44 protein-coding genes (1 of these 44 cut by a window edge) are annotated in these 57671 nt (G+C 43.1%); 22 read left to right on the forward strand and 22 right to left on the reverse strand.

Annotation, left to right across the window (positions count from 1 at the left end; translation table 11 throughout):
* Together BM090_RS05380 and BM090_RS05385 are read right to left on the reverse strand one after the other, a co-directional pair.
* Positions 1-2388, reverse strand: the 5' portion of a protein-coding gene (locus tag BM090_RS05380) for a TonB-dependent receptor (RefSeq protein WP_143083877.1). The gene continues 381 nt to the left of window position 1, outside the view; the window shows 2388 of its 2769 coding nt (coding positions 1-2388); the start codon lies at positions 2386-2388; its stop codon lies off the left edge, out of view.
* Between the two features lie 285 nt (positions 2389-2673).
* Positions 2674-4419 carry a tetratricopeptide repeat protein gene (locus BM090_RS05385; protein ID WP_091508723.1) on the reverse strand — a complete coding sequence of 582 codons (1746 nt, stop codon included), beginning with the start codon at positions 4417-4419 and terminating at the stop codon, positions 2674-2676.
* Positions 4420-4764: 345 nt separating this feature from the next.
* On the opposite strand from BM090_RS05385, the gene BM090_RS05390 reads away from it, so the two are divergent.
* A complete protein-coding gene (locus BM090_RS05390) occupies positions 4765-6564 on the forward strand; it encodes an ABC transporter ATP-binding protein (protein ID WP_091508727.1) in 1800 nt (599 codons plus the stop codon).
* 38 nt (positions 6565-6602) lie between these two features.
* Complete coding sequence (tgt, locus tag BM090_RS05395) at positions 6603-7733, forward strand: tRNA guanosine(34) transglycosylase Tgt (RefSeq protein ID WP_091508731.1); 1131 nt, start codon at positions 6603-6605, stop codon at positions 7731-7733.
* A gap of 76 nt (positions 7734-7809) precedes the next feature.
* On the opposite strand, the gene BM090_RS05400 is transcribed toward tgt, so the two are convergent.
* A complete protein-coding gene (locus BM090_RS05400; RefSeq protein WP_091508735.1) occupies positions 7810-8424 on the reverse strand; it encodes a deoxynucleoside kinase in 615 nt (204 codons plus the stop codon).
* Between the two features lie 174 nt (positions 8425-8598).
* Between BM090_RS05400 and BM090_RS05405 the strand changes: the two genes are divergently transcribed.
* The 6 genes from BM090_RS05405 (at position 8599) to BM090_RS05430 (ending at position 13553) form a co-directional block, all read left to right on the forward strand.
* Entirely contained in the window at positions 8599-9063 is a 465-nt protein-coding gene (locus tag BM090_RS05405) for a hypothetical protein (protein ID WP_091508738.1), read from the forward strand.
* Positions 9064-9280: 217 nt separating this feature from the next.
* Positions 9281-9601 carry a hypothetical protein gene (locus tag BM090_RS05410; protein ID WP_143083878.1) on the forward strand — a complete coding sequence of 107 codons (321 nt, stop codon included), beginning with the start codon at positions 9281-9283 and terminating at the stop codon, positions 9599-9601.
* 97 nt (positions 9602-9698) lie between these two features.
* The gene (locus BM090_RS05415; protein WP_091508744.1) at positions 9699-10349 is read left to right on the forward strand and encodes a TetR/AcrR family transcriptional regulator; all 651 of its coding nucleotides are present in this window, start codon (positions 9699-9701) and stop codon (positions 10347-10349) included.
* Complete coding sequence (locus BM090_RS05420; RefSeq protein ID WP_091508748.1) at positions 10346-10591, forward strand: hypothetical protein; 246 nt, start codon at positions 10346-10348, stop codon at positions 10589-10591. Before BM090_RS05415 ends, BM090_RS05420 begins: the two co-directional genes overlap by 4 nt.
* A 35-nt stretch (positions 10592-10626) precedes the next feature.
* Entirely contained in the window at positions 10627-11883 is a 1257-nt protein-coding gene (locus tag BM090_RS05425; protein WP_091508750.1) for an MFS transporter, read from the forward strand.
* Positions 11884-12164: 281 nt separating this feature from the next.
* Complete coding sequence (locus BM090_RS05430) at positions 12165-13553, forward strand: glutamate synthase subunit beta (RefSeq protein ID WP_091508754.1); 1389 nt, start codon at positions 12165-12167, stop codon at positions 13551-13553.
* A gap of 319 nt (positions 13554-13872) precedes the next feature.
* Here the strand turns inward: BM090_RS05430 and nadC are convergent, their stop codons facing one another.
* The 3 genes from nadC to BM090_RS05445 form a co-directional block, all read right to left on the reverse strand.
* Entirely contained in the window at positions 13873-14736 is an 864-nt protein-coding gene (gene nadC, locus BM090_RS05435) for a carboxylating nicotinate-nucleotide diphosphorylase (RefSeq protein WP_091508757.1), read from the reverse strand.
* A gap of 52 nt (positions 14737-14788) precedes the next feature.
* Positions 14789-15967, reverse strand: coding sequence for a glycosyltransferase family 4 protein (locus tag BM090_RS05440; protein WP_091508761.1), 1179 nt, complete (start codon positions 15965-15967; stop codon positions 14789-14791).
* Positions 15968-16040: 73 nt separating this feature from the next.
* Positions 16041-18293 carry a RelA/SpoT family protein gene (locus tag BM090_RS05445; RefSeq protein WP_091508764.1) on the reverse strand — a complete coding sequence of 751 codons (2253 nt, stop codon included), beginning with the start codon at positions 18291-18293 and terminating at the stop codon, positions 16041-16043.
* A gap of 500 nt (positions 18294-18793) precedes the next feature.
* Here BM090_RS05445 and rho point away from each other — a divergent pair, with 500 nt between their 5' ends.
* Positions 18794-20671: a transcription termination factor Rho gene (gene rho, locus BM090_RS05450; protein ID WP_091508768.1), complete on the forward strand. Its 1878-nt coding sequence runs from the start codon at positions 18794-18796 to the stop codon at positions 20669-20671.
* A gap of 229 nt (positions 20672-20900) precedes the next feature.
* On the opposite strand, the gene BM090_RS05455 is transcribed toward rho, so the two are convergent.
* Both BM090_RS05455 and BM090_RS05460 read right to left on the reverse strand, forming a co-directional pair.
* Positions 20901-21179, reverse strand: a complete 279-nt coding sequence (locus BM090_RS05455; protein WP_091508772.1) for a rhodanese-like domain-containing protein — start codon at positions 21177-21179, stop codon at positions 20901-20903.
* A 51-nt stretch (positions 21180-21230) separates the two neighbouring features.
* The gene (locus BM090_RS05460; RefSeq protein WP_091508777.1) at positions 21231-22640 is read right to left on the reverse strand and encodes an MBL fold metallo-hydrolase; all 1410 of its coding nucleotides are present in this window, start codon (positions 22638-22640) and stop codon (positions 21231-21233) included.
* Positions 22641-22966: 326 nt separating this feature from the next.
* Between BM090_RS05460 and BM090_RS05465 the strand changes: the two genes are divergently transcribed.
* Both BM090_RS05465 and BM090_RS05470 read left to right on the forward strand, forming a co-directional pair.
* Positions 22967-23869 carry a dienelactone hydrolase family protein gene (locus BM090_RS05465; protein ID WP_245756681.1) on the forward strand — a complete coding sequence of 301 codons (903 nt, stop codon included), beginning with the start codon at positions 22967-22969 and terminating at the stop codon, positions 23867-23869.
* A 136-nt stretch (positions 23870-24005) separates the two neighbouring features.
* Positions 24006-25088: an alkene reductase gene (locus tag BM090_RS05470; RefSeq protein ID WP_091508784.1), complete on the forward strand. Its 1083-nt coding sequence runs from the start codon at positions 24006-24008 to the stop codon at positions 25086-25088.
* Positions 25089-25170: 82 nt separating this feature from the next.
* On the opposite strand, the gene BM090_RS05475 is transcribed toward BM090_RS05470, so the two are convergent.
* On the reverse strand, positions 25171-25800 hold the full coding sequence (locus BM090_RS05475; RefSeq protein WP_091508789.1) for an NAD(P)H-dependent oxidoreductase: 630 nt from the start codon (positions 25798-25800) through the stop codon (positions 25171-25173).
* A gap of 186 nt (positions 25801-25986) precedes the next feature.
* Between BM090_RS05475 and BM090_RS18725 the strand changes: the two genes are divergently transcribed.
* Together BM090_RS18725 and typA are read left to right on the forward strand one after the other, a co-directional pair.
* Positions 25987-26274, forward strand: a complete 288-nt coding sequence (locus BM090_RS18725; protein ID WP_262487660.1) for a winged helix-turn-helix transcriptional regulator — start codon at positions 25987-25989, stop codon at positions 26272-26274.
* Positions 26275-26655: 381 nt separating this feature from the next.
* Positions 26656-28467, forward strand: a complete 1812-nt coding sequence (gene typA / locus BM090_RS05485) for a translational GTPase TypA (RefSeq protein WP_091508796.1) — start codon at positions 26656-26658, stop codon at positions 28465-28467.
* A gap of 64 nt (positions 28468-28531) precedes the next feature.
* Here typA and BM090_RS05490 read toward each other — a convergent pair whose 3' ends face one another.
* The 6 genes from BM090_RS05490 to BM090_RS05515 form a co-directional block, all read right to left on the reverse strand.
* A complete protein-coding gene (locus BM090_RS05490; protein ID WP_091508800.1) occupies positions 28532-28909 on the reverse strand; it encodes a hypothetical protein in 378 nt (125 codons plus the stop codon).
* Positions 28910-28926: 17 nt separating this feature from the next.
* Positions 28927-29391 (reverse strand): GNAT family N-acetyltransferase, encoded by a 465-nt coding sequence (locus tag BM090_RS05495; RefSeq protein ID WP_091508804.1) that lies wholly within the window; start codon positions 29389-29391, stop codon positions 28927-28929.
* A gap of 95 nt (positions 29392-29486) precedes the next feature.
* On the reverse strand, positions 29487-30749 hold the full coding sequence (locus tag BM090_RS05500) for a T9SS type A sorting domain-containing protein (protein ID WP_091508808.1): 1263 nt from the start codon (positions 30747-30749) through the stop codon (positions 29487-29489).
* Positions 30750-30845: 96 nt separating this feature from the next.
* Entirely contained in the window at positions 30846-34010 is a 3165-nt protein-coding gene (locus BM090_RS05505) for a beta strand repeat-containing protein (protein ID WP_091508811.1), read from the reverse strand.
* Between the two features lie 60 nt (positions 34011-34070).
* A complete protein-coding gene (locus BM090_RS05510; protein WP_143083879.1) occupies positions 34071-35690 on the reverse strand; it encodes a hypothetical protein in 1620 nt (539 codons plus the stop codon).
* A 176-nt stretch (positions 35691-35866) separates the two neighbouring features.
* A complete protein-coding gene (locus BM090_RS05515; protein WP_091508820.1) occupies positions 35867-36763 on the reverse strand; it encodes a MerR family transcriptional regulator in 897 nt (298 codons plus the stop codon).
* 235 nt (positions 36764-36998) lie between these two features.
* Here BM090_RS05515 and ubiE point away from each other — a divergent pair, with 235 nt between their 5' ends.
* Entirely contained in the window at positions 36999-37724 is a 726-nt protein-coding gene (ubiE, locus tag BM090_RS05520) for a bifunctional demethylmenaquinone methyltransferase/2-methoxy-6-polyprenyl-1,4-benzoquinol methylase UbiE (RefSeq protein WP_091508822.1), read from the forward strand.
* 34 nt (positions 37725-37758) lie between these two features.
* Here ubiE and BM090_RS05525 read toward each other — a convergent pair whose 3' ends face one another.
* Both BM090_RS05525 and BM090_RS05530 read right to left on the reverse strand, forming a co-directional pair.
* Complete coding sequence (locus BM090_RS05525; RefSeq protein ID WP_091508825.1) at positions 37759-38580, reverse strand: rhomboid family intramembrane serine protease; 822 nt, start codon at positions 38578-38580, stop codon at positions 37759-37761.
* A gap of 51 nt (positions 38581-38631) precedes the next feature.
* Positions 38632-41241 carry a response regulator gene (locus BM090_RS05530; RefSeq protein ID WP_177199843.1) on the reverse strand — a complete coding sequence of 870 codons (2610 nt, stop codon included), beginning with the start codon at positions 41239-41241 and terminating at the stop codon, positions 38632-38634.
* A gap of 324 nt (positions 41242-41565) precedes the next feature.
* Between BM090_RS05530 and BM090_RS05535 the strand changes: the two genes are divergently transcribed.
* From BM090_RS05535 to BM090_RS05545, 3 genes are all read left to right on the forward strand, one after another.
* Positions 41566-42507 (forward strand): AraC family transcriptional regulator, encoded by a 942-nt coding sequence (locus tag BM090_RS05535; protein ID WP_245756683.1) that lies wholly within the window; start codon positions 41566-41568, stop codon positions 42505-42507.
* An 83-nt stretch (positions 42508-42590) separates the two neighbouring features.
* The gene (locus BM090_RS05540; protein WP_245756684.1) at positions 42591-43100 is read left to right on the forward strand and encodes a gliding motility lipoprotein GldH; all 510 of its coding nucleotides are present in this window, start codon (positions 42591-42593) and stop codon (positions 43098-43100) included.
* Positions 43097-43774 (forward strand): TVP38/TMEM64 family protein, encoded by a 678-nt coding sequence (locus tag BM090_RS05545; RefSeq protein ID WP_091508830.1) that lies wholly within the window; start codon positions 43097-43099, stop codon positions 43772-43774. Before BM090_RS05540 ends, BM090_RS05545 begins: the two co-directional genes overlap by 4 nt.
* A 66-nt stretch (positions 43775-43840) precedes the next feature.
* Here BM090_RS05545 and BM090_RS05550 read toward each other — a convergent pair whose 3' ends face one another.
* From BM090_RS05550 to BM090_RS05565, 4 genes are all read right to left on the reverse strand, one after another.
* Positions 43841-44614, reverse strand: a complete 774-nt coding sequence (locus BM090_RS05550) for an enoyl-CoA hydratase/isomerase family protein (RefSeq protein ID WP_091508833.1) — start codon at positions 44612-44614, stop codon at positions 43841-43843.
* Between the two features lie 64 nt (positions 44615-44678).
* Entirely contained in the window at positions 44679-46154 is a 1476-nt protein-coding gene (locus BM090_RS05555; RefSeq protein ID WP_091508837.1) for a bifunctional metallophosphatase/5'-nucleotidase, read from the reverse strand.
* A 92-nt stretch (positions 46155-46246) separates the two neighbouring features.
* A complete protein-coding gene (locus tag BM090_RS05560) occupies positions 46247-46861 on the reverse strand; it encodes a beta/alpha barrel domain-containing protein (protein WP_091508839.1) in 615 nt (204 codons plus the stop codon).
* Positions 46862-46886: 25 nt separating this feature from the next.
* The gene (locus tag BM090_RS05565; RefSeq protein WP_091508843.1) at positions 46887-47714 is read right to left on the reverse strand and encodes a 3'-5' exonuclease; all 828 of its coding nucleotides are present in this window, start codon (positions 47712-47714) and stop codon (positions 46887-46889) included.
* Between the two features lie 670 nt (positions 47715-48384).
* Between BM090_RS05565 and BM090_RS05570 the strand changes: the two genes are divergently transcribed.
* The 5 genes from BM090_RS05570 to BM090_RS05590 all read left to right on the forward strand — a co-directional run bounded on the left by BM090_RS05570 (position 48385) and on the right by BM090_RS05590 (position 56872).
* On the forward strand, positions 48385-53004 hold the full coding sequence (locus tag BM090_RS05570; protein WP_091508846.1) for a translocation/assembly module TamB domain-containing protein: 4620 nt from the start codon (positions 48385-48387) through the stop codon (positions 53002-53004).
* Positions 53005-53056: 52 nt separating this feature from the next.
* Positions 53057-53857, forward strand: coding sequence for a Cof-type HAD-IIB family hydrolase (locus BM090_RS05575; RefSeq protein WP_091508850.1), 801 nt, complete (start codon positions 53057-53059; stop codon positions 53855-53857).
* A 245-nt stretch (positions 53858-54102) separates the two neighbouring features.
* Positions 54103-54924, forward strand: a complete 822-nt coding sequence (locus BM090_RS05580; protein WP_091508854.1) for a LytTR family DNA-binding domain-containing protein — start codon at positions 54103-54105, stop codon at positions 54922-54924.
* A gap of 158 nt (positions 54925-55082) precedes the next feature.
* Entirely contained in the window at positions 55083-55664 is a 582-nt protein-coding gene (locus tag BM090_RS05585) for a hypothetical protein (RefSeq protein WP_143083881.1), read from the forward strand.
* A gap of 26 nt (positions 55665-55690) precedes the next feature.
* Positions 55691-56872, forward strand: a complete 1182-nt coding sequence (locus tag BM090_RS05590) for a serine hydrolase domain-containing protein (protein ID WP_091508861.1) — start codon at positions 55691-55693, stop codon at positions 56870-56872.
* A 162-nt stretch (positions 56873-57034) separates the two neighbouring features.
* Here BM090_RS05590 and BM090_RS05595 read toward each other — a convergent pair whose 3' ends face one another.
* Positions 57035-57616 carry an LOG family protein gene (locus BM090_RS05595; RefSeq protein WP_091508863.1) on the reverse strand — a complete coding sequence of 194 codons (582 nt, stop codon included), beginning with the start codon at positions 57614-57616 and terminating at the stop codon, positions 57035-57037.
* Positions 57617-57671: the final 55 nt, after the last annotated feature.

The following is a 57671-nucleotide window of genomic DNA, read 5'->3' on the forward strand; positions in this document are numbered from 1 at the left end:
CGGTCGGGTCTGTTTCACCTTTTCGCTGGTAATGCCCCCCTGAATGACCATGTTGCGCAGCTTGGTCGTCGTGATTTCGGAAATAGTGAAAGTGTAGTTGGTCGAGAATCCGAATTTTCCTAAAAATTTCACGCCCACCCATTCAAAGCCATAATTCGTGGCAGAACCAAAATTGTTGGGCTGATAAACCGTAATCGTGGAGTTTGGCACAGCCACTAAGCCGTATTCGATGGGATTCTGTATTTTTTTGTAGAAAAATCCCGCCAAGATTTGGTCGTTGCCGCGCCCAAAATATTCGTATCGTAAATCAATGTTATTGGCGGTAGTGTGTTTGAGGTATGGATTGCCTGCTTCAGGGAAATTGTCGGTTACGCCTGCGCCAATGTTGTAAGGCGTAATTTCAAAATAACTTGGGCGGCTCAACGAACTGAAGTACGACAAACGCACATTTTGTTTTTCGTTTAGCACATATTTAAAATGTACGCTGGGCAAAATATCTGTATAAACTTGCTTACCCGTGCGGCCTACTTCGGTTTTGGGCAAACTGGTTTGGTATTCTTGATTGATATTTTCTGCCCTCACTCCCGCCAACACATGCAACTGCTTGAGCGAAAATTGAAGTTTGAAATAGGCGGCGGAAATATCTTCTTTGGCGGTGTAGTTATTAGCTCCCACATAAATCCCCAACGGATTGAAAACCGTATAAGGCTCTGAATTTATGTCGTTTATGTCGGTGGCCAAATTTCCAGAGGCTTTGAGGCGATAATCCAAATAAGAATTTGTGCGGTTTTTGTGGCGATACAAACCACCTACCCAAAACTCCAAATCCTGCAAACGAGACGCTGGCCTGTAACCAATGTTTAGATACGCGGCTTTGTCTTTGTCATCATTTTCTTGCCAAATACGTTCCACGTCCTGATACTTTACGCCTTCCAAACTCATTTTTAGGCTTTGCTCGGCCAAATCAGGAATTTTGTTGGTAGCCGCCGAATACGCCAAAGACCAGTTGAACAAGAAACGACCTGCCTCATGTTCGCCTTGTAAAGTATTGTTATAAATACTTTGTCGCTGAAAACGAGAACGATTAAGAATATCCACATCGGCCAACACGGGACGAACCGACGTGTTTTTGTAGGTGGTGTCTAAGGTGTAACGCGTTTGCAACTCATCTAACATCAAATAAACATTGTATAAACGAAGTGTGTTTTTCTCGTTCAAACGATAATCCATCTTTACGTTTGCACCCATGCGCGTTTGTTGTATGGAATACTCGCGCACCAACAATTCCGTAAATCGAGGGCTGTTGTATGCGTCTATTTTGGTGCGATACAAATAACCGTCCGAACCGCGATAGGTATTTTGGTACGACCCCGCCACCAACAAACCTAATTTTTGATTAAAAAAGCGATTCCCAAAACTTATATTTCCTATCAAGCTCGGCGCAGGTTTTTGATTCTTGAATTTAACCCAAGGAAAATCTTTCATCGTGGCCGAATAGCTGTTGCCGTGCTGCGCGGCTGGCGATTGCATATTGATTTGAGAGTGATCGAAATGCTTGTAAGAGCGATCAAAAAACAATTGGCCATAACCCGTCCCCAAATTAGCCGTCAACGTTTTTTCTTCGGGGGCATCTTTCATCACCATATTGACTACACCGCCAATCGCGTCGGCTTCCATGTCGGGCGTAAGGGCTTTGGTTACTTCTAATCGCTGAAGCAAATCCGACGGAAAAATATCCAAAGGCACGTAACGGTTGTAAGGGTCTGGACTCGGAATCTTAATGCCATTGACTAACGTATAATTATAGCGTTTGTCCATGCCGCGCAATACCGCATAACGACCGTCGCCGTTATTACTTCTCTCCAACGTAACACCCGACACACGTTGCAACACGTTAGCTACCGTAATATCTGGCGAAATCTGAATGGCTTTGGCCGATACGATATTCATTACCTGACTGGCCGACTGCTCCATTTTGCGAGCACTCAAATCGGACTCTTTATTGGTTTTGGCTTCAATCTTTACTTCATTGAGCAAGTTTTCGCGCGGCTGCAACTCAATATTCAATGAGATAAAAGGTTCTTCCCCCACCACTACTTCTTGCTGGTGGGTTTGATACCCGATAAACTGACAAATAAGTTTATACTTTCCCGCACCTACATTCTTGAGCACAAAACTTCCGTCCAAACCCGTAACCGCATTATAAGCGGTATTTTCCAAATAAACGGTTGCTCCAGTCAGCGGTTCGCGGCTTTGCAGTTCCGCTACAAAACCTTTGATAGTAGTGGCGTGTGCTTGCGTAATAGACAGTAGGGACAAGCCCATCAGGCATAGAAAGTAATTGAAATAGTTTTTCATGTCAGAATAAATAATGGTGATTGCTTTCACAAATCTGACACAAGTTTAGAAGGCCGCCGACTGGCTTACAAGCCATTGGCATAAGCAAAAAGGCAACAAAGGCGTTTTTGGCGTTACAAAAAGGCAGCAATAACGAAATCATAAAATTGCCTGCGCAAAACGGTTTTTATCCTAACATTGCGGTTATACTGAGGCTATTTTGCATAACAATTATTTTCAGCATTTTGGAAAAAGAAAAAGCCGCCCGCGTTTCCACTGGCGACTTTAGAAGGACGCAAAGCATCTGCAAACATTCTTTATCCGAGCATTTGGAGCTTAGAAAGTCATCATAAAATTGGTGAGGCTGTCTTTTTGTTGTAGCCTGAGTTTTTTGCGTAAGCGGTGGCGGTTCACCCGAAGACTATCTTGCGAAATTCCCAACGTATTGGCCATGTCTTTAGAGTCCATGTTGAGGCGAATAAGCGAGCAGAGCCGCAAATCTCCTGCCGTTAGGTCTGGATATTCTTGTTGCAGGCGACTAAAAAAGTCGTTGTGCACTTGCTCAAATGCCAACTGAAATTCGTTCCAATCTTTATTGAGCTGAATATTTTTATCTATCATCCCCGAAAGCTGCTGCAATAGCTCGTCTTTTTCGGCTACGGGTTTGCGCAAAGCCACCTGAATTTGCGTAACAATATCGGTCAATATTTCATTTTTTTGTACGATGGTCAGCGTGCGGCCTGTCAGTTCTCTGTTGCGCGTATCTAGTTCATTTTGAAGCGTTTGTTGTTTTAATTGCTTATTTTCTAACTCTATTTTGAGTTGCACTTCATTCAGGTGCGCATTTTCCAGCGCGGTACGCTGCAAAGCGTGTTCGGCTTCAAACAAACGCTGATTTTGCTCCAAAATCTTTCTATTTTTATTGAGTAAAAGCCTTTGCCTGTTCACAATCACGGCGGCCAACAAAAACAATAAACTTCCGCCAACGCCCAATATATACCACCATAACGTACTGATTTTCTTATCTCTTTCCAGCAACGTAATTTCTTTGTCTTTTTCTTGGGTTTGGTAAATGGCTTGCATTTCTGCGATTTGGCGAGCCGTTTCCAAATTATATACTTCTCCGTACATCACATAAGCCGAATCCAAATAAGTATAAGCCTTCGGGGAGTTGCCCAACAAAAAATACGTTTGGGAAATATCGCGATAAACACTGCGCAGCTGGTATCGTTGGTTGAGCTTACGCGCCAGAGCCAAACTCTCAAAGAAAAAAGGAAGAGAAGCCTCGTATTTGCCTTGTTTTTGGAGAATATCGCCCAAATTGTTCAAATCCACAACGGCGTTTACCTGATTGTTGACCTGTCGGTTATAGGCCAAAGCCTGCGCAAAATACTCATAAGCTTTGGGATAATCTTTCAAATCCTCATAAATGCTGCCCATATTGTCCAACACTTTTGCCAAACCCGTTTTATCCTGAATCTGTTCATATATCGTAAAGGCTTTTTGCTGATAATCAATGGCTTCCTTGTATGATTCTTGCTTTTCAAACAAATGGCCTATGTAACTAAGCGTCCCCGCAATTCCTGCTTTATCGTCCAGTTGCCCAAACAAATCCAGTGCTTTTCTGTAATTATCTAACGCTACGGGCAATTTTTTGGCATACTGATACGCCAATCCCAAATGCTGGTAGGTGACGGCTTGGCCTTTCAGGTCTTTTTGCGTTTTGTACAATTGCAGCGCATTCAGATAATTTTCTAAGGCCAAATTAAACGCGCCTTGCTCATACAATACCCTTCCCGAAATAAAATAGCTTGTTGCCAAAGCGTCTGGTTGATGATATTTTTGGGCAATTTTTTGGGCTTGCTTCGCCAATTTAAAGGCAGAGTCTGGAGCAAAACCCAAATAAAAATATGCCAAGTCATTGAGTAAATGGCTTTTCTGGGATTCTTGGGTAGCCGCTACCAATAGTTTATCTATCTTATCTTTTTCGGTAACTGCCCCCAAAGTTTGCGCCCAAACGCATCGTCCCCCACTCCCCAAACTCAACATTAAAAAATAAAAAAGAATAACAGAAGGCTTCATTGCCAGTGATGAAAGATTTTATGTTAGAAAAAAAGAAGACTCATAACCAGTGTATTGGTGCCCAAAACGGCACATATCTTTTTCATCTTAACTGACGATTTGGACGAGCAAATATATAAAATCCATCCATGACGCAACTTTTAAAAGCGTCCAAACCCCTGAATTTGAATAAAATAAACTTCTTAACCGCCTGATAGATTGTATATCCTGAATAGAAACGTAGATTTGCACCCCGAAATCTTTCGGATACAAACACGTCAGCTGCCAGCCCAACAGGCGATTGGTTGCCCCGATTCACTCGACACAAAAAACTATTAAGCACATAAAAATCTCATTTTCAATAAAATGGCAAAACGACAGGCTTTTTCTCCCGTAGAAGAACAAGATAAAAAGAAAGTAACCAAAGAAGGTTTGCGCAAAGCTTTACGCATTTTCAACTTTGTGTGGCCGTACAAATATATGTTTTTGACGGGAATGGTCTTTTTGGGACTTTCCAGCCTTACGGTGATGGTATTCCCATATGTTACAGCTCGCCTCGTGGATTCGGCGGTAGGCGTAAGCATGCAACAAGACCGTAACACATTGGCTTTGAGCATCATTGGCATTTTGGTATTACAAAGTGTTTTTTCGTTTTTGCGCGTATTGCTTTTCTCGCGCGTGAGCGAAAGCAGCTTGCAAGACATTCGTTTGGCTTTGTATAGCAAAATGGTAACACTGCCCGTTCCCTTTATGGAACAACGTCGCGTGGGCGAACTAACCAGCCGCCTGACCACCGACGTAGCCCAGTTGCAAGACGTGTTGTCGCTGACGCTGGCCGAATTTTTCAGACAATTAGTTACGCTCGTAGGCGGTGTATTTTTTATTTTCTTCATTTCTACGCGCCTGACGCTGGTCATGTTGTCCTCGTTTCCGTTCATTGTGATTGGCGCGATTATTTTCGGGAAATACATTCGTACACTTTCCAAAAAGTCGCAAGACCAACTCGCCGAAGCCAACGTAGTAGCCGAAGAAACCTTGCAGGCGATCAATATTGTAAAAGCCTTCACCAACGAAGTTTTTGAAGTGTCGCGCTACCGCAAAACCCTTGACCAAGTGTTACAAAATGCGTTGCGCACGGCCATGTTTCGTGGCGGATTTATTTCGTTTATCATTTTCGCGATTTTTGGCGGTATCGTGTTGGTTATGTGGTACGGTTTGGGACTCGTGCAAGACAACCTCATCACGATTGGCGATTTGGTGGCCTTTGTGATGTACACGGTGTTTATTGGGGCGGCTGTCGGTGGCATGGGCGACATGTACGGCCAACTCCAAAAAACCATTGGCGCATCTGAGCGTATTTTGGAAATTTTGGAAGAAAAATCCGAAATCGACTTGGCCGACAACGTGCCAAATACACGCGTAAACGGTTCGGTTCGTTTTGATAATGTGCGTTTTAGCTATCCATCACGCGCGGACGTACAAATTCTGAAAGGCATTAGTTTTGAAGTGGAAGCAGGTAAAAAAGTGGCGTTAGTCGGACACAGTGGCGCGGGCAAATCAACCATCGTGCAGTTGCTTTCGCGCTATTACGAACTGGAAAGCGGCTTTATTTCGGTGGACGATAAAAATATTAAAGATTATAACATTACAGAATTGCGCCGTAACATTGGTGTAGTGCCACAAGAAGTAATGCTTTTTGGGGGAACAATTCGCGAAAACATTGCTTACGGCTTGCCAGAAGCGACCGAAGCGCAAGTACAAGACGCGGCGCGTAAGGCCAACGCTTGGGATTTTATCTCGGCTTTCCCCGAAGGCTTGGAAACAATTGTAGGCGAACGCGGTATCAAACTTTCGGGTGGCCAACGCCAACGCATCGCCATTGCGCGTGCCATTCTCAAAAATCCTGCGGTATTGGTGCTGGACGAAGCGACCAGTTCATTAGATGCCGAATCCGAAAAACTCGTACAAGCCGCTCTCGATGAGCTAATGAAAAACCGCACGACAATCATTATCGCGCACCGTTTGGCCACGATTCGCCAAGTAGATACGATTTATGTACTCAACGAAGGGCGCATCATTGAACAAGGCACACACGAACAACTTTTGACCAACGACAGCGGCCTTTACGCCAACCTCATCAAGCTGCAGTTCGAGTTGAAAGCCTAAGATTTTATTAAAACAAAAATTTACTTTTTCAAAGATTTATGCAATTCAAATTAGAAGCCCAAGACGCAGGCAGCAAAGCACGTGCAGGGCTTATCACTACCGACCACGGCACAATCGAAACGCCGATTTTTATGCCTGTCGGGACGGCGGCTTCCGTAAAAGCCATTCACCAACGCGAACTAAAAGAAGATATTAAAGCCCAAATCATATTAGGCAATACTTACCATTTGTATTTGCGCCCTGGCTTGTCGGTGCTGGAACAGGCTGGCGGCTTACACAAATTTAATGGTTGGGACCGACCAATCCTGACGGATAGTGGTGGTTATCAAGTATATTCACTTTCGGGTACGCGCAAAATCAAAGAAGAAGGCGTAACTTTCAAATCGCACATCGACGGTTCGAAGCATATTTTTACGCCCGAAGGTGTCATGGACATTCAGCGCACTATCGGCGCGGATATTATGATGGCTTTTGATGAATGTACGCCCTATCCTTGCGACTACGAATATGCCCGCAAGTCTATGGACATGACGCATCGCTGGCTCAAACGTTGCATTTCGCGTTTTGATAGCACCGAACCAAAATATGGTTATTCTCAGACGCTGTTCCCAATCGTACAAGGCAGCACATACAAAGATTTGCGCAAAGCCTCCGCCGAATTTATAGCCGAACAAAACCGCGAAGGCAACGCCATCGGCGGCCTGTCGGTGGGCGAACCTGCCGAAGATATGTACGAAATGACGGAATTGGTGTGCGATATTTTGCCAAAAGACAAACCTCGCTACCTAATGGGTGTGGGTACGCCAGCCAATATTTTGGAAGGAATCGCGTTGGGCGTGGATATGTTCGATTGTGTAATGCCAACGCGCAACGGTCGTAACGGCATGATTTTCACCACACAAGGCATTGTAAATATTCGCAACGAAAAATGGAAAAACGATTTTAGCCCCTTAGACCCAGGACTGGACGGTTACGTTTCCTCGTTTTATACGAAGGCCTACATTCGCCATTTGTTTATTAGCGAGGAGATTTTGGGAATGCAAATTGCCAGCCTTCAAAACCTGTCGTTTTATCTGCATTTGGTGCAACAGGCACGCCAGAAAATCAAAGAAGGAACATTTGCAGCGTGGAAAACACAGACCATCAAACAAGTGATGCAACGCCTTTAATTTCCTTTTTTATATAGCAAAAAAACGTTATAGATTCCAGAAACCTATAACGTTTTTTTTATTGATATACAGCACGTTAGGCAATTTGTGCCAACGATTCATCTACTTTCTGGATAATCAATTGCAAATCTTCGGCGCGTGCGGCGTAGTCGAGTTGATTCACGTCTATAATCAACAAGCGGCTTTCTTTGTACGTGGAAATCCAGTCTTCGTAATGCTTGTTAAGGTTTTTGAGGTATTCCAAACGAATATTGTTTTCGTAGTCGCGGCCACGTTTCTCGATTTGACCCACGAGTTTGGGCAAGTCGGCACGCAAGTAAATCAGCAAGTCGGGCGGCTGAATAAAATTGTGCATGGTATTGAAAATCCCCAGATAATTTTGGTAGTCGCGGGAAGTCATTAGCCCCGAATCATGCAGATTTTTAGCGAAAATATAAGCATCTTCGTAAATAGTTCTGTCCTGAATAATAGGATTTTGGCTGTTGCGAATGTGATGGATTTGCGCAATGCGGCTATTGAGAAAAAAGATTTGCAAATGAAAAGACCAACGATTCATATCTTCATAGAAATCAGACAGATACGGATTGTTATCCACAGCTTCAAAGTGCGCTTCCCAGCCATAATGTTGGGCTAATTTGGAAGCAAGCGTAGTTTTGCCTGCGCCAATATTGCCAGCGATAGCGATGTGCATACGATTTATTTTTGTGATTTTAGAACTTCAGACAAGGCCGATGCGCCCACGAAGTGCACATCAAGTTTTTTGAGGCAACAAATATAATTGGTTATGCGTTGCCATGTCGTTTTTTTTGAAGTTTTAATTTTATAGATTTGCCACGTTAGTATTATTTTTATAAAAACCTTCATTATGAAAAAAACTTGGATGCTCTCTTTGATTATTGGAATTAGTTTAGTGTCTTGTAAAAAAGGGGAAGGAGACGAACCTGTCGGAAAGGCTAATTATGTGTATTTCAATACTTTTAGTAGCCCTATTGATTTGGAAATTTATGACCCAGAAAAAAAATCTTCAATCCAATACCCATTGGGATATAAAGATTCTGTGGTCTTTTCCTATAGTGGAAGCCCCAGCGTTTATCCTTTTTTGGGAAATGAGTTATTGCATAGAACTGGCGATTCTGTTGTTATTAAATTTGCTAATAACACCTGTATTTCTTACAAAAGAAAGTACACATCAGGTCCATTTTTAGGTAACGGCGTTTTCAACCTTGAAGAATACGATAATTATACGAAGGATTTAGTCAATCAACGGTCATATACGCTGCGTTATTCCATTGATTCTGCGGACTACAAAAAAGCAACGACGTGTAAATAATTCATACCAACCGAGTACGGTCATCTTGCTCGGTTGTTTTTATTTTAAATCAACCTTCTAACAAAATATAACAATGCTACAGAAAACAACTTGGATGCTCTCTTTGCTTACTGGAATTAGTTTGATGGTTAGTTGTGGTAACGAGATAACAGAACTGCCCATTAGATCAGCAACATATATATACAAAAATACATTACCAGAAACAATACAGCTAAATGTGAAGAATCATTACAATTCTTCTTCCTTTCTTATCAACCCACAAGATTCCGTGAGGATTGATGAAAAAGGAGAATTGCCCAATCCGTTTCATGGTGAATCTATAGGAAATGTTATTGGCGATACTGTATCCATTTCTTTTGGTGAAAATAAATGCACAGTTTATTTCAAAGACTTCTCGTCAGGAACATTTGGAGGTAATGGCGTTTTCAGCCTTGAAGAATACGATAATTATACGAAGGAGTTGGTCAATCAACGGTCATATACACTACGCTATTCCATTGATTCTGCGGACTACAAAAAAGCAACGACATGTAAATAATTCATACCAACCGAGTAAGGTCATCTTGCTCGGTTTTTTTATTTTTTGCTGAAAAATTTTAAAAGTAAACAAACATTCATTTATCTTTGCTGCCGCTATGAGAACAAGAGACGAAAGCAAGGTAAATTTGGTGCGCGAAAAAGCACTCGAAATGCTTGTAATAGAAGGTTTTAACGGATTTAGTATGCAGAAGTTGGCCAAAGCGGCTGGCGTTTCTCCTGCCACACTATACATTTATTACCGCGATAAAGACGACCTCATTACGCAAATTGGCGTAGAAGAAGGCCTGAAAATGACCGAAGCGGCCTTAGAAGGATTTTCGTCCGAAATGTCTTTTGCCGACGGATTGCGCCTACAATGGAAAAACCGCGCCAGTTATTGGATGAAAAATCCGATTGCAGTGCAGTTTTTTGAGCAAATCAAAAACTCGCCTTATCACGGCGTAGTCAAGCAAACGATTAGCAAAGAGTTTTCGGAAAAAATGAGCGGTTTTGTGGCCAACGCCCAGCGCAACAACGAAGTAATTACCTTGTCGTTACCTGTGTATTGGTCGGTGGCTTTTGCACCGTTGTACAACTTGCTGTATTTTCATACCGCAGGCCGCGCCTTAGGCCACATTCCGTTTACGCTCACCGACGAAATACTTGACCAAACACTCGAATTGGTTATCAAAGCACTCTCACCCAACAAGTTATTATCTCTCTCCCTTATTATTTGGCTAACATTTTCCTTCTGTTTTCATCAATGAACATCAATGGCTTATCTTCTGTACCAGACGTATTAGTTTTTCGGACTAATATTGATTGTGCCAACGAAGCTGCCGCGATTTGCAGTTTCTTGCGGAAATCTTTTTTCGTTCAAAAATGTAACATTGCATTGGACGATACCGACCGCGTGCTACGCGTAGAAGCTGGCGGCGCGGTAGATGCTCCCACTATTATCCAATATCTTCAGGGCAAAGGCTTTTTTTGTGAAGAATTGCCCGACTAATTTTCTATCAAAACGAATCAGAAACATCAAATAAAATGAAAACTTCTCCTTCTGCCAATGCTGACAAATTCACTGGTTATCAGTTGTTTATTGTCATTATTTTGGCTCTTTTGCAATTTACCATTATCCTTGATTTTATGGTGCTCTCGCCACTGGGAGCTATCCTAATGCCCGAAATGCACATCACGACGGGGCAGTTTGGCGCGGTCGTGTCGGGCTATGCGTTTAGTGCGGGAGCATCTGGGCTTTTGGCCGCAGGTTTTGCCGACCGCTTCGACCGCAAAAAATTCTTGATGTTTTTTTATGTGGGCTTTTTGTTTGGCACAAGCCTTTGCGCGATGGCTACCAGCTACGAGTTTCTGCTGATGGCGCGTATCATCACGGGCATTTTTGGGGGCGTAATTGGCTCAGTATCATTTGCCATTATCACCGATTTGTTTGTTCCGCAAATGCGTGGCCGCGTGATGGCTGCCGTACAAATGGCTTTTGCTGCAAGTCAGATTTTGGGTTTGCCAATCGGTCTTTCGTTGGCCAACGCCTACAACTGGCACGTTCCGTTTTGGGTAATTGTGGGCTTGGGTATTGTGTTGGGCGTAGTGATTATGGTTTACATGAAACCCATCGAAGGCCATTTGCATTTGCAAAAACTTGACCGCCACCCGCTGCACCACTTATTTACAACCGTTTCGAACAGCTATTATTTGCGTGCATTTGTGGCTACCACACTTTTGGCAACGGGCGGTTTTATGCTCATGCCGTTTGGTAGTACATTCACTACCAACAACTTAAAAATTCCGATGGAAGACCTGCCTTGGATTTATGGCATTACGGGTGTTTCTACCATGATTGTTTCGCCCATTATTGGGCTTTTGTCCGACAAAATCGGTCGTTTTCCCGTGTTTGCTATCGGTACGTTTATAGGCCTGAGCATGGTGGCTGTTTACACGCACTTTGGCGTTACGCCGCTGTGGGTTTGTATTGCCGTTTCGGTGGTGATGTTTGTGGGAATTAATGCCCGCATGATTTCGGCTTCGGCATTGGTGTCGGAAGTGCCAGCTCCACAAGACAGAGGCGCGTTTATGAGTGTAAACTCCTCCGTACAACAAATTTCGGGCGGTGTGGCCTCGTTTGTGGCGGGGCTTATCGTGGTGCAAAATCCTGATGGCTCGTTGGGAAATTATCCGCTGTTGGGCTATACGGTCATTGGCAGTATGTTGGTGGCTTTGGGGCTGATTTATTGGCTCAATAGCTATATGCAACAACAAAAAGCCAAAGCAGTGGCTGCAGCCTAATTTTTTATATTTTATAAAAAAACGCCAACTACTCTAATAAGTGGTTGGCGTTTTTTTGTTTGAATACAATACACATAAAAATAAGCAAAAGGAGACTCGTTAAACTGTCTTTTTGGCATAAATTTCAACAAAACAGTTATTATACAAACTTTCTTCTGTCATGTTTTTCGGAAAGTGGCCTTCTGCATTGTTTTAGGGACTTAGTCAGAATTGTTTGTATATTTGCTTTCGCACCAATTAGCCAAGCATTAGTTATTTTTCTTGCAAACATCTTCCTTCTTATGTACGAATATACCAAGACAAATCGCCTTGACCCCGAAGTGAAGCCAGTCAAAGAACGTTTGGCCAACTTTGATGAAATATACGAACGCTACAACACTGCCGCCGCCGAATCGCAAGCAAGTCGTTGTATTCAATGTGGCATTCCGTTTTGTACGTCTTTGGGCTGCCCGCTCAACAACAATATTCCTCAATGGCTCAAATACATTGCCGAAAAAGAACATCAATCGGCTTTTGATATATCCAACGAAACATCGCCTTTTCCTGAGATTTTGGGTAGAATCTGCCCGCACGACCGCCTTTGCGAAAAAGCTTGCACGCTCAACGAAGATTATGGCGCGGTTTCGATTGGTTCGGTAGAGGTTTTTATTAGCGAATCAGGTTTTGAAAAAGGCCTTAAACCCGAATTTCCGCAAACACTTTCCGACAAAAAAGTAGCCATCATTGGTTCGGGACCTGCGGGGCTTTCGTGTGCTACGTTTTTGCTCAGAGCGGGCATCAGGCCTGTCATTTATGAGAAAGCCGACGAGGCGGGCGGTTTGCTTATTTATGGCATTCCGAGTTTTAAACTCGAAAAAGAAGCCGTTACGCGCCGCATACAGTGGCTTTTGGAAGCGGGTATGGAGTTGCACCTAAACGCGGAGATTGGCAAAGACATTACGTTTGAGAGCCTGCGCCGCCAATACGATGCCGTATTTTTGGCTGTCGGGGCAACGGAAGGCAAGTTGCTTACTTACGAAGGTTATAACTCTGACGGTGTGTTTATGGCCGTTCCGTTCCTGACCAACGCCCAAAAGAAACAGTTGGGGAAACGTTCGGACAAAAAATATAGCGTAGCAGGCAAACGCGTAGTAGTGGTTGGTGGCGGTGATACCGCAATGGACTGCGTGCGTACGTCGGTGCGTGAGGGCGCAAGCAGTGTTACGTGTGTTTATCGCCGCGATGAAGCCTCTATGCCTGCCAGCACCAAAGAATTTAAGGCAGCACAAGAAGAAGGCGTAGAGTTTTTGTACAACAAAGCTCCTAAAGCCTTTGACGTAACGCCAGAAGGCAAGCTGCAAGGAATGTTTTTTGTAGAAACGACTTTGCAAAAAAATGCAGAAACGGGCAAAGAATATTTAGCAGAAATAGCAGACCAACAGACACTTATGGAGGCTGATGTCGTGATTTTGGCTTTGGGTTTCAACAACGAGCAATTACAGTTCCTGACCGATAACGGCATTACAACCACACCTTACGGTACGATTCTGACCAACGAGCAACAACAAACCAGCATAGAAGGCGTATTTGCGGGTGGCGATGCTACGCGCGGCGCGGATTTAGTGGTTACTGCCGCCCTTGATGGCAGGGAAGCCGCTACGTTTATTGCGGAATACGTTTTTGGAAAATAGAGAACTAAAGTTGTGCGTTTTCGAGAAATTTTGAATTTCGTCGAGCAAAAACGACATTTCACCGAGCAAACATATCATTTCACCTAATTAGAATAAACCAATATCTTATTTACTTTAGCTTTGCTCATGTTCTGAACGGATTGTACTTGCCGTAAAGAAAGTTTTAGAGAGTAAAGATGCGAAAGTAAAATTTCTCATCTTAAAAGGTTTAGGTTTATAAAATGGATACACTAACTGCCTTCCCGATTTTTTTGGGAAGGCAGCAGTGTTTTTAGGGGATAATATCAAAAACGAACCTATTCTTTTAGATAATAATCTTTTAAAAAGCCTTTAGACTCATGTCGAGGCTACCCGCCGAGTGCGTCAGTGCACCCACCGAAATAAAATCTACACCCGTTTGTGCCACCATCCGAATAGTTTGTTCCGTAATGCCGCCCGAAGCCTCCGTTTCGCATTGGTGGTCAATGATTTGTACGGCTTGCGCCATCAGCTCAGGACTCATGTTGTCGAGCATGATACGCGCCACGCCGCCCACTTGCAAGGCTTCTTTCACTTCTTCCAAATTACGCGTTTCCACCTCAATAGCCAAGGGCTTGCCCAATTTTTCCAAATAGGCTTGCGTGGCTTTTACGGCCTGCGTGATGCCGCCCGCGTAGTCGATGTGGTTGTCTTTGAGCATAACCATATCAAAAAGCCCGAATCGGTGATTACAACCGCCACCAATCAGTACCGCCCATTTTTCCGCAATCCTGAAATTAGGCGTTGTTTTGCGTGTGTCCAATAGCTTGGCCGACGTGCCGTCGATGAGTTGCGTGAGTCGGTGCGTGTACGTGGCAATGCCGCTCATGCGCTGCATACAGTTGAGTACCAGACGCTCCGCACTCAAAATAGACTGGGCTTTGCCGCGCACCACAAAGGCAATATCGCCATATTTGACCGCCGCGCCGTCTTGTAACAATACTTCTACTTTCAAGTCTTTGTCCACTGCCGCAAACACGCGCAATGCCATTTCCACGCCCGCCAACACGCCGTCGGCTTTTACGATGAGTTTGGCTTGATTTTGGGCATCGGCAGGCACAGAGGCCAGCGTAGAATGATCGCCTTCGCCAATGTCTTCAGCTAAGGCATTGGTTATAAAAAAGTTAAGACTTTCTTCGGTTATATAGAAAGGGTAATTTTTCATAATGTTTTAGGTAAAAAAATAAGTCCTTGAAGTGCTGTGTAGCACTGTTATTTTAGCGGAACAAAGCTACAAATTTTTGTATAGCTTGTGCCTTGCTGAATTTATTTTCGGCCAGCAAGCGAGCATTCTGGCGCATTTGGGCATAGGCTTCGGGCTTTTGCCAAAGCTGATGGATTTGCTCAAAAGTGTGAGCATGATTTTCGGGATCGGCATAAAAACCGCAGTTGGCGCGGCGGATTTCCTCCAAAATCCAACCTTGCACGTTGATAAGGCAGGGCAAGCCTGCGGCTATCGAATCAAAAAATTTGTTGGGGCTATTGGTCTGCAAAATCGGATATTGCGCAAAGCTGATATACGAAAAGTCGCTGACAGCCAGCAACTCACGCACCTGCATGCGGTTTTGGTGTCCAAGCAATCGCACGTTTTGAAGCTGATTTTCTTGTATAAAATTCTCCAGCAAAGGCCGTTCCGCCCCCGCTCCCGCCAACACAAATTGCGCGGGATAAGGCGCGTTCGTTTGCCACCATTGCGCCAAGCCAAGAAATTGCCGTAGGTCGTTAGCTTTCCCAAACGTGCCGATATACGTGATGGTCAGTATTTTATCTAAAGAAAATTTGTGCAAAAGTTGCTCGCCTTTTGGGTTGGTGGTAGGCTGATAAAACTCCGTGTCGGCCATGTTCGGAATTTCGGAAACTGGCACTTGCGGGCAAACTTTGCGCACGCCGTCGGCCATACTCGGCGAAAGAGCTACTACATGGCGGGCATTTTGATAAATAATTTTTTCGAGGCCACGCAACACTTTTTTGTAAAACGGATTGCGGAAAAACCCCAGCTGTATCGGGGCTTCTGGCCACAAGTCGCGCACCTCAAAAATGTACGGAATACCATGCAACCATTTGAGCAACAGCGCAATAATGCCAATACTCAACGGCGTGGACGTGGCAAAACATACATCTGCTTTTTGGCGGCTGGCCAATCGGTAGCATTTCCACACGAAAGCCGCAAACGCCCTGATGCGCTGCCATTTGCCCAACGCGTTATCATAAAAAATCGGCAAATAATGTACGCTAATGCCTTCCACGTCGGCGTGCTGATAGTCGGGAGCATTGTGGGAAGTGATAAGCTCTACCGTGTGGCCTTCGGCTACAAGGGCTTTGGCCAAATGGTACGAACGTATGCGCCCGTCGCTTTGTGGCGTAAAAAAATACTGATGAATGTAGAGGATTTTCATTCCAACCAAAAATAAAGTTGCATACCGATTTTATGATAAAGAATTGGGATGCAACTTCCTGAAATTTATTGAATTAAACATCAAAACGACTCACATTCACCACACCTTCCACTTTGGAAAGCAAATGAATCAGTTCGTTGAGGTGGTCCGTATCTTGCACACTTAGCACAATTTCGCCATCAAACACGCCGTCTGTCGTTTTAAGTGCAATAGATTCCATATTTACTTTGAGTTGTTGAGAAATAACTTTTGTAACATCGCTTACCAAGCCAATGCGATCTGTTCCCATTACTTTCAGCCCTACCGAATAAGAACTGTCTTGCTGCGAAGCCCATTGTGCTTTCAGGATCCTGTATCCGTGTTGCGCCATCATTTCGGGAGCATTCGGGCAACTCGTGCGGTGAATCTTGATGCTGCCAGTGGAAGTAACGTACCCAAAAATCGTGTCGCCAGCAATCGGGTTGCAGCACGTGGCCAACGCATATTCAATTTTGCTATCACCTCTCCCAATCACCAAAAAATCAGTTCCTTGAGTACGTCTTAGTTCGCGCTCGATGGATTTGCCGTCCAATAGTGGGGCCGCACTCGACGCAGCAGCACCTGCGGGCACAGGGCGCGGAAAACCTTCGTCGCGGGCTTCTTTAAAACGTTTGAGTTCTTTGGGGTCTATTGTTCCTTGCGCAATTTTGAGGAACAAATCTTGCGGCGTTTTCTGCGAAAAAAATGATTTGAGTTGATTCTGAATCTCGTCGCTGAGCGTAATTTTAAATTGTTTGAGTTTTCGTTCTACAATATCTCGGCCTTCCGAAATTTGGGAACGAGTATGTTCGCGCAATACTTCTTTTATTTTGGAAATAGCCTTAGAGCTTACTACAAACTTAAGCCAGTCCGCAGAAGGGCGTTGTTTGGTCGAGGTTAGGATTTCGACTTGGTCGCCATTGCTCAGTTTAGAGTTGATGGGAACTAAACGTTGGTTGATTTTTGCCCCGATACATCGCGCGCCCACTTGGCTGTGAATATCAAAAGCCAAATCCAACACGCACGAACCTGCAGGCAATACTTTCAAATCGCCTTTTGGCGTAAAAACAAAAACTTCGTCGTTGAATAGGTTGCTACGGAAGTCATTGACAAAGTCGATGGCGTTGGAGTCGTTTTGCTCAATCATTTCGCGTACTTTTCCAATCCATTGTTCAATACCAGATTCGCGTGTGGCGGGGCTGTGGTTGCCTGTTTGTGCGTCTTTGTATTTCCAGTGTGCGGCGTAACCTTTTTCGGCGATGTCATCCATGCGTTGCGTCCGAATCTGCACTTCTACCCATTGGCCTGCTTTGCTCATTACGGTTGTGTGCAAGGATTCGTAGCCGTTACTTTTTGGCGTACTCACCCAGTCGCGGAGGCGTTCGGGACTAGGCATATAATAATCCGTTACGATAGAATAAACCTTCCAGCAGTCGGCTTTTTCGTGTTCGTAGGCCGTGTCGATGATAATGCGAATGGCAAAAAGGTCGTACACCTGCTCAAACGGAATGCCTTGCTTGCGCATTTTGTTCCAAATCGAGTGAATACTTTTGGGGCGGCCTTTGATGGTTACCTTAAAGTTTTGTTTGTTCAACTCGTTGTCGATGGGTGCAATAAAATCTTTAATAAACTTGGTACGCGCTGCTTTGGTTTGCTTTATTTTATCAGAAATTTCTTTATAAACCGCAGGTTCTGTGTATTTTAGATAAAGGTCTTCCAGCTCCGTTTTGATGGCGTATAGGCCTAAGCGGTGCGCCAGTGGCGCGTATAGATAAATGGTTTCGGAAGCGATTTTGAGTTGTGAATTGCGCTGCATACTTTCCAGCGTGCGCATATTGTGGAGGCGGTCGGCGAGTTTGATCAGAATCACGCGCACATCGTCGGTGAGCGTGAGCAACATCTTACGGAAATTCTCGGCCTGTTGGGACGAACCCGGTGTAAACGCGCCCGAAATTTTGGTAAGCCCATCAATGATTTGGGCTACTTTCGCGCCAAATTCGCGTTCTATATCCTTGAGTTCCCAGTCAGTATCTTCTACTACATCGTGCAGCAGTGCTGCAATAATCGAGGTTGGCCCCGATCCGATTTCTTCTACCGCAATTTGTGCTACGGCAATGGGGTGATAAATGTATGGCTCGCCTGATTTGCGACGTGTCCCGCTGTGTGCCTCCAATGCAAACTTAAACGCTTTCCGTACCATTTCGGCATCACCTTTTTTGAAGGTGGGACGCGCTAGCGTAACTAATTTCCGATAACGACGTACGATCTCTTTATTTTCAGCTTCAATATCAATATTTAATTCTTCCATTGTCGTCGCAGATTTTGGTTACAGATATATCTAAGTATGTCAAACCTACAAAAAAAACATAGCCTAAGAAAGCAAAAAATGCTTTTTTTCAACTTATCATGCTCAATTAAAATAGCTTTTGGGTAATAATGACCCATAATAAACTGGTTTTCATACAAAAAAAGAAAATTTGTTTCTTTTATGAGCCTTTTTGAATGCAAAGCTCTTGACAAATTGCGTAGGCATTTATACTTTTGTCCAGACTTAACTTCAGTCGGGCGAATCGTAGCCCAACAGTTTTTTTCATCAAAGTAAAATTGTTTAGCCTTCTTACCCCGTCATATATTCCTTTACTTGGGCTTTTTTGACATTAGGAATATTCAGGGTAACGGTTTCTTAGGCCATAAAACAAAAAATCAAATCAAAATATTATCTCGAACACAGCTCATCGTAAACTAAACGCTGTGTTTGGGTCGCATCATTTCATATTCATTCCCATTCAAACATTCCAGCACTTTCGTATGTATAACATCGAAGAATTAAAAGACAGATTGCTTGCCGAACTGAAAGACATTGCAGAAACGCTTGGCGTTAAGAATTTTAGAAAATTAGCCAAAAACGAACTCATTTATAAAATTTTAGACCAACAATCCATATTACCAGAAAGCGAACTGAAAGCCAAAACGCCCCCATTGCCTCCTTTAGCCAATACACCCGTAGAAAATGAAGAAGTAGTGGCAGAACAACAACAACCAAACGAACCAGAACACAATCCTGCTCAACCGCCAAGAATACGCCAACGCATCAAGCGCGAAAACGTACAATCTTCTGATAATCAAAGCAATAATTCTGATAGTGAAACATTTAAGCCTCGCGACAAAGATCCTTCTACGCTTCCGCCTATCAACATTGCCGAAACAGAAGATTTGTTGGCCAGCTTTACCAACGACATAGACCAAATCATGACGGCATTCGGCGACACGAGTGTTCCGCCTGCCGCTCCTCCCACACCTCCTTCGGCCAACCAAGAACGCCGAGAGCAACGTAACAAAGAACGTGAAGCGTTCCGTGAAGCGCAAAGAGAAGCTCAACGCGAATATTTGCGTGAAAAAGACCGCGCCATTCGTGCTTCCCGCGACACAACACCCGAAACGCCAACACCTGCCGCACCAACTCTTGCACCTGCCCAAGACGTAGAGATGCCCGTTGTGCCTCTGCCTGCTCCTGTTGCAGTAGTTGCCGCGCCGCCTATTCCTGTGCAATTGCCCGTAAATATTCGCGAGTTTGATGGAATGGTTACCAGCGAAGGGGTTTTGGAAATGATGCCAGAAGGATACGGCTTTTTGCGATCGGCTGATTATAACTATTTGGCTAGCCCCGACGATATTTATGTTTCGCCTTCGCAAGTGAAATTGTTTAGCCTCAAGACTGGCGACACCGTGAGAGGTCCAATACGCCCGCCAAAAGAAGGCGAAAAATATTTCGCGCTTTTGCGCGTGGATACCGTCAACGGCAAAACCTCCGACGAAATCCGCGACCGTATTCCCTTTGAATATCTTACCCCTTTGTTCCCCAACGAGCGGTTAAATCTGAGCACTACGCCCGACCAATATTCTACCCGTATCCTTGACCTTTTCGCGCCTATCGGCAAAGGCCAACGCGGTATGATTGTGGCGCAACCCAAAACAGGTAAAACCGTATTGCTCAAAGAAATAGCAAACGCCATTGCCAAAAATCACCCAGAAGTTTATTTGATTGTGTTGCTCATCGACGAACGCCCAGAAGAGGTAACGGATATGATGCGCAGCGTGAAAGGCGAAGTAATTGCTTCTACGTTTGATGAGCAGGCCGAACGCCACGTAAAAGTGGCAAGCATCGTGTTGGAAAAAGCAAAACGCATGGTAGAATGTGGCCACGATGTCGTTATCCTCTTGGATTCGATTACGCGTCTGGCACGTGCCTACAACACTACTGCGCCTTCGTCTGGCAAAATCTTGTCGGGTGGTGTAGATGCCAACGCTTTACACAAACCAAAACGTTTCTTTGGGGCGGCGCGTAATGTCGAAAATGGCGGTTCGCTGACCATCATCGCGACGGCTCTTATCGAAACTGGCTCGAAAATGGACGAAGTTATCTTTGAGGAATTTAAAGGCACAGGCAACATGGAATTGCAACTCGACCGCAAATTGGCCAACAAACGTGTTTATCCTGCCATTGACGTGCCTGCTTCGGGAACACGCCGCGAGGATTTGCTCATGGACAAAGAAGAACTTAATCGTGTTTGGATTTTGCGCAAGCACATGGCCGACATGAACTCTATCGAGGCAATGGAATTTTTGAAAGACAAAATGAAATTCACGCGTAGTAATGCCGAGTTCTTAATTTCAATGAACGGGTAATCCATTTATAATTAATATTTTACACTTTTTAAAGCCGCCAACTTCATTTATGACGAAGTTGGCGGCTTTAATGTTTAGGAGCATAGACTTAGTAAATACGCACTGCAGTGCGTATCATCGGGTGCACTGGCGAAATAATCAGACATAAAAGATGAAAAAGCCTTCTTGCTGTTGCAAGAAGGCTTTTTCATCTTTTATCGAATCAATTTAGAAAACACAAAAAACAATATTATTGGATTTGGCTTAGTAGCACGTTCCAAGGGCCGCCGTTGTACGATTCCATGCCCTGCGAAGTGAGCACCGAAGTTGCCATTCCGCTACGTCCGCCGCTGCGGCAACACGTAATAATGGGCTGCTTCATGCCTTTGATACGCTCTAATTCTGTCCCTACTTTGTCCACCGAAATATTGATAGAACCTTCGATGTGGCCTTCGCTGTATTCTTCTGGTGTACGAACGTCTAAGATAGTCGCACCTTGTGCTACCATTCCTTTAAAATCAATTGCCATCGTTTTTGTTATTTTGGATATACATTTAGTTTTGAGTAAAATCTCTTCTGTTTATTTCAATGTACTTGGACAAACAAAGTTTGTTTTGGGAACATTGGTTTTGCTAATCGCTCCAAAGCCGCCTTCTACTTCCTTGAAGTTCGACCAACCGCGCGATTTGAGGATAGAAGCCGCAATCATGCTGCGATAACCGCCTGCGCAGTGAATCGTGAAAGGCGTATCTTTCGGGAACTCCGCCAAATGCTCATTGATATAGTCAAGCGGAATATTTTTTGCGCCATCTAAGTGTTCGGCACTGTATTCGCCTTGTCTGCGCAAATCAATGACAAGTGCTTCGTTCGCAAAGCCTTTAGCAAACTCGTCGGCGGTAATGCGCGTAACCGTATCTACTTCTTTGCCTGCTGTTTTCCAAGCTTCGAAACCACCTTCTAAGTAGCCGATTACATAATCGTAACCTACACGCGCCAAACGTGTTATGGCTTCTTCTTCTCCGCCCACTTCGGTTATAAGCAGGATTTGTTGTTTTACGTCAGGAATCAAAGCACCAACCCAAGGAGCAAATTGTCCGTCCAAGCCGATGTTAATGGCATTCGGAATAAAACCATCTTTGAACACTGCGGCTTTGCGCACGTCCAAAATCATCGCACCTGTTTCGTTGGCTGCCGCCTCAAACGCACTTGGAGAAAGTGGTGTAAGTCCACGTTTGAGTACTTCCGTGATGCTGTCGTAGCCCAATTTGTTCATGGCCACGTTCATCGGGAAATAGGCTGGTGGAGGCAAAAGGCCATCGGTTACTTCTGCTATAAATTCTTGTTCGGTCATGTCGGCACGCAAAGCGTAGTTTTTCGCTTTTTGTTCGCCAATGGTCGAAACTGTTTCTTTGCTCATGTTTTTGCCGCAAGCACTGCCCGCACCGTGCGCTGGGTAAACGATTACTTCGTCGGCCAGTGTCATTACTTTATCGCGGAGCGAATGGTAAAGCAACGCGGCTAATTGTTCTTGTGTGAGGTTTGCGGCTTTTTGGGCAAGGTCTGGGCGGCCTACATCGCCAATGAAAAGCGTGTCACCTGTGAAAACGGCTTCGTCTTTGCCCGCTTCATTGATAAGCAAAAAGCAAGAGCTTTCCATCGTGTGGCCAGGTGTGTGCAAAACCTTAAATTGTACTTTGCCGACTTTCAATACTTCGCCGTCGGTGGCTACGTGCGCTTCAAAAGCGGGCTTGGCCGTAGGGCCATACACGATGGTTGCGCCAGTGGCTTTGGCCAAATCAAGGTGTCCGCTCACAAAATCGGCATGAAAATGGGTTTCCAAAATATATTTAATCTTAGTTCCGTCTTTGGCGGCACGGTCTAAGTATGGTTGTATTTCGCGCAATGGGTCAATGATAACCGCTTCACCTTCAGAGGCAATGTAGTAAGCACCTTGTGCCAAACAGCCTGTATAAATTTGTTCTACTTTCATAATTATTTCTTGAAATATTTGGGTGAGCTACTGTATCAACTTTCATTAACAACACAAAGTTGGCACCTCAGCGCGACCCGCACAGTGACTAAAGTTACTTTAAGATAAAAAGTTGTAAAAAAGATAGTATAACCTTATGCCTAACAGATTTTTAATTAAACAAAAATACAACCCGACACCGTATTATTTAGTTCTTTTCGCAGAATTTGACATGATTTTTTCTCTGTCGTAAATTCTTTTAGGCAAAATGCTTTACTGTATGTAGCTTTGCCCCAAAGCCTTGTGCTTTTTTTTACTATTTCCAAAGATTAGTTTACATCAAAAAAATGACACGCAAAGTATTACTATTTATTTTATTGGGTTTGTGGTGGTTGCAACCCGATAATGTTTGGGCGCAACAGACTTGTTGTAGCCGTTTTGTGGCCTTTTCAACGGACAAAGAATTTGTAAAAGCCCATGAAACGCCCTTGCCGTATCAGTACACGGGCGCGGCAGGCAAAGCCATTACTTTCATTACGCTGGACGGCAAAAAAGCCAATGCTTTTTTGATAAAATCAGCCCAAGAAAGCGATAAATTTTTGTTTATTTTCCATGAATGGTGGGGGCTAAACGATTACGTGAAAAACGAAGCAGCTTGGTACGCCCAATCCCTGAAAGACGTAAACGTAATGGCCATAGACCTTTATGATGGCAACATTGCTGCCACGCGCGAAGAGGCCGCCGCTTATATGCAGACCGTGAAGCCCGAACGCGCCCAAAAAATAATAGAAGGCGCGATGGCGTATGCAGGCAAAAAAGCCAAAATCGTAACGTTGGGTTGGTGTTTTGGGGGAACGTGGTCGTTGCAAGCGGCTTTGCAGTTGGGCAAAAAAGCCAAAGGTTGCGTGATGTATTACGGAATGCCCGAAACCGATACGCAGAAACTTAAAAAGTTGCATTGCAGCGTGTTAGGATTTTTTGCGGCACAAGACCAATGGATTACGCCAGCCGTAGTACATGAGTTTGAAGCCAAAATGGACAGCGTTGGTAAAAAATATAAAACCAAAATTTATGAAGCTGATCACGCGTTTGCCAATCCAAGTAACCCGCATTACAACAAAGTATTTACGGACGAATGCCGCAAACAAAGTGTAGCGTATATCACGAGCAAACTCAAAAATTTGTTGGAGAAAAACCCGCAAAAAGCCAAAGCAAAGAAAGCAGCAAAAAGCAATACCGCTACAATGTAAAACCCTATTTTTGGGAAGGGCACAGGCAATTTTTTGTATTGAAGGAAACTATTTTGCAAAAAGAAGTTGTTACAAATAATGTAGCTACAACCAATCTGTAAAAATTATTCTTCATTCAAAAATTTTGCAATCAATCATGAGCAAAAAAGCTTTATTCACGCCTGCCAAGTTGGGCAATATCACGCTATCGAACAAAACCGTTATGGCTCCCATGACGCGCAGCCGCGCCATCGGCAACGTAGCTAACGACCTTATCAAAGAATATTACGCACAACGCGCTACCGCTGGCCTTATCGTTACGGAAGGTATTTCGCCTTCGGCTAATGGCTTAGGCTATGCTCGCATTCCAGCATTGTATTCAGAAGCACAAACCGAAAGCTGGAAACCCGTAACGGCAGCCGTACACGCCAAAGGCGGTCATATTTTCGTGCAACTCATGCACACTGGCCGCGCGTCGCACGCAGCCAACTTACCTGCTGGTGCGCAAATCGTTGCGCCGTCGGCTATCGGTTTGGGTGGCGAAATCTGGACAGATGCCGAAGGAATGCAGCCGTACCCAGTGCCTGTGGCTTTGACTACTGCGCAAGTAAAAGAAGCAGTAGGCGAATACGTGAACGCGTCTAAAAATGCCATTGCGGCAGGTTTTGACGGCGTAGAATTGCACGGCGCAAACGGCTATTTGATAGAACAATTCATTAATCCAGCCAGCAACCAACGTACCGACGAATACGGCGGAAGCATCGAAAATCGTAGTCGCTTTTTGTTAGAAATCGCGAAAGCTACGGGCGAGGCCATTGGCTTTGACAAAGTGGGCGTTCGTTTGTCGCCTTACGGTGCTTTCAACGACATGCAACCAGCTTACGACAGCGTGGAAGAAACCAACACTTACATTGCCCAAGAACTCAACAAATTGGGTGTGGTGTATGTGCATTTGGTAAACCATAGCTCAATGGGTGCGCCTGCCGTGCCTGCTTCGGTAGTAGAAAAAATTCGCAACGCATTCAAAGGAACTTTGATTTTGAGTGGTGGCTATGATGCCGACCGCGCCAATGCCGACTTAGAAAGCGGTGCAGCGGATTTGGTGGCTTTTGGCCGTCCGTTTATTGCCAATCCTGATTTGGTGGCACGCTTAGAACAAGGCGCAGCCCTCAACGCGCCAGATTTTAATAGCTTCTATACGGCAGATGCCAAAGGCTTTACGGATTATCCGACGTTATAAATTTTATTAACATTGCATATTTTTATTTAAAAAGGGTAGGCTTTTGGCTTACCCTTTTTTGTTTTAATACGGATTAGTGTTATTAATGAATTTTGGTCACCATTTCTGATATAGGAATTCTGATTTTCGGCTTAGAACTTAAATAATCATTGGCTTCATCTCTATAACCAAGCGAAAGAATTACGATACTATGTAAATCTTTTTCATTTAATCCCAAAACTTCATCTACTATCTGATAATCAAAACCTTCCATTGGTGTAGCATCCACTCGTGCATTAGCGGCGGCAATCAGTGCTGTTCCTAATGCAATATAGGTTTGACGTTCTGCCCAGCTTTTTTGCCATTCTTCAGTTTGTGTTTTAAAATACGAGTCGATCATATTAAACAAGCCTTCTAATTCTGAGACTGAGACACCTTGTTTCTGGGCGGCTAAACTAATAAGGCTACGAACGTGATCGGTAGTTACCTTATTATAGGCTGCAAAAACTAACAAATGAGAAGAAGTTGCAATCTGTTTGTTAAAAGAATTAGCTCCCAATTTGGCCTGAATCTCCTTATTCTCTATCAAAAAAATACGATACGGTTGCAATCCTGTGGATGAAGCTGAAAGATTAATAGCTTCGAGGATAAAATTAATTTTTTCTTCGCTCACTTTTTGTGTTGAGTAAGCTTTGGTGGCATAACGCCAGTTCAAATCGTCTATTAAGTTCATTTTTGATATATTTTTGTTAGGGCAAAAGTAGAACGCATTAGAGACAATTAGTAACTTTGCAACCAAAAGTAATAGTGACATTTGGGTAACCACTAAATAACTGAACTAATGGAAGATGAGAATCTTATTACAGTAGAAACGCCAATAAAAGCATGTAAGCATAACATACGTGCAATCCATGACACGATGGATGTTATTGGGGGTAGATGGAAAATTTCTATTGTTGCATGTCTTTGTTTCAGAGATATGCGATATTCTGAACTATTGAGAGAGGTAGAAGGTATTTCGGGCAAAGTGCTTAGTAGAGAGTTGAAAGATTTGGAAATGAACAAATTAATCAATCGGAAAATCCTTGACACCAAACCAATTGCGGTAGAGTATAGCTTAACGCCCTATGGCGAAACACTTAAAGAGTTAACCTTAACGATTGCAGATTGGGGAATGAACCATCGCAAAGAAATTATTGGGAAATAACAATCTTGTTTTGGAGGTAGTATTTTATCAAAAAAAGCAATGGTTTTTGCTTACCAGCGCGGCTATTCGAAAAGTTCGTATAAAGCAGGCTTGCTTTTTAATTTGTAAAGTACAACGCTATTATTCTTTACTCATGCACTTTTGAAGAATATTTTCTTTGTTTAATTGTATTTAACAATTGCAATTAAATAGACATTGAAATAAGAGACATAATTAGTGCTATTTATGAGTAATAGCTCTGTTTTTGTAATGTAGTTGTCGATATTTTGTATTTATTTTTTTATTTAAACTACTGTAAAACAGAATTTAAGCGTTTGATAATATGAATACAGAAAAAAATAGTTATCTTTGCGGCTGATTTGAAAAACATAATCAATAGTAATGCAAAATCTTCGTAACATTGCCATCATCGCCCACGTTGACCACGGCAAAACAACTTTAGTGGATAAGATTATCCATGCTTCTAAAATCTTCAGAGAGAATCAGGAGTTTGAAGACCTTATTCTTGATAACAATGACCTTGAACGTGAACGCGGTATCACGATTGTTTCTAAAAACGTATCGGTTCGCTACAAAGACGTAAAAATTAATATCATAGATACGCCAGGCCACGCCGACTTTGGTGGCGAGGTAGAACGCGTATTGAAAATGGCCGACGGCGTTTTGTTGTTGGTGGATGCTTTTGAAGGCCCTATGCCTCAAACGCGCTTCGTATTGGGCAAAGCCTTAGAATTGGGCTTGAAACCAATCGTAGTAATCAACAAAGTGGACAAACCAAACTGTCGCCCAGACGAAGTACACGAATCTGTATTTGATTTGATGTTCAACTTAGGAGCTACTGAAGAACAATTAGATTTTGTTACGATGTATGGTTCTTCTAAACAAGGTTGGATGAACAGCGATTGGCGCACGCAAACCGACAGCATTACGCCTTTGCTTGATGCTATCGTTGAGCACATCCCAGCCGCTCCACACCACGAAGGTACTTTGCAAATGCAAATCACTTCATTGGATTACTCTTCGTTTGTGGGTCGTATCGCGATTGGTCGCGTACATCGCGGAACAGTAACAGAAGGTTCTACTGTATCGCTTTGCAAAGCAGACGGCACTATTAAGAAAGTGAAAATCAAAGAAGTACACGTTTTTGAAGGCTTAGGCAAACAAAAAGTAGCTTCTGCTTCTTCTGGCGAAATTTGCGCCCTTACAGGTATCGAAGGTTTTGAAATCGGTGACACAGTAGCTGATGCCGAAACGCCAGAACCATTGCCACGTATCTCGATTGATGAGCCTACGATGAGTATGCTTTTCACAATCAATAACTCTCCTTTCTTCGGTAAAGAAGGTAAATTTGTTACTTCTCGCCACTTGCGCGATCGCCTTTACCGCGAAACAGAGAAAAACCTTGCTTTGCGTATCAAAGAAACAGGTAGCGAAGATAAATTCTTGGTTTTCGGACGTGGTATCCTTCACTTGTCTGTACTTATCGAGACGATGCGTCGCGAAGGTTATGAGCTGCAAGTAGGTCAGCCTCAAGTTCTTTTCAAAGAAGAAAACGGCCAAAAACTTGAACCAATCGAAACATTGGTAGTGGACGTGCCAGAAACTTCAGCAGGTAAAGTAATCGAATTGGTTACGCAACGCAAAGGCGAATTGCTTATCATGGAGCCAAAAGGCGATATGCAACACCTTGAATTTGAAATTCCGTCGCGTGGTATCATTGGTTTGCGTAACAACGTACTTACCGCTACGGCTGGTGAGGCCATCATGAACCACCGTTTCAAAGAATATGCTTCTTACAAAGGAACAATTCCTGAGCGTATCAACGGCTCACTTATTTCTATGGAAACTGGTTCGGGTACGGCTTACGCCATCGACAAACTCCAAGATAGAGGTGTGTTCTTCGTTGATCCAGGTGAAGAAGTATATGCTGGTCAGGTAATTGGCGAACACAACCGCCAAAACGATTTGGAAATTAACATCCAAAAAGGCAAAAAATTGACTAACATGCGTGCTTCTGGTACGGACGACAACGTGCGTATCGCGCCAAAAATCCAATTCTCGTTGGAAGAATGTATGGAATATATTCAGAAAGATGAGTATTTGGAAATCACGCCAAAATCTATCCGTATGCGTAAAATTTACCTCGACCCTAACGAGCGTAAACGCATGGAAAGCAAATTTGAAGCAGTTTAGTTTTTAAGCTAAATTCTAATAAACAAAAATCCCGACTAATGATTTATTTAGTCGGGATTTTTGTTTATGCCCTGCGTTGGAGCAACAACGCCCAAATACTCAGCACCACATAAGGCAGCGTAGAAAGCAAGATTTTGGTATTCATTCCAAGCAAGCTAATGGCAAACATAAAGTAAAGCAGTAGGCTAATACACACAATGCCCGACACAGTAAGCAAGCGGAAGTATTTCGGAGAAAACAAACTGATAATCAACAATATTTGCCCCAGCATCGGGATAAGCGTAAACGGATGAGCGGCTTGTTCTGGGTTAAAGAAAAATTGTAACAATACATTCCATTCTGCTTGCCAAAGAAAAGTCTGGTTGCCTCCGCCCCACTCCAAATAACCCGTGAGCGAAGTTACCAGCAATCCTATATTCAGGATTCTTTTATTGATTTTCATGGCTTTATATAAAATTTTTAGTGTGTATCAAAAGGTGTTTGCTCTAAGATAAGCAGCATTTGATAAAGGTCAAAACCTTCTGCCCAATAATTCGGCTGCTGATACACCAATTTAAACCCTAATTTTTCATAAAAACAATAAACAAGCTGCGAGGTACGCACCACTACATTACAGATACCCATTGCTTGCAATTGTTCCAACCGATATTTGAGCAAAGCAGTACCCAAACCCTTTCCCTGACTGTCGGGGTGAAAAATATCCCAACTAATTTTGGCAGTGTCTGGCGGGCAATCCGCACAATTAAAACCACCGCAGCCGACCACCGTTCCATTTTCTTCTACCACAAAATAATACTCTCGTTCATTGTCGAGATAATAGCGCAAATCTTGGCTTTCTTCTGGGGCAAAATAAGTAGGCGTATTGAGGCGCAGCAGTTCCATGACAGCGGCTTGGTCGGTGGATTGATATGCTCTAATTTTCATAAAACAATGATGATATTTTCACAAAAAAATCCCTCTCACGCACGAAACGCAAGAGGGATTTTGGTATAAGGCTATAATTTTAACTAAGGCTAAAATTATTTGTTCTGAACCAATTTGAGGATTTCAGTTTTGCCTTCGGCCTGAACTTTTAGGAAATAAGTACCAGTGCTAAGTTCCGAACCTTTGAAGATTACTTTATGCTCGCCTGCGTTTTGGATTTCGTTTACCAACGTACCCAAACGCTGACCCAACATATTGGTTACTTCGATTTTCACAGCACCTTTGCGTTGAAGCGTATAAGAAATTTGTGTTTGCGCTGCAAATGGGTTCGGGTATGCGTTTAGTTTCACAGCAGAAGCCAAATTGCCGACACCCGTCACCGCAAACAACACTGTTTCGGACATCGAAACGCCGCATTGGTTGCTTACGCCTACGCTATAGTTGCCTGAAGCTGTTGGTACAAAATACTGAGTGTTTGCACCTGCAATCATTTGACCATCTTGATACCATTGATAATTCGCAGCAGCGGCAGCAAACAGCGTATCGGCCACTGCGCTAAGCGTCGGGATAGCTGGCTTGGCGTTCATTTCTACGCTAATGGTGTTCAAGCTATTGTTTGTACAAGCGCAGTTAAGGGCTTGCGCTGTATATTGGCCTGTTTGGTTTGCCACGTAAGTTGCAGAAGTTGCACCCGCTATCAACTCACCGTTACGATACCATTGCACACCGCCTGTTACGTTGGCGTTCAGGGCTACGCTTTGGCCTTCGCAAAGAGACGTTGCGCCATCGGCGGCCAACTGTGGAGCGGCTGGCGTAGAGCAAAGCAATTGATTTGCGGCAGGCGCAATAAAATCGGCCTGCGCCTTGATGCTTTGGTCTGCAAAATTGGTAATGGCCACAGGAGCTACAATCCATTGCATAGAGTTTGTACCGCAACGGTTTGTAATCGGGATAGCCACACGACCTACACGGCTACGCGTTTCGGTAATCGGCTGACCTGTACCAGTGCCTGCCGTATATTTTTTTACGGTAAGGTTCACGAATGTACCCGTACCACCTAAGCCCATTTCGCGGTACGAAGCAGGGTCGAAGGACATATCCCAAACACCGTTCGCCGTATCTACTTTTTTCATTTGGCTAAGGTCAAGGTTTTGGTACGACACGTACACGGCAAAGTTAGACGAACCCAACGGAATATCAGCACCCGTCGTTTTTTGTACAAAAAAGTCTAACAGCAAAGTGGTGTCTTGTACGCTTTGTTCCACTTCCAACTTAAACGTTTTGGCGGTCTGTGCCTGTGCCACCCACGAAGTAGAGGCAGCCAACACACAAGCGGAAAATATTTTTTTGAAGTTCATATCTTAAACTAAATTAAAGATGCTATTAAAAATACATTTTGAGGTTGGGAGAAAAGCGGGTTAAAGCCTCTCTCCCATTGCCTTGTGTGTGCGCTGTTATGGCACCGTAGAGAAATACAAGTTATCGTTGTTGGTCGATGATAAATTATAGTCAGACGCATTGCTGACACCTGTACCATTCAAATCCGTAGCAAAATAACCAGAGCCTGTAAAACCAGTACCATTAGTAGTAGCTACCGAAACATCATAAAAGTCGTCTCCGTTAGATTCATTGTTTGCGTCTTTACGGTTATCACCAGCAATCATACCAACTACACCAACATCTAAATCTAAAGCACCAGAGCCATATACTTGGCCAATACTTGTCGTGAAATTATACGAAGCGGTAGAACCTGCACTAAATGCTACAGGAGTACTTGACATAATAGCTAAGTGGTTGCGATGTTTGACCACAATAAAATAATCATTAGGTAACAACGAGCAAGGGAAAATTGCATTAGTACCTACACCAGTTTTATAATCTGTAATAGAACCATCAGACATTAACCAAGCATAAGTAGTATATGCAACAGGACCTGTAGCTCCTCCACTACGCAATTCTATCTGAATCACATCAACAGCTCCAGCAGGAACAGATGCACCAGCCCGCATAAGGCTTGTCGGCACACCTTCTCCAGCACTTGGCAATGTACCTGTTGCTAAATATTGGTCAGACAAAATAGATGGCACACCCGCACTCAAATCCGTTGTCATGATAGATGCACCTGAATAGAACCCTTGTAGGAAAAGATTTAAACTAAGTCCTGCACCTGCATCAACACCGATTGTATAACTATTAGAACAACCTCCAGAAGTAACCGTAACAGTGGCATTTCCTAAAGTAGATATACCAAACTGTAATGTAGCAGTACTTGTACCTGTAAGCAAAGAAACGGCTGATGTACCACTTACAAAAGTGGCCTGCACGTCACCAGTCGTAGTTACACTCCAATCAACAGATGAAGATGCAGTTAGTGTGATAGTAGAGGCTTGACAAACACTTGCTGGAGGTGCAGTCAATGTTGGGGCTGGGGTAACTATTACTATCGCACTACCCGAAACTGTACCTGTACAGTTGGCATCACTAACACTCACCAAAGTATAAGTAGTCGTTGATGTTGGGCTTACACTTATACTATGTGGGGAGCTCAATATATTATTAACCGTCACATTACCTGTGCCATCATTGTAAAGCAAATTCCATGGACCTGTACCTGTCAATACAACACTCAAACTCGTAGTACCACCTGAACAGATTGAACCACTACCTGACAAGGTTGCCGTTGGTAATGGATTTACCGTTACATCTACCGTTATAGCACTACTCGTACATCCACCTGCACTCGACGTAATTGTATAGCGTACTACACCTGAACCCGTCAAAGCCTCTGCTATCGTGCTACTTGTTCCTGTCAGTGAAAAACCTGTTACACTACCACTCTGCAACGCTGCTGTCCAGCTATACGTTGGAGTCGTACCTGTACTGTTCAATACTATGCTTGGCGCACTTCCACTACATACCGTCGCACTCGTTGGAGTCGCACTCACTACTGGTAACGGATTCACTGTTACCGTCGCACTACCCGAAACTGTACCTGTACAGTTGGCATCACTAACACTCACCAAAGTATAAGTAGTCGTTGATGTTGGGCTTACACTTATACTATGTGGGGAGCTCAATATATTATTAACCGTCACATTACTTGTGCCATCATTGTAAAGCAAATTCCATGGACCTGTACCTGTCAATACAACACTCAAACTCGTAGTACCACCCGAACAGATTGAACCACTACCTGACAAGGTTGCCGTTGGTAATGGATTTACCGTTACATCTACCGTTATAGCACTACTCGTACATCCACCTGCACTCGACGTAATTGTATAGCGTACTACACCTGAACCCGTCAAAGCCTCTGCTATCGTGCTACTTGTTCCTGTCAGTGAAAAACCTGTTACACTACCACTCTGCAACGCTGCTGTCCAGCTATACGTTGGAGTCGTACCTGTACTGTTCAATACTATGCTTGGCGCACTTCCACTACATACCGTCGCACTCGTTGGAGTCGCACTCACTACTGGTAACGGATTCACTGTTACCGTCGCACTACCCGAAACTGTACTTGCACAACCGCCACTACTTACACTCTTCAATGTATAAATCGTCGTAGAAGTCGGACTTATCGTAAATGTATAAGGAGAAGAAGTGATGCCTGTTACGTTTATATCACTTGTGCCATCATTATACACCAAATTCCATGTTCCTGTGCCTCCACTCAAGGATACCTTCATTACACGACTCGCACCTGAACACATCGTCGTATCTGATGTTAAAAAGCTCGCACTTGAACTTGGATTTACCGTTACCGCCAAAGCTGCTGTATCTTTACAAGAACCTGAAGTTGCCTCTACTTTAATATCTCCAGAAGTCGCGCCAGCAGGGATAGTAACACTCACAGTATCATAACCCAAAGAATCTGCATGGGCAGAAAAAGTAGGTAACGGGCTACTAACTATTGTCGTAAACCATGAATAAGTGTAACCAGCCTCTTTCTTTATACGATAATGAAATATATTACCAGCACAAACACTTGTTGCACCTGAGATTGATTCTACCAATGTAGGAGCTAATGATATTGTTGTAGCTGTAGGAGTGATAGCAGGATAAATTCTCGTTGCGCCAGTTTTGATATTGTTATTATTAAAATCTGTAATAGCACCAGTCGTAAGCCACTGCATAGTAGGCGAAGCAGAACAGTTCGTTATTTTGAATTTAATTACAGCAATTACTTCCGTCGCGCCAGCAGCCAATAAAACACCACCTGTTGTCCCCCCTCCTGTTTTCTGGTTGATATTGACAATCAAACGATTTTGACCAGCAAACTGACTTGTAGTAGCCGTTAATAAGTTATAATTGGCTGCACTGTTAGCAAAATCCCATTTACCTCTCTTATGAATTTTAGGGTTAGCAAAATCAACTGCCGATACAAATGCACTATTAAAATTGACAGGAAAGTTGGAGTTCCCAAAGGTAAAAGCAGCTCCCGTATTAGTTACCTTATAGGTCAAATACAATGTATCCGCTCGCACGGTATCGCGCACCTCTAAGTTATAAGCTACTTGGGCAGAGGCCTGTTGGCTTGCCATGCCCCAAAGCAGCAGTACCACTGCCAGCCAACGAGTTCGTTGTAATAGTTGTAATAGTTGTAATAATTGCTTCATAAATTAAATGTTTAAATTTTTGATAGGGTTAATACGGATTTTTATATTTAGAGTAAGAGTTTAAGGCACGGTTGAGAAATATAAATTATCATTTTGGTCTGAGGAAAGCGTATAATCCGAAGCATTTACAGCTACGTCATTATCAAATTTCACATTGGTATCCAAATAGCCTACGCTCAGGGCATCTTGGTCTGTATTTACACGAAATAAGTCATTGCCATTGGTTTCGTCCATGCCGTCGGCTTTGTAGTTATCTCCTGCTATCATGGCATAAACGGCGGGGGAAGAATTTACTAACAATGCTCCTGAGCCATAAACATTGGCAATGTCTGTGAGGTCATAAGAAACGCTGGGCGGGGTTGTCGAAACCGACACCAAGTCATCTGTCATGATGTCCAAGTGGTTGCGGTGGCGCACCACAAAATGATAACTGCCATTCGTAAGGTTCGGGAACGTTACATAGTCCATTAGGCCACCCGACAGATAATCCACTACGCTCCCGTCTGCCAACAACCACGCCGTAATCGTTTCTAAATCTGGCCCCTCAGGTGTGGCTCGAGCCGAAATTTGTATCACGTCCACAGCATAGGTAGGGGCTAAATAAGCACCTGTTTTGCTTGGCAACATTTTCGCTATGGGCTTAAGAGGGTTTGGCATCGTATAAACGGTAGCTGCATTATTTGCCTGAAAATTATTCAAATAATTACCATTCTTTAAGCTCACGTCCATAGCTCCTGCAGCATAAGCACCTTGCAACACAACTCTGAGTTTGAGTTTTACGCCATTGTTGCGGCCAACACGATAATGTGTTTGGATAGGGTCAAAAAAATTGCGCGTAAAACCAGAAGCAAGTGTTCCACTCACAAAGCCACTACCCAAACCCTGATATACACCATCTTGCGAAGTGCTTTGCGCTACAATATATTGCTCTGGACTGGTTGCACCTGCGGGCGTTGCGCCAGCATAGCTCAGTACCAAACTATCGTACCCTGAAAAATTAGAAGGATTAGAAATACTACGCTCCCAATAAATATTGGAAAGATCGGCCACAGATTCGCCCAACACAGGCGTTCCTCCAGATTTGGCCTCAAACGTAATTGCAAAATTATCGTTTGTGCCTGCGACTGTTTTGAGGATAACGGGATGATACTGGCCACCTATTCCCACAGGAAAACGACGAACCACACCTTGCCCCAAATAGGTCATCGGGCCATCTACATAGGCAGTGTTATCTCCTCCATAAATTTGGCCATTTTTTTGCACTGTTAATATTCCTGCCGAAGTATTAACCAGTCCATTTTGGAGGATTAGGGATTTATTAACCGACAAATTGCCTGACAAAGTTTTTTGTCCGCCACCCTGAATGTGTAGAGCTCCCACCGTGTCGGCGGCAGCCATCAATATTCCCGTAGGGCTACTACTCGTCATCACGATAGTATCTATCCCTACACCATTGAGGTGGCGATAATTCCCATAATTTTTGAGGCTATCCCCTACAAAAATACGGCCTTCATTGGCCAAAATTCCTGCTTTATTTATCAAAGAGCCATTAATAGCTACTGTAGTTTTGTTTTTAACAAAAACTAATCCGCCATTATTTACAAATTGGCCGTGAGCCACCGAGCCATACACAACACTCCCCAACAAAACCAATAATAGTTTCTTTGTAGGGAGTAACATCTTTAACATTTTTGCCATCACGATTTCGATATACAGTACAAAAAAATGTTACTATAATTTAATCACAACCATATATACGCACTAATAGCGTAAGGTAATTGGCAAAAATACATTTTTTACTGAAAATACGACATTATAAAGTTAAAATGATTTAATAAAAAATAACAAATTTCTAATTATACTACATTTATACGATTTTCCAATTTACTCAAAAGCAATGGCAAATCCGCAATATTATATGCTATCAAAACATTTTCGGGCAGGTCTAAATCTTGTGTAATCACCTGAAAACCAGAAAGTATAATAGTCGATTCAAAAAAGTTTTTTGATAAATTATCTACGTAAGACTGTATTTCTGCGGCTGGCGTGGTGGTAATGATTGAAAATAAGTAAGATGGTCGATATATTCGGTACGTCTCACACAAATCCGAAAACGGCAAACTTTGCCCCAAATAAACCACGCGGCCACCTCGCACCCTAATGAGATAGTTCGTAAATAGTAACCCAATCTCATGCAACTCCCCTTCTGGCAAAAACAGCATAAACTTCGGAGAAGAAGCCGTATATTTGGCCACCAGACCATCTATGGCCACAATAATTTTTTGCCGAATCAGGTTGCTAATAAAATGTTCGTGCGCAGGCGTAATTGCACCCGTTTGCCACAGCACCCCGATACGCTGCAAAAAAGGAAATACAATACTAATCATTGTGTTTTCAAAACCCTGATGCAGAAAATTAGTGGACATGATTTTCTCAAAACGTTCTTCATCGAGGTCTATCATACTGATAGTCAGGGCCTGTATTTGTTCCGAATTGCTCTGATGCTTCTCCGTCACATTGAGAACTTCGCGGCGCATATCGTCCCAACTCATGTCGGCTATCTTCGAAATTTTATAGCCATGTTCGTTGAGCAAAGCAATATTTAAAACCAATTTCAGGTCGTCGTCGTCATAATATCGGATATTTGTATCCGTGCGCTTGGGCTTCAAGACTTCGTAGCGTTGCTCCCAAATCCGCAACGTATGCGCCTTGATACCAGAGAGTTGTTCCAAATCTTTGATAGAATAATTCACGTTTCTGCAAAATTTATTTGTTCCTTGAGTAAAAATCTAATTCGCCCTTAAAGCATCTATGGGTATATCAAAATGTGTAACCCAAAGGTTTTGAAAATAGTAAAAAATTTATGTTCGTTCAATCACAAAACTATTTTGGTTAAGAATTGTTAGAAAAAATATGAAACCTTGTGCCTTTCAAGTCTTTTGTTGTAGAATTTGTGCGTACTTTTGCACCCTCAGAAATAGATAAAATATGACCGTCCTCCCATACAAAGAACAGGCGGCTGGCAAAAAAGAACAAGTTGCCACCATGTTCAACAACATTTCTCCTAAATATGATTTGCTCAATCACTTGTTGAGTTTTGGCATAGATATTTATTGGAGAAAACAGGCTATCAAACAGTTACGCGCCACAAAACCAAAGCAAATCCTTGATATTGCAACAGGTACTGGCGATTTCGCGCTGGAAGCCTTAGCCCTTAACCCAGACAAAATAATTGGCGTGGACATCTCGGAAGGAATGTTGGAAGTTGGCAAACAAAAGATGCAAAAACTTGGTCTTTCCGATAAAATAGAAATGCGCTTAGGCGATTCCGAAAAGTTACTTTTCGATGAAAATACCTTCGACGCTGCGATTGTAGCCTTCGGAGTGCGCAATTTTGAAAACCTCGAAAAAGGGCTTTCGGACATCAATCGCGTACTCAAAAAAGGCGGTATAGCAGTTGTTTTAGAATTTTCTAACCCGCGCAGTTTCCCCATGAAACAGCTTTACGGTTTTTATTCGCGTTATATTTTGCCAGCCATCGGCAAACTTATTTCGCGTGATAGTGCCGCATACACTTATTTGCCCGACTCGGTGAAAGCATTCCCCGATGGCGAAAATTTCCTTAAAATTTATGAAAAAGTAGGTTTCTCTGATGTCAAATGGTTGCCGATGACAGGCGGTATTTGCTCTATTTACGTCGGAACAAAGAAATAAACATTGCTTTTGCAGCAGGGCGGTAGCGTGGTTTTTATTGCTCGCTACCGTTGCGCTGCGGCGAAGACGGCACGTAAATATAACGTATCACAATCACTGGTGGAGGAATGACAGGCTGGGCGTTAAGCGGCGCAGCCAACGGGTCAGGACTTGCTATTTCGGAAGGAGCAAGTGGCTCATTTTCAAAATTTTGCATAAAATTTTGTTCTTGCGGCAAAAGCCAATATTCTGTGTCATAATGCTCTTCTGGCCACACATATTTGGCAGGCGCGTTTTTTTCTCTAAAATGCCAAGAAAGTATTAATCCCGCCAAAAAACCCGACAAATGCGCTTCCCATGACATTTGCGACTTCATCAGCGGTAAAATTCCCCAAATAAAACCGCCGTACATGACCACAACCAACAACGTAAGAGCCATTGAACTACTATCTTTGCGCCAAATCCCACTGAACAATATAAAACTAAGTTGCGCGTACACCACACCACTCGCGCCAATGTGATAGCTCGGCCTTCCCAGACACCACGTCCAAACGCCAGACAATATCCAAAACCAAAGCATCGCTTCGGGCGCAACTTTGCGGTAAGCCGTGAGCATCAACCACGTAAGCACCCAAATAGACAAGCTATTGGCAGCCAAATGTTCCCAATCCGAATGTATAAAAGGAGATGTAATTATTCCCAAAAGCCCTGACACTGTGCGCGGAAAAATGCCTGCGTGTTGGGTAAATGAATAACTCATTAGCTCTTGCGCCCCATGCACCAACCACAAAACCAGCACTAACAAACTGCTCCAAGCCGCATTGTACCAAAGTTGGCGTGCCTCTTTTTGAGAAGACGTTATAAAGGCTCTTTCCATAAAAAATATAATTTGAGTTATTTTTCAGACAAAACAACTCCGCTATTTTTTTTAGTTCTTTACTCTTTGCTGCAAAAAAATAGCCCACTTCTCTATCATATGTTGCAAATCGTTGAGTTGAAATGGTTTAGCCAAAAAATCATTCATTCCAATTTCCATGCAACGCTCCTGCTCCTCCAGTAATGCATTGGCTGTGAGGGCAATAATAATTGGATCATCGCCATAATCGTCGCGCAGGCGGCTGGTAGCTTCCAAGCCGTCCATTTCGGGCATTTGAAGGTCCATGAATGTTATATCAAAACGCTTTTGCTTCATGGATTGCAACGCCTCTACGCCATTGTTGGCCAAGCCTACTCTGTAGCCCAATTTATTGAGGCTTTTTTCTATTACTTTCTGATTCACCAAATTATCCTCAACTACCAGTATTTCAAGAGGATAACGCATTGCTAAAGTCTCATTAACGGCACTCGGTTTGTAAAAATCGTCTCCCACATTATTGTCCACCGCTTCCATTGGCAAATCAAAATAAAACTCAGAACCTTTATTGTAATGGCTTTCGACGCACAAACGCCCGCCCATAAGCTTGACCAAATCCGCCGAGATGGACAAGCCCAATCCTGTACCACCAAAGCGACGCGTAGTAGAAGTATCTGCTTGAATGAACGGATTAAAAAGCTTTTCGATTTGCCCTGGTTTGATACCAATACCTGTATCTTTCACACTAAACAAGATATTGCGGTGCTTACTCCAAATTTTGGTTTGGGTAATGGAAAGTGTAATAGACCCTTCCTCCGTAAACTTTACGGCGTTGCTCATCAGATTGAGCAGCACTTGACGCAAACGCACCGAGTCGCCCAGCACATAGCGCGGTACTTTAGGGTCTATTTCATAACTTATTTTTACTTTATTGCTGGCATTGCCCACAATGGCCAACACTTCTTCAGCGCAGGTTTTGAGCGAAAACGGAATAGTTTCCAGTTCCAATTTGCCCGATTCTATTTTAGAATAATCTAATATATCATTGATAACAGAAAGCAAATTATCGCCGCTGAGCCTAATCACATCTATTTTTTCGCGCTGATCTGCCGTCAGTTCTGTTTGTGCCAACAAATTGGCCATGCCAATTACCCCGTTCATTGGTGTTCGGATCTCGTGGCTCATCATGGCCAAAAACTGTGATTTGGCAGCACTGGCAGCCTCCATTTTCTCTACGCTGGCCATGAGCTCTTCAGAATGTTGGCGCAGCTCTTCATTTTGTGCCTCAATTTCATTGTTTTTCATCTGAACCAACTCACTCTGCTTTCTAATCTCCTGATTTTGAGCAACAAGTATTGCATTTAGTTCTTTTTCTCGGTCGGCATTCCTATACAGCAACAAGCCAATGACTACGGCCAACAACAAAATAAGCGTAGCAAAAATGCTAATCGAATATTGTTTTTCGATGGTTTTACGCTGAATTTCATTGTCTTTGTTGAGTATTTCCAGACTTTTTTCATTCTCATAGGAGGCAATCGTTCCGCGTACTTCGGCGAGACGGTCGGCAACATCCTGTCCCAATATTTCATGTTGCAAGGAAGACGCTAACTGATTGTAATACAAGGCATCTTTGTATTTGTGCTGCTGCTCGTAGAGCGAGGAAAGTAACAAATAAATCTGGTGTTGTTGGGGCAAAAGGCTCAGACTATCAGTAGTTTGCTGCGCTTTGTGGCAATAGCCTAGCGTTTTGGTGTAATCTTTTTTGAGCAATGCGGTTTGGCCTGCGGCGATAAGAGCATCGGCAATGTACACGGGATCAGGAAATTCCGTTTCCAAATAAGAAACTGCTCTATCGTAATACTCTAAGGCTTTATTATACAATTCTTGATTTTTGTATAAAGTCCCCAACGAAGTATAAATCATAGCCTTAATATGCTTATGATCAGCTTTATTTCCTTGCAAATTATCCGCCAAGCGCAAGGCCTCCGTTAGGTATTGTAGTGCTTTGGGATAATCGTTTTTGAGTGCATAAGTATTGCCCAAATATTCGTAGGAATGCACTACCAAAAATGGATCTTTGAGCTTCTGGCGAAACGCTAATGCCTTCTCAAAATAAACTAAGGCAGAGTCTAGGTCCCTTGTTTCGCGTTTGATAATGGCGATATTGTTGTAAGCAACGGCCATACCGTAAGGCTTTTTTATTCGTTGAAAAATAGTAAGTGCCCTGCGGTTGTATTCGTCCGCTATATCAAAAAAACCTTGTCCGTAGTATGCATTAGCGATGTCTATGAGCAAATACCCCGTCGAATCGACCAATTTCGTTTCCTGAAAAAGTTTATACGCTTTTAGATTTTTTTCTAAGGCCAACGATGGCAAGCCTTGATTGTTATAAATCGTTCCCAAGCAATTGAGCTGCGCACGTTCTTTGTCTTTCCATCCGTTTTTTTGAGCAATGGCCAAAGCCTTATAACAAACCTGAAGTGCTTGCGAAGGAGCAAGAGACCCTGTTTTGGTATATAACAATTCCAATACTTCATAATCTTCCTTATCCTGATGCGCAGCCTCGTATTTAGCGTGCAAAGTAAGCAAACTATCTATCTGCTTTTTCCAAGTAAGACCCTGAGAAAAAGACAGATGCACAGAAAAAAACAAGAACAATAGAGATAAGTTTATTTTTGATTTCATTTGAAGAATAGGCCACATAATACCTATCAAATATATAAAATTTAACCAATAAGCTAACGCACTTATCTATTATTTTGTAAATGCGCAGAATTATTATTCGTAGTAAATGAAATTATACCAATAACAATACAAACACAAAATCACAACATCAGATACTTAGCAAAAACAAAAATAGACTTTTTGTATAAAAGTTGAAACCAAGCAAAGGTTTTAAGGAAAAAATAAGTACCTCAAGACAAGCCAGCCAATTGCTTTTCACTCAAAAAAATTTGTACCTTATGCCCCACATAGAATGAACACACACCAAAATATTCCCAAAAAAATATGAAAGCCATGTATTCACCATTGCTGCCCGAACTCACGCCGATTTCGGAGCTGCAAACTTTAGTCGAACACAGGTCTGTGTATTGCCTTGACCACTACGAACTCAATATTTTCGAGACGCACAACAAAAGCGAAAAAGTGAGTTTGGTTTTTAATGATTTGGTGATTACGGCCATGTTGCGCGGCAAAAAAGTCATGCACTTGCCCACTGTAAGCCAACAACCTTTTGAGTATTTGCCAGGTGAGTCGGTGATCGTGCCAGGCCGCGAAATCATGAAAATTGATTTTCCTGAAGCCTCCGTCGATAACCCAACCCAATGCCTTGCCGTGGCCATTAGCAGCGAAAAAATCAAAGAAACCATTGATTTTTTGAATGAAAAATTCCCGCGTGCCGAAGCGCATTTCGATTGGAATATCGACCTTGAGCAATTCCATCTAAAAAATAGCATGAGCATTTCCAACGCACTCGACCGCCTCATTGCCGTTTCCAGAGAAGACGTGGATATGAAGCCCGTTTTGGCAGATTTCACACTCAAAGAATTGATTGTCAGACTTATGCAAACTCAAGCATCTTACTTGTTTTTGGAACAATACAAGCGTTATACCACCTCGCACCGTTTTTCGTTTGTGGTGGATTATATCAAACAAAACATCCGCGACAAAATCAACATAAAGACGTTGAGCGACAAAGCGTGCATGAGTGAGCCTAATTTTTATAGAACCTTCAAACGCGAATTTGGGATTACGCCTATCGAATTTATTTTGGCCGAACGCCTCAAAATCGCCAAACAAGAACTGGCCAAACCACAAGTAAACGTAACTGATGCGGCCTTCCGCGCAGGATTTAACAGCGTGAGTTATTTCTTTACGGCCTTCAAACGCCACGAAGGAATTTCGCCGAGTGACTACAAAAAACGAATTTTTGAAACGCCAAACGCCTAAAAAACACAGCTACTTACCAAACACTATGATTTGAGCGCGTTTGTTTGTTACTTTGCGGCTTCATTTAGTTTGGTAAAGAAAACATGACAAAACACCTTTCTGGTTGGTTATACTCGGCACTAATGGCCGTGTTGTTGCTGGCCGCAACCTCCTGCAACAAAGGACAAGTAATCTACGAACAAAACAAAGACATTGTTCAGCAAGGTTGGTACATAGACAGTGTGGCTACGTTTACGTTTGACATACAGGACACCGCCGCGCGTTACGACATTTCGTATAATATTCGTAATCAATTGGTTTATCCGTATTACAACCTTTACGTTACGTTTTATCTGCACGACCCACAAGGCAAGCTTATCGCTTCGAGCCTGCACGAAATGACCTTGGCCGACCCAGCCACAGGCAAGCCTTTCGGCGATGGTTTCGGCGATGTGCGCGACCACCAATTTTTGAGTTTGCCACACTGCCATTTCAAACAAGCAGGCCGTTACACGTTCAAAATTAAGCAGTATATGCGTCAAAATCCGCTACAAGGTATTGAAGCCATCGGCCTGAAAGTGGCCGTAGCAGAACCAACCGCTTCTAAAAATTGATAAAGCATTTCAAACAATACAAAACCGCTACGGGCTTGTTGGCTTGGGCGGGAATCATGCCTCTTGTGGGAAGTTCTGTTATTTCGTACTGGACGCTCACGCATGAGGCATTTTTTATGCACTTATCCGCGCTGCAAATCGCCTTGATGTGGGCGGTTACGTGGCTGCTCATGTGCGCGTCGCTGCTCCCGACTACCTTTGTGGCGTTGTTTTATGGTTATGTTTTTGGGCTGGAAAAAGCCTTGCCTTTGGTGTGTAGTGCGTATTTGCTGGCGGCTTGGGCAAGTTATGGCCTCATTCGTCTTTTTGACCACGAGCAAATTAGCCAAACGCTACAAGCCAACCCACGCACGGCACGCGCCATGCAAAAACTTCAGCGCAACTCATGGGGCATTATCATTGCCGCACGAATTTCGCCATTGCTGCCGTTTTCGGTCATGAACGTAATTTTCACCACCCTGCAAATCAATACTTTACGCTTTTTAGCAGGAAGTTTTGTAGGAATGTTACCACGCACATTGTTGGCCATTTATGTAGGTGCACAAGCCACGCATTTGGCCGAAGCTCTCCAGAATCCGCATAGCTCCGAAACGTGGATACGCTTTACTCCACTCCTATTGCTGGGTATTTCTACAATCGTTTTGAGCCTGTACGCCCGAAAAATATTAAAGTAAGCACAATAAAAAGTCCGCTTACAACCAACATTGCAAGCGGACTTTTTATTATTGATTATCAGCAAATTAACATCCTTTAAATGCCGCTTTGCGTTTTTCTACGAAAGCCGAAGTTCCCTCTACAAAATCTTGCGTTGCGAAGCAATCTCCGAAAAGTTTGGCTTCTGTGGCGTAGCCGTCGCCTTCCGCAAACACTGCATTAATGCCTTTGATGGCATAACCCACCGCTACGGGAGCTTTGGTCGCGATTTTGGCCAAAATTTCGTGTGCTTTTGCCAACAATGTTGTTTGGTCGGCTACTACGTGGTTCACCAAACCCAAGCGATAGGCTTCTTCCGCGCCAATGAGGTCGGCAGTAAGTGTCAGTTCAAAGGCGCGACCTTTGCCCACCAACTGCGTAAGGCGTTGCGTTCCGCCATAGCCAGGGATAAGGCCTAAATTTACTTCTGGTTGTCCGAATTTGGCATTAGGCGTAGCCAAACGAATATGGCAAGCCATCGCCAACTCGCAGCCTCCACCCAAAGCAAAGCCGTTTACAGCCGCAATAACGGGTTTCGGTGAATTTTCTATCGAAGCAAAAACCGCCTGACCTTGCGCGGCTAAAGTGGTCGCTTGCACGGCATCAAGTTTTGTAAATTCGGCAATATCCGCACCTGCTACAAATGCTTTTTCGCCTTCGCCCGTAATGATCGCACTGTGTACGGATTTGTCGGTATAAAGTTGCTCAATGGCTTGGCGAATTTCACCCACTGTTTCAGCGTTCAACGCGTTCATTTTCGATGGGCGATTAATGGTAATAACCAAAACACCGTTTTGGTTTTCAAGTTTGAGGTTATTCATTTTTTAAATTTAATAAGAAAATTACTGGTATTTGATTGATAAACAATCTAATGCAAAAAGTTGTTTATTTTATTTTTCGCATATAATCGGCAATTACTTTCCGAATATCGGCGCGAATATCGTCAGTTTTTGGTGTATCTATGTTACGAATATTGGGGTTTTGGGGAATCAGAAAATCCATATTGGCTTCTTTTCCCGTAAACAAAAACTCGGTGGTGATGATGTTATAATATTTGGCTGGAATCAATTTTTTGCCGTTAATTTTCCAGCCTTTTTTGCTTTCGGAAATATTGGCATAATGCAGATAACCACCTGTTCCTTTGTTTTTTAGGCCAGCATCTAAAAGTTTTTGCAAGTCCGCACCTTTGATTTGCATTTCCACCAAACCGCCACCAAACGGCACGATACGCATCAGGTCGTAGGCCGTAACCGTTCCCGTGAGGCGGTCGTCTATGCGTACCGAACCACCATTAACGATGGCCGCTTGCGCGTGTTTGCTGTGTGTGAGCATGGCCGCCGCAATAATGTCGGTTAGTTTGCCGTGTTTGTTGCGGACGGTAGCCTCCAAACCGTCGAGCGGCTCGCCTTTTACTTGCATAAGCACTTCCGCCGCGTCAAAACCTACGGCTTTGATTCCTTCGGTCGCGATTTGTTGCCAGCGACTCACTACGGCAGCCGTCGCCGAGTCGTCGGGCAACGAGGCATCTACTTTCTTTAACTCCGAAACAATGCTTACTTTTTGGGTGGCGGCATCAAAATTAATGCGGTGAATATACGCCGTTTTCGCGTTGGCATCAGCCTTACGGATAAGCGTTTCACCCACTTGTTGTGCTGTGTTATCGTGTTCGTGGCCGCCTATAATAAGTTTGAGGGCAGGCAATTCTTTGGCTAATTGTTTATCAGCATCAATACTTTGGTGCGTAATGGCAATTACAAAATCTGTACTGTCTTTCAGACGATTATATTCCGTTTTGGCGGCGGTGAAGGGGTCGGTACACAGCACAAAATCTTTTTCGAGTGGAATGGTTACACCAATAATCCCGACGCGCAAGCCATTTATTTTACGAATCACACTTTTAGGAAATGCCGCTTGCCCTGTGCGCGAAAACGGGATTTGTCCTTGTGGGGTTTTGTGCCAAACGTTGGCGGCAAGCCACTCAAACCGCGACTCGTCGAGGCGTGCCAGCAAGTCGGCTTCTTTTACATCAAATTCATGATTGCCGAAAGCCGTATAATCCAAACCCACCGCATTGAGCGTTTCAATCATTTGTTTGCCGCTAATGCGTTTGCCCTGATACGACAGCGCACTAAGCACCGACGGGTTCAGAAAATCGCCTGCATGAACCAACAACGTAGCGGGATTTTCTTTGACCAACTGTTTGCGCAACGTGGCCACTCGCGTCATGCCACCTTGCCCCGAAAGTGGCGTAAGTTCGTAAGTGTCATTGATTTGCAACAAAGTAAGCTGTTGTGCCATGCCGCTGCAAGCCACCAACGCCAAGGCCATTGTTGCCCATATTTTTTTTGAAAAATGAATCATAAAATTAAGTGTAGGTAGAGATTTGTATAAAAGAAAAAAACGAAGGTTGCCAACTTGCAAGACAGGTTAGCAACCTTCGTCGGTGAGTAAAATTAGTCGGCGGCTTCCAACTGCTCCAGTACGTCGGCCAAATCTGATAAATCTTTGAACCCTGGGCGAATCTCCTCGCCACCTCCACGTAAAGCAATGCCCGAAAGCGGCAGCGCATCAAGCAAACTACAAACATTTTGCGCATCAAAGCCATAGCCCAACACCAACGGATAAGCCGTTGCCAACAAACGCAATTGTTCTTTTTCTTGGTCGTTCAGTGGGCTGTTATCTTCTTCATTTTCAAGGATAAAATAAGCCGCATTAGGTTGCTGTTGCGCCAAGAAAGCAGCCGTTGCAGGCTGCAAAATTTCTGTTCCTTTGATGGTCAAAAACACTTCCAAACCATGTTCGGAAGCATAAGCCGCCGTTTCGGGATTGGTAGTAGCGATGCCATGCAAAGCGTATTGTGAGAGCAGTGCGTTTACTTCGTCGGGAGTGGCCGCGCCAACTTGCCCAATGAGTTTTACGCCTGCCAGCCATTCGGCCATATTTTTATAAAGCGTCGGTTCTACGAATTGGGGCAGCGCAGCATTAACCACAAATCCCAAATATTCCACACCCATTCCCGCCGCATAACGCGCATCGGTCAGGTTGGTGAGGCTTCCGACAAAAACCATTGTCCTTAACATAAAATCAAAAAAATTATCGGTTCAACTGGCTCATTTTGAGCTTTAATTCGGTGAGTCGGCGTTTGGTTTCGAGCGGAAAATCGCCTTTCATCATCCAATCATAATACGAAGGTTCTTTTTGCAACACTTCCGCAACGGGACGGTCTTTGTGTTTGCCGAAAGTGAAAACGGCTTCGCCTTTGGCATTGTAGGCCATGCGCCCCGCCAAATCGACGGTATTGGAAGTAGAAAGTTGGTGCAAAGCGTCCATATCGTTGGCGACTGGAGTCCACACGCGACCCGAAACACTATCTTTAATACTTTTGCCTTCGTAACGTTTAATCTGTTCATTAAGAACATGATACGTGGCCAACGTGTCGATTTCGGCACTGTGTGCATTGCCACCCAACGACGTAATGTCATCGCCACAATAAAATTTGTAGGCAGCCGAAAGCGTGCGCGGCTCCATGAGATGAAATATTTTTTGGGCATCGGCGATTTTGCGATTGCTCACATCAAAATTGACATCAGCACGCAAAAACTCTTCTACGAGCAGAGGAATATCAAATTTGCAAATATTGAAACCCGCCAAATCCGCGCCTTCCAGAAACTGTTCAACGGTTTTGGCCAGTTGTTTGAAAGTCGGTTCGTTAGCTACGTCTTTGTCATAAATTCCGTGTATAGCACTGGATTCCAGAGGAATGGGAATAGTAGGGTTTACTTTCCACACTTTAGTAAGCAGTTCGCCATTGGGCATGGCCTTCACGATGGCAATTTCTACAATGCGGTCAGTAACAGGGTTTACGCCTGTGGTTTCGAGGTCGAAAAACGCAAGAGGCTTTTTGATTTTCAGATAGTGCATACAACAATTAAGCTACAATGTTGGGGCAAATATACCCTAAAAAGTTGATTGCCCGCCAAAGAATCGAAAAGGGTTATTTCTAATCATATTTTCATAACATAGTACTATTTTTAGGAGTCAATCTCTATGCAAAATACCAATCATCCTATTTAGTATTTGTGTTATTGTGCAAATTTTGCCGTTTAAATAATATTCGTCTTATCGGCAAAGCCCAAAACTATATTTGTAAAACTTTTCTGTGATGTGATCGTCACATAAGGTAAAGTTTTAGAGAGTAAAAGCAGAAGTTTTTCCGCTTTAAAGGTTTAGGTTTAAAAATGGATACACTAACGGCCTTCCGTAAGAGCAATCTTGGGAAGGCCGCAGTGTTTTTATTCGGTAATTACAAGCAGGCGTATTTAATAACTTATTATCAGCCCAAAAACAGAAAACACTCCTTACGGTACGGATAAGATGCACTTTAGCAGTGCATCAGCACACATCTTGTTTTTTTATAAACAAAATTTACAGCATAAGTCATATTTAATAATTACTTCATTTAAAAATCTAATTGGAATGATGCCACCTTATGTCATTTTTGCTTAGTTTTGAAAAATAAACACAGCACAAACGGTATTATTTTTGCTGTAAAATACGTTTACTACAATATCGCATTTTTTGTAAATCCATTTTGAGACAAAACACACCACTATATAGCCGCATCATCAGAGGGGTGTTTCGGGGTATCAAACGCCTCGTAACAGTGGTTACTATTGTGTTTCTTTCAATTACATTTGCGCTGCAAGTTCCTTATTTCCAGACAATTATTGTACAAAAGCTCGCCAAAGAACTTTCCATAGCCTTAGGCTTCCCTGTTAGCATTGGGCGCGTGGATATACGTTGGTTTGACACGCTGGAGCTTGACAATATCGTCATCAAAGACCAGTTGCACAATCCCATGATTGAGGCCAAACGCATTGAAGCAGATTTTGAGCTTTCGGCTTTGGTGCAGCGTAACATTCGTCTTGACCACGTGCTTTTGCGTAATGGCAATGTCAATATTTGCACTGATACCATTACCCAAAAAATGAATATCAATGAGTTTATCAAATCCATTAACCGACTCATTGACGACACGTCCACGAAGCGTTCAGCTTCACCTCCTATTTTTGCCATTACGGATATAGAATTGGAAAATGTAAAACTGGCTATCAGCGATTTTACGGAAGATTCTATTACCGACCGTTTCGACTACTATCATATCCGTTTTGATTCTTTAAGTGCTAATGTACAAGGGTTTAGAGTTCGTTCGGATACACTGGATTTGCAAGTAAATGGCCTGACGGGTGTCGAAACAGGCTCTAACATTCGGATTCATTACCTGAATACTTTTTTTAGATACACCGAACAGACCATGCATTTATGGAATTTGGATGCGCGTCTGAACAATACTTTTGTATCTGATACGCTCGAATTTTTTTATGACGACACCGATTATTTCAAAGATTTTAATGAAAAAATAGTCATGTATGCGCACATGGACAGTTCCATTATCAGTGCCGCAGATATTGCACTATTTGCCCCCGAACTCAAGCCATTCAACGAAACGGTAACGCTAAGTGGTTTTTTCAAAGGAAAAGTCAGTGATTTTAACGTCCGAAACTGTACGGCTTCATTCGGCAATAACAGTTATTTTCAGGGTGGTTTTAGTATGAAAGGCTTGCCCGATTTTGACGAAACTTTTATTGCGGCCAAAGTAAAAAATGCCCTGATAGACCCTTCTGATTTGAGGCAATACGTTGACAATGAAGATGCAATACAAACCATCAACAAATTTGGGACAATAGATTTTAAGGGAAGTTTCAACGGTTTCCCGTCCGACTTTGTGGCGGCAGGTGTTTTTAACTCTGATTTGGGTAAAATAGAAACGGATTTGCGCCTGACGCTGGCCGACGATTCTCGCTTTTCTACTTATGAAGGAAATTTGCACACCGAAGGGCTGGACATTGGCGTACTGACCGACAACCATGATTTGCTGGGGCTGATAGACATGAAAGGCCACATCAAAGGGCAAGGCTTTACGTTGGCTTCTGCCTCGGCAGACGTGGACGCGACCGTTAGACGCATTGGGTTGAATAAATACGACTATCATAACATTGTTATTAACGCCACGCTGGGCAAGCGGCTTTTTAGTGGTCATTTGGAAATTGACGACCCGAATTTGGTATTTAACACCAACAGTACCATAGACTTGCGCTCCGCCAACAATATTTTTGATGTACAAGCGCAAGTGCTAACGGCTAATTTGCAGGCCTTGCATTTGAGCCAAAAACCTGCCGAATTTAGTACGGTGGCCAACATTCATTTTACGGGTGTGGAAACCGATGCCATTGCGGGAAATGCCGTGTTTATGAACACGGATGTGAGCTACGATAAACAAAATTTGTTTCTGGATTCGGTGAGTTTGTCCACCAAAGTAAATAACCGCTACCGCACTTTCCGTCTCGATTCGGATTGGTTTAAAGCGCAAGCCAAAGGCCATTTTAATTTTGAAGAGCTGCTCAACGATGTACCCGACTTAGTTAGCGAATACGCGCTTATTTTGCAAAACAAACAAAGCGAAATCGACCGATTTTATGCCCAACGCCGCAAGCATCAGCGCAAACATCGCCAGCATTATCCCGAATACGACATTGATTTTACGATGTTGTTGCGCAATATCAATCCGATTATTTATTTGTTTGATAATCAGTATTATGTAGCGAAAAATACGCGTTTGGAAGGCAGCTTCAGCAACGGCAAAAATAGTACCGTGTTGCTCAGCTCGCACCCAGACACGCTTAAACTCCAAAATCATTGGTTTTATGGTTCGGACGTGGATTTTTCCGCTTCCAAAGTGGCCGACAGTACCGACATTGTGGCCTCTGCTTATGTGTATTCGCGTAAGCAACGTTTTGAAGGCTTGCCCGCCAGCCAAAATATGTTTGTAGATGCTACTTGGAGCGATAAGCATATTAATTTTTCTTCTCGCATAGACCAACAAAAAAGCACGAATTACGCGCGTTTGGCGGGTGATATTTATTTCCGAAAAGGCCAAACAGAAGCCAATATTCGCCCTTCGGTAATTCATTTGCTGGGCAAAAGTTGGGAAATAGCCGATAATAACGCCCTTGTGCTATTGGAAAACCAAAATATTTTGGTCAGAAATCTACAAATCAGTAATGGCCAGCAACTCATTAAAACAGAAGGCATTGTAGCCAAAAATACAACTGATTCGCTGCAAATTTTGGTACAAAATTTTGAGCTACTCACCTTAGACACGCTCTTGGATTTGGGGCTTACGGGTTTGGTAAATGCCAATGTGGGCGTGCGCAATATTTGGGCAGACCCGACGGCACGCGGACAGGTACAAGTCGGAGCTTTGTCGGTGGATGATTTTCTGATTGGTGATGTAAACGGCATGGCTCTTTGGGACGAAGTGCGCCAGAAATTGCGCATTAACTTGGACATCAACCGCCTACAAGCCAACGTGCTAAAAGTAATCGGCCATTATGACCCGCGCGGTGGCGAAAACGAATTGGATATGAATATTTTGGTAAATGGCCTGAGTATCAAACTGATAGAGCCATTTATCCGAGATTATTTGTCCGAATGGGGCGGCTTGGCCGAAGGAACGCTTAAATTGCATGGCCGCAGCAGCAATCCGATTCTTGACGGCGATTTGCTGGTGGACAAAGGCACGTTTAAAGTAAATATCATTAACACCGTGTACACATTTGCCGACAAAATCCATTTTGGCGAAGGCGAAATCAGTTTTAATAATGTTCGAATCGTGGACGAAAACCAAAACGTTGGGCAAATACGCACGGGCAAAATATGGCATACTGGTTTCAAAAATTGGGGTATAGATTTGTTCGGTGACTTGCGTAACTTTCAGGTAATGAACCTCAAATCGCAACGCAAAGCCCTTTATTACGGCACGGCCAACGTAACAGGCTCGATGTATATGCGCGGCGCGTTTAGCAACCTGAGCATTGGGGCAGACGTGCGCAGCGAAAAAGGCACGAAAATTTATATTCCTGTATCTTCTTACTACGAAGAAGACGAAAGTATCGAACAAGATTTTATTCATTTTGTGGGAAAAACTTCTGCACTCGATACGGCGCAGGCTTCCGACACGATTCCGAAAGTGAGCTTGTCGGGTTTGAAATTGGATTTTAATTTTGAACTAACGCCCGAAGCCTATGGCGAATTGATTTTTGACCAAAAAGCAGGCGATATTGTACGCGCCAACGGCGAAGGAAAAATCAAATTGGGGCTGGATACGCGCGGCGATTTTACGATGTTCGGGCAATACAACATTACGAAAGGTTCATATAATTTTACACTCAAAAACCTTGTAAACAAGGCATTTACGATTCAACCCAACAGTTACATTAGTTGGAATGGCGACCCGCTGGGTGGACAAATGAACATTACGGCCAGTTATAATCTGAACGCTTCGCTCAAACCCATTGCCACCAACACAGATTCTGCCTTTTTGGCCAAACCCGAACTACAACGCAAATACCCGACTGCCGTAAATATGCGTTTGGAAGGCGGTTTACTTTCGCCTCAGATTGGTTTGGGACTCAAAATTATGGATTATCCGTCGGTAATGAGTAGCTATGTTACGAGTTTTGAAGCCAAGATCCAGAACAACGAACAGGAACTTAATCGCCAAGTTTTCAGCTTGTTGCTGTTGCGTAGTTTTATGGCGGAAGGCACGCAAAGCGGCGTAAGCATTGGGGCGGGCGGCAGTATTAGCGAATTGCTTTCTAATCAGTTGAGTTCTTGGGTTTCGGAAATTGACCCGAATTTGCAAGTAGAAGTAGATGCCAACGGCCTCGACCGCGAAGCCCTTAACGCGATTCGCACGCGTGTTTCTTACAATTTTATGGAAGGCCGTTTGCGCGTAACCCGCGACGGCACGTTTACTAATGCCCAAAATCAAGCCACCGCCACCAGCGTTGCGGGGGACTGGACACTGGAATATTTACTTACGCGCAATGGACGTTTCAGGATAAAAGCTTTCCACAAAAACAGCCAAAACGTTATTTCTACGGCCCTGAACAACAACAACAATACTTCGCAGGGTGTGAGTATTATGCACACACAAAGTTTTGATAGTCTGCGAGATATATTGCCTTGGCGCAGGCGCAAAAAAGCCGACAAACCCGCTCCTACGCCTGCCGTTTTGCCCAAACCAACCCAAACGGACAGCAGCACAATTGCACCAACAGACACGCTTGCGCCTGTGATTATTCCGTAATGTGATGGAAGTTTGCTACCATAAACCCTATTATATTTTTTCTTACGATACAATGAAATACAAAATGCTGGTGTTGGACATGGACGACACACTTCTGAATGACAATCACGAGATTTCCGAAAAAAATAAACACTTTATCAGCCAAGCACAAGCCGCAGGTGTGTGGGTAGTGTTAGCCTCTGGCAGACCAACACCCGCCATGCAGTCGTATGCCCGCGAACTGAATTTGCACCAATACGGCTCTTATATGCTTTCGTACAATGGGGCGGTAATCAGCGAGGTAAATACTGGAAAAGTATTATTTGAGCAAAGTATGCCTAAAGAAGACATACATACGTTGTATGATTTGAGTGTGGAACACAAACTACACATTATCACATACATAGATGGACAAATTATCGCCGAAACCGATTTTAAATACATAGATTTTGAATCGCAACTAACAGGAATGCCACTCAAAAAAGTACCAAGTTTTAAAGAGGCTGTTTATACTTCGTCGGTCAAATGTATTTTTTTGGAAGAACCTGAGCGTTTGCAAGTAGTTGCGCCTTTGCTTCAATCTCAAATTAAGGGCAAAAACGTAACAACCTCTAAGCCTTTTTTCTTGGAAGTAACCGAATTTGGCATAGACAAAGCCGCCAGTTTGGAACGATTAGCCAAACATTTGGGCATTAATCAGAGCGAAATTATAGCGGTCGGCAATGCCAACAATGATTTGTCGATGATAGAATACGCAGGTTTGGGTGTTTGGGTGGACAATGTTACGCCAGAACTCCGCGAATACGCCGATGTAATCGTGGCCTCCAACAACAACGACGGCGTAGCCGAAGTAATCGAACGTTTTATTCTGTAAACATTCAATTCACACAACTATATCCACACTATTTGGGTTATTTTTTACAAAAACAATCCAAATAGTGTCCAATTAAATAACGATGCATGTCTCCTTACAATCCATTGTGGAATATCATAATACGAAATGATTGTATATTTATACTCCAAGTCTTTTGTTATATCCAACTTTTTAGAGGTAGGATTCTAGCGGATAAGTGAAATTGTTTTTCTTTGTAGTGAAAAACAATCAAACAAAATTCTATTATGAGTAACCCCCGCCCTATAATATACAAAGAGCGTATTTTATGGCTGATTTTTTATCCATTAGCTTCATTATCTTTTATTTTTTTTGCTAATGATAATCCCTTTTTGCAACTGATTCGATTGCCTTCTTTTATCACTGATATATTTTTTTCATTATTAGTTACTTTTTCAGCGGGGATATATATAAGGTGGGTTACCTTATATTTAGATAAAAAATATCCATGGCTGGAATATTTCAAAAAAAGAGCTTGGTTGCAGTGCCTAAATGGTATTCTGCTCCCGTTGTTTGTTGCCATGACATTGGAAGTAGTGTATTTAAAACTCATTGATATTCCTCTTGCAAGCTCGTCCATATTATACTTAGAACTTCCCCTTGCTTTTTTGCTCTTGTCATTATCCAACAGTTATTATGTGGCAAGCTATCTTTTTCGTCATCAAAAAGTAGAGATCATCACAATAGAAAAAGCAGTTCCTGCCAATGAAAAAGAGTTGGTGTACCTTGTAGTTCAAAAAGGATTTAATGAGCTAAAAATTGACATTGCCGATTGCGCCTTTATTAAAAGCTCCGAAAAACTACTTTGGCTCTATACCTTTAACCATGACATCTATCGTCTGGACGGCACACTTGACGAATGGGAAAAGAAATTTCCAGGCATTTTTTTTCGTATCAATCGCCAGTTTTTAGCCTCAGCAAGAGCGATTGAGGCCGTTACCACAACCGAAACCCGAAAACTAAAAGTTGATTTTGTGATTCCTTTGGAGGAAAGCATCTATGTGTCAAAAGCCAATAGTGCCAACTTCCGAAAATGGTGGAAACAATAACGCCCGTTTCGGTCGGGAATATGTCCGTTTGGGTTTTTCAGAACATAAATTACTAGTAAACAGTTATATGCGAGCATAATTTTGTAGCAACCAAACAGAATTATACCATGCATCTACAAACAATTTTTAACAGTTTCCTCAAAGGTTTGCCTTTTGTAATGGGCTTATTCTTTTCTTCTTTTAGTCATGCACAGAAGAAAAATCTACCTGTTACAGTCTCTGCATTCAATCAGGCAACTTCAATGCCCTTCTCAAAATTCTTTACCGCCCCGATTCACCCCGGATTAGCCATTAGTTCGGAATTTAATTACAGCAAAGCCCCCAAACGAAGTCGTTTATTTCAAACATTGGGCGGTAGTTATTATTACCATCGATACTTAAATCAGGCTATTACTTTTTTTTCTGAATTGGGGTATGAATTTCGCACAAAACCAGGGGTCGAAATCGCGGCATTGCTGGGCGTTGGATATATGTGCAGCTTCCGTACCGCAACCGAATATTCCTTTAAAAACGGAAGTTATACGTCCTCAAAAAATGGAGGTGTTGGACGTTTTACGCCATCATTTTCTTTAGAAACAGGTTATTACCTTTTCCCCGAAAAACAAACCAGCCCCAAACTATTTGCGCGTTATCAAGTATGGGTAGAATATCCTTTTTCTCCAGACTTTATTGATTTAATGCCGCATACCAACGTGCACTTAGGGATCAAATTTTTGATGGGTTCAAATAATCAACAGTAAAATATTCTTCCAATAAACTGGTAAAAATGAAAAATATCTTTGTAGTATTTCTTTTTGTGCTGCTGTTGATGGCTTGCGAAAAAAGTGAAACCATCGACCCCGAAACCTATTCATGCAGCTTTAATTTTACAGATAACAGTGCGAATCACCCCAAAGCACAACAATATCAAGCAACCGTGAATGAAATCGTCAGTAAAGGAACTGTCGGTATAATGATGAGCGTCTATCATCCCAACTCAGGGCAATGGTTGGGGGCGGCGGGCAAGGCCGATATAAATAATAATATAGCGATGCAGCCGTGTATGACTTCGCGTATGGGTTCTACCATCAAAATGTTTACGGCCACCGTAACAATGCTACTTTATCAGGAACATAAAATCAATTTGGACGAAAAAATTTCAAACTATTTGAAAGCAAGCTATATCCATAAAATACGCAACGCCGAAACGGCAACTATTCGCCAATTATTACAACATAGCAGCGGTATTTATAACTACATACAAAACCCGAAATTTCAGACTGCCTCCATGAACGATTTAAAAAGAGAATGGCGAGCTGGTGATTTGTTGCCCTATGCCTATCATCAGCCTGCATACTTTGCGGCAGGGACTGATGTACGATATTCTAACACCAATTATATTCTTTTGGGGCTTTTGATAGAACAAATAGAAGGCCAACCTTTACACGAAGTGTTTGAAAAACGAATCTTCAACCCTCTTGGCATGACAAAATCATTGTTTGCGGCTAAAAATCCTGTGCCTAACAATATTGCTCGAGGCTATATAGATTTATACAGCAATTTTAAAATAATAGAAAGCACCTATTTCAGTGGTTGGGATTACTATACTGCGGATGGTGGGTTAATATCCAACCCTTACGACATGTCGCTGTTTTTCAGAAAATTAATAAACGGGGAAATTATCAGCCAACCCTTATTAAATGAAATGCTAACATGGAAAACGCCCAAAGAGCAAGACGCCGATTTTTTCCCGATAGCGTATGGATTAGGTATTTTCAAAATGACAACTGCCAAAGGCGATGTGTATTTTCATAGCGGAGACGCTATCGGTTATTACGCCAATATGATGTATATCCCATCGTCAAAGTCGGTCATCGTGTACGCGGTAAATAGCAATTATGGGAAATTGGACGAATGGGTATCTACGAAAAAAGCCATCGAAAAAATATTAGAAAGCACTTGGGAATAATCTAATTCGGTACACGCCCAACTGTTTGATTTCGTTTGCCAAATTCATCTTTTAGGCAATAAGCGAGAAAATAGAAGTTTTTATTTTCTCGCTTATTACTACGCTACTAATCAGGATTTTAAACTAGTCCGCTTATTTTGTATTTTATTTGCAATCAATATACTATAATTCTTCTTTTGTAATCCATTGCGGAATGGGCGGGGCTTGGTAGCCGCGCATTTTCTGCAACAAATCCTCTATATTTTCACTAATTACCAACAAATCTTTGTTGCTTTCTCTCACAAATCCTTTGGCGATCATAGAGTCTATGAGTGTGAGCAGATCATTATAAAAACCGTTGGTGTTGAGAATGGCCGTTGGCTTTGGGTGCAAACCCAATTGTGCCCAAGTGAGCATCTCAAAAAACTCTTCCATCGTACCAAAGCCGCCCACCAGCGTAATAATTCCGTCAGAAAGGTCATTCATTATTTTTTTGCGTTCGTGCATGGTATCCACCAAAATAAGCTCGGTCAGATTTTCGTGCGCCACTTCTTTTTTGCGCATAAAACGTGGCAAAACGCCGATTGCCCTGCCGTTATTTTCCATTACGCCATTGGCTACCGCGCCCATCACGCCGACTTTTGCGCCACCGTACACCAATTCGATATTTTGGGCGGCTAAGGTTTTGCCCAGCAAATAGGCTTGTTGCTCATAAACGGGGTCTGTGCCACTGCTCGCCCCACAAAAAACGACGATTCTTTTCATGTGTGTTGTGTTTGTTTTAGCATCTACAAAGAATTAAATATATACTTTTTCTAAT

The sequence above is a fragment of the Flexibacter flexilis DSM 6793 genome (assembly GCF_900112255.1).
Lineage (GTDB): Bacteria > Bacteroidota > Bacteroidia > Cytophagales > Flexibacteraceae > Flexibacter > Flexibacter flexilis.

Excerpts from the sequence above, each read along its gene's own strand:
- BM090_RS05425 (WP_091508750.1), top strand. The coding sequence starts at position 10,627 with ATGAAAACTTCTCCTTCTGCCAATGCTGACAAATTCACTGGTTATCAG.
- BM090_RS05575 (WP_091508850.1), top strand. The coding sequence starts at position 53,057 with ATGAAATACAAAATGCTGGTGTTGGACATGGACGACACACTTCTGAAT.
- BM090_RS05385 (WP_091508723.1), bottom strand. The coding sequence starts at position 4,419 with ATGAAGCCTTCTGTTATTCTTTTTTATTTTTTAATGTTGAGTTTGGGG.
- BM090_RS05430 (WP_091508754.1), top strand. The coding sequence starts at position 12,165 with ATGTACGAATATACCAAGACAAATCGCCTTGACCCCGAAGTGAAGCCA.
- BM090_RS05440 (WP_091508761.1), bottom strand. The coding sequence starts at position 15,967 with ATGAAAATCCTCTACATTCATCAGTATTTTTTTACGCCACAAAGCGAC.
- BM090_RS05550 (WP_091508833.1), bottom strand. The coding sequence starts at position 44,614 with ATGAATAACCTCAAACTTGAAAACCAAAACGGTGTTTTGGTTATTACC.
- BM090_RS05405 (WP_091508738.1), top strand. The coding sequence starts at position 8,599 with ATGAAAAAAACTTGGATGCTCTCTTTGATTATTGGAATTAGTTTAGTG.
- BM090_RS05445 (WP_091508764.1), bottom strand. The coding sequence starts at position 18,293 with ATGGAAGAATTAAATATTGATATTGAAGCTGAAAATAAAGAGATCGTA.
- BM090_RS05540 (WP_245756684.1), top strand. The coding sequence starts at position 42,591 with ATGACAAAACACCTTTCTGGTTGGTTATACTCGGCACTAATGGCCGTG.
- BM090_RS05465 (WP_245756681.1), top strand. The coding sequence starts at position 22,967 with ATGACACGCAAAGTATTACTATTTATTTTATTGGGTTTGTGGTGGTTG.
- BM090_RS05460 (WP_091508777.1), bottom strand. The coding sequence starts at position 22,640 with ATGAAAGTAGAACAAATTTATACAGGCTGTTTGGCACAAGGTGCTTAC.
- BM090_RS05580 (WP_091508854.1), top strand. The coding sequence starts at position 54,103 with ATGAGTAACCCCCGCCCTATAATATACAAAGAGCGTATTTTATGGCTG.
- typA (WP_091508796.1), top strand. The coding sequence starts at position 26,656 with ATGCAAAATCTTCGTAACATTGCCATCATCGCCCACGTTGACCACGGC.
- rho (WP_091508768.1), top strand. The coding sequence starts at position 18,794 with ATGTATAACATCGAAGAATTAAAAGACAGATTGCTTGCCGAACTGAAA.
- BM090_RS05505 (WP_091508811.1), bottom strand. The coding sequence starts at position 34,010 with ATGAAGCAATTATTACAACTATTACAACTATTACAACGAACTCGTTGG.
- BM090_RS05590 (WP_091508861.1), top strand. The coding sequence starts at position 55,691 with ATGAAAAATATCTTTGTAGTATTTCTTTTTGTGCTGCTGTTGATGGCT.
- BM090_RS05455 (WP_091508772.1), bottom strand. The coding sequence starts at position 21,179 with ATGGCAATTGATTTTAAAGGAATGGTAGCACAAGGTGCGACTATCTTA.
- BM090_RS05500 (WP_091508808.1), bottom strand. The coding sequence starts at position 30,749 with ATGAACTTCAAAAAAATATTTTCCGCTTGTGTGTTGGCTGCCTCTACT.
- BM090_RS05470 (WP_091508784.1), top strand. The coding sequence starts at position 24,006 with ATGAGCAAAAAAGCTTTATTCACGCCTGCCAAGTTGGGCAATATCACG.
- BM090_RS05420 (WP_091508748.1), top strand. The coding sequence starts at position 10,346 with ATGAACATCAATGGCTTATCTTCTGTACCAGACGTATTAGTTTTTCGG.
- ubiE (WP_091508822.1), top strand. The coding sequence starts at position 36,999 with ATGACCGTCCTCCCATACAAAGAACAGGCGGCTGGCAAAAAAGAACAA.
- BM090_RS18725 (WP_262487660.1), top strand. The coding sequence starts at position 25,987 with ATGGATGTTATTGGGGGTAGATGGAAAATTTCTATTGTTGCATGTCTT.
- nadC (WP_091508757.1), bottom strand. The coding sequence starts at position 14,736 with ATGAAAAATTACCCTTTCTATATAACCGAAGAAAGTCTTAACTTTTTT.
- BM090_RS05400 (WP_091508735.1), bottom strand. The coding sequence starts at position 8,424 with ATGCACATCGCTATCGCTGGCAATATTGGCGCAGGCAAAACTACGCTT.
- BM090_RS05510 (WP_143083879.1), bottom strand. The coding sequence starts at position 35,690 with ATGTTACTCCCTACAAAGAAACTATTATTGGTTTTGTTGGGGAGTGTT.
- BM090_RS05585 (WP_143083881.1), top strand. The coding sequence starts at position 55,083 with ATGGGCTTATTCTTTTCTTCTTTTAGTCATGCACAGAAGAAAAATCTA.
- BM090_RS05595 (WP_091508863.1), bottom strand. The coding sequence starts at position 57,616 with ATGAAAAGAATCGTCGTTTTTTGTGGGGCGAGCAGTGGCACAGACCCC.
- tgt (WP_091508731.1), top strand. The coding sequence starts at position 6,603 with ATGCAATTCAAATTAGAAGCCCAAGACGCAGGCAGCAAAGCACGTGCA.
- BM090_RS05390 (WP_091508727.1), top strand. The coding sequence starts at position 4,765 with ATGGCAAAACGACAGGCTTTTTCTCCCGTAGAAGAACAAGATAAAAAG.
- BM090_RS05565 (WP_091508843.1), bottom strand. The coding sequence starts at position 47,714 with ATGCACTATCTGAAAATCAAAAAGCCTCTTGCGTTTTTCGACCTCGAA.
- BM090_RS05530 (WP_177199843.1), bottom strand. The coding sequence starts at position 41,241 with ATGAAATCAAAAATAAACTTATCTCTATTGTTCTTGTTTTTTTCTGTG.
- BM090_RS05525 (WP_091508825.1), bottom strand. The coding sequence starts at position 38,580 with ATGGAAAGAGCCTTTATAACGTCTTCTCAAAAAGAGGCACGCCAACTT.
- BM090_RS05560 (WP_091508839.1), bottom strand. The coding sequence starts at position 46,861 with ATGGTTTTTGTCGGAAGCCTCACCAACCTGACCGATGCGCGTTATGCG.
- BM090_RS05495 (WP_091508804.1), bottom strand. The coding sequence starts at position 29,391 with ATGAAAATTAGAGCATATCAATCCACCGACCAAGCCGCTGTCATGGAA.
- BM090_RS05475 (WP_091508789.1), bottom strand. The coding sequence starts at position 25,800 with ATGAACTTAATAGACGATTTGAACTGGCGTTATGCCACCAAAGCTTAC.
- BM090_RS05415 (WP_091508744.1), top strand. The coding sequence starts at position 9,699 with ATGAGAACAAGAGACGAAAGCAAGGTAAATTTGGTGCGCGAAAAAGCA.
- BM090_RS05490 (WP_091508800.1), bottom strand. The coding sequence starts at position 28,909 with ATGAAAATCAATAAAAGAATCCTGAATATAGGATTGCTGGTAACTTCG.
- BM090_RS05555 (WP_091508837.1), bottom strand. The coding sequence starts at position 46,154 with ATGATTCATTTTTCAAAAAAAATATGGGCAACAATGGCCTTGGCGTTG.
- BM090_RS05535 (WP_245756683.1), top strand. The coding sequence starts at position 41,566 with ATGAAAGCCATGTATTCACCATTGCTGCCCGAACTCACGCCGATTTCG.